This window comes from Vibrio methylphosphonaticus (genome assembly GCF_023634655.1).
GTDB classification, from domain to species: Bacteria; Pseudomonadota; Gammaproteobacteria; order Enterobacterales; family Vibrionaceae; genus Vibrio; species Vibrio methylphosphonaticus.
Genome location: NZ_JAMKMS010000012.1, coordinates 57672 through 115342, shown reverse-complemented (window position 1 = coordinate 115342; position 57671 = coordinate 57672). Strand labels below are relative to the sequence as shown.

The window sequence follows — 57671 nt, the reverse complement described above, 5'->3', positions numbered from 1 at the left end:
CGGCCTTTTAACAATAACGTAAAATTGTGACTTTGTGTTATCGGAAAATACTGCCTAACGTCATATTGCGTCTTGAAGTATTGAACATCCGAGCCAGGAACCGTCACCTTACCATAGAGTTTTTGATGGTTACCTGCTGTTGGGAAACGACCGCGGTTTAAATTATTTCGCGTCCAAGCCGCTGTCATGTGGAAATCATCGGTAATAAGGTTACCTTCCGCATCACGGTTCTTTTCTTGAGCTTGCAAGAATTTTTCAATCTGTACGTATTCTTTGATGTTACCAAGGCGACTATGAGTGTAACCACCACCAAATTCGAGGTAGTTTAATTCGTCGACCGGGAAACCCCAAGTGAGCGTTCCGCCGTAGCTTTGGTCGGTATAGTCAATAATACCCGCTTTTGAGGCTTCAAATTCGTTGTAGAATATCTGCCCACCTAAGCTGACACCATCTAAATTCCAGTATGGGTCTCGGTAGTCTAAGGTAATGTTCTTTTGGTACTTGTTGGTCATCGCACTAATACCAACACGGTCACCACTACCAGCAAAGTTATCTTGTTGTAAACCTACTTGGAAGCTAATTCCCGATTCCGTACCGTAGCCAACGCCAAAGTTGACGCTGCCAGAGTTGGCCTCTTTAACGTCATAAACCAGATCAACCTGATCTTCAGAGCCCGGTACTCGCACCGTTTGTACATCGACCGTTTCGAAGAAACCAAGACGATTCAATCGGTCTTTACCGACATCAATCGATCTAGAGTTCAACCAGCTGGCTTCCATTTGACGCATCTCACGACGTAATACTTCATCTTTCGTTGAGTTATTACCAGTAAAGCGAATGTCTCGCACATAAATACGATTGCCCGACTCGACATTAATCACCAATGATACTTGGTTATTCTCATCATCAAATTCAGGAATAGTGCGAACTTGTGGATAGGCATAACCTGACTCACCAAGTACCCGCTTAATATTTTCTTCTAAAGCAGTAACACTTGAGCCGTTGTACGTATCGCCATCGTTAAATGGAACCATACCTTGAAATTCAGCGTCTTTACCAATGAGTTGTCCGCGGAATTTCACCCCTTCGACTTGGTAGGGTGCACCTTCATCAATGCCTAACGTAATGTAGACACCTTTTTTATCCGGAGAGATCGAGACTTGGGTGGTATCAACTTTAAACTTCAAGTAACCACGATCAAGGTAGTAGGATTTCAACGCTTCAATATCGCCAGCCAAGACTTGCTTTTGGTATTTGTCGTCGGCAAGGAAATTCCACCACGCAACATCTACGTTCAAATTAAAACGAGATCGTAGCTCGTCATCGGTAAAGACTTGGTTACCAATAAAGTTGATCTGCTTGATTTTCGCTGACACACCTTCAGAAAAGACAAACTTCAAATCCGAACGATTACGTGGCAATGGAGTGACAACCGCCTGTACTTTAGCGTTGTACTTACCCACACTATAGTAAAAGTCTTCTAATCCTTTTTCTATGTTGCTCAGCGTCGTGCGATCAAGCGCCTCACCAACCAATACGCCCGACGCGTCTAGGTTTTGTTGCAGCTGCTCTTCCTTAATTGCTTCATTTCCTGAGAATGAAATACTCGCAATTGTTGGACGCTCTTTTACCTGAACAACAAGCGCATCTTGATCTCGCAATACCTTGATATCTTCAAAATTGCCAGACTTATAGAGCGCGTTAATAATCTCTGAGATATCCTTCCCATCAACCGTGTCACCAATTCGCACAGGCATTTTCAATAGTGCAGCACCCAGTGCTACCCTCTGTAAGCCTTCAATACGAATGTCCTGTACAACAAAATCCTCAGCTCCATTCGCCGACACACTGGTCGCTAGTAGAGACGCGAATAGAATATGCTTAATCGCCATACCTGCTCTAATTAATCCTTTGCTAATACTGCTGCCTAAATTCTGATATCAGAGGCGTGTAAAATCGTTAAAAATTGCGATCAACATGAGTGAAAAAATAATCGCCCCACCCACTCGATAACCCATTTCTTGTATTTTTTCTGGCACCGGTCTGCGAATGACGGCTTCGATTGCAAAAAACAGCAAATGACCGCCATCTAGCATCGGTAATGGCACCAAATTTATAATTCCAAGGTTGACACTAATCAGCGCTAAAAAGCCCAAAAAGTAGACCAAACCATAATCGGCCGTCGCGCCCGCTCCCTTCGCGATGGAGATCGGGCCACTTAAATTGTTTAGACCCACATCACCCGTAATCAGCTTTTTCAGCATTGACACCGTGAGTTCTATAATCTGACCTGTTTTAACAAACGCACGCCCAATAGATTCAACAGGACCGTACTGAAGTTCAAAACGATAGTCTTCAGGCCATGCTTCCATTTCCGGAGCAATACCTGCGAAACCAATAACCGTCCCATCGTTCAAGTCTCTTGAATCAGGAATAAGGGTTAGCGTCTTGTTATCGCCATTTCTAACCACTGTAACATCAACAGGGGTGTTAGCGTTTGCTTGAATCGCACTAACAACTTGTTGCCATTGTTGGATATTCTGTCCATTAATCGCAATTATCTCATCACCAGCAACAATACCAGCGGCGGCGCCTGCGCCATCACTACTGACATTCGCTAACGTCGTTTTGATACTTGGTGAGTACGGCCTAAAACCAAGCGTCCCCATAGCAGACTCTGTTTCTGGGTTAAAGTTCCAACTCGACAAGTCAAATGTTAATGTTTTATCCGTTCCTATTTGGTCACTGGATGAAACTGTGACCGTCATTTGATTATCACCAATATGAGAAACCAAACCTAAGTTGACCGACTCCCAGTCTAACGTTTGCTTGCCGTCGACCGATGTTATCTGCATGCCAGGCTCAAAACCGGCATTTGCGGCAATCGAGTAAGGCGTCACTTCACCAATAACAGGCTTTACTGCCGGCACGCCAATTAAAAAAACCAGCCAGTAAGCAAACACAGCAAAAATAAAGTTAAACGCCGGTCCTGCACCTACGATAGCCGTTCTTTTCCAAAGAGGCTTTTTATCAAAAGCATACTTGTGATCAGCTTCAGAGACTTCATCAACACGGCTATCTAGCATCTTGACATAACCGCCAAGAGGGATCATTGCTACACTGTATTCCGTACCATCATTACCCGTCTTTGACCAGATAGATTTGCCGAATCCAATCGAGAATTTTTCGACGTAAACGCCACACTTTCTTGCTACCCAAAAATGGCCAAACTCGTGCACTGCAACGAGAACACCTAATGCAATCACAAAGGAGGCAAAATTCCACAGTATGTCTGTCATCGTCAATTATCTCTCATGGCTCATACGCCTTGTGTGATGTCGCTAGTAATCGTTACTAGTAATAATTATTTAGTCGGTACGCGTTCTGATCACTGCCAGCGCAGTTATTTGCCGAGAGCAATCTCACTTGCATAGATTCGTGCCATTCTATCTAGCTCAAGAATGCTTTCCAAGTCACTTAACGCGTTATATTGGTTTGATGCACAAACCTTCGACATAACACGCTCATTTATCATGCTAATATCCGTAAATTTTATCTCACCAGATAAAAAGGCTTCAACCGCGATCTCGTTTGCCGCATTAATGGCGGTTGTCGCATGTTGACCTTCATAACAAGCGTCGATAGCTAAAGCAAGGCAAGGGTAACGCTCAAAGTCAACCTCTAAGAATGTCAGCTCATTCATCTTAGTAAAATCAAGAGCAGGAACGCCTGCCGGGATACGATGTGGGTAAGACATCGAATAAGCAATGGGGGTTGCCATATCAGGCTGACCCATTTGTGCGAGCACTGATCCATCTTGATATTGCACCATAGAGTGGATCACAGACTGAGGATGGATAATAACTTTTAGCTGCTCTTTGCTGGTATTAAACAGCCATTTTGCTTCTATAAACTCCAGTCCTTTATTCATCATGGTCGCAGAGTCCACCGAAATCTTAGGTCCCATAGACCAATTAGGGTGTGCAATCGCCTGTGCTGGCGTCACTGAAGATAAACTCGAAGCGTCACTATAACGGAATGGACCGCCCGAGCCCGTTAACAGTATATGGTCAATCCCGGCTTGCGATAAATTACAATAGCCAAGATCGGTTTGAACTGAGTTCGGCAAGCATTGGAAGATAGCATTGTGCTCACTGTCCACAGGGAGCAATTGCGCACCGGACGCCCGAACCGCATCAATAAATAGCTGACCAGACATGACTAAGGCTTCTTTATTGGCAAGTAAAATGCGCTTACCCGCCTTCACCGCAGCCAACGTTGGCAACAAACCTGCTGCGCCTACAATGGCGGCCATAACCATATCCACGTCGTCATCGGCCGAAACTTGGCACATTGCGTCTTGTCCGAACAAGATCTGAGTGTCAACTAGGCCGTTCAGCTCCGTTCGCAGACGTTTCGCATCACTTTCTTCTGCAACCACAGCAAACTTTGGCTGCCACTGCAGACACAATGCTGCCATTTTGGCCACATTCTTACCGCCCACTAGAGCGTAAATTGAGTAAAGCGCAGGGTTTTGAGCGACCACTTTAAGGGTGCTTGCGCCAATAGAGCCTGTAGCACCAAGGATGGTTAAGTTTTGCATGCTAGTACAACCGCTTATCGAACATAAAGAGGGTGACAAACACCCTCTTTATGTGATTAGAAAATGAGATAAAGGAGAGCAAAAATTGGGAAGGCGGCCGTTAAACTGTCAACGCGATCCAATACGCCTCCATGACCTGGGATAATGTTGCTGCTGTCTTTTATGTTAGACACGCGTTTGAACATACTCTCGACAAGATCGCCCAACACTGAGATAACAACCGTCGCTAACGTTATGACAATCATGCTTGTCGCGCTAGTAAACTCGATGTCAAACATAACCGAGCTTCCCCACGCAACACCAAGCGCAGTCACAATCCCGCCCAACAAACCTTCAATAGTTTTATTAGGGCTCACATGAGGGGCCATTTTTCGTTTCCCCAAGCTTTTACCGGCAAAATAAGCACCACTATCTGCCGCCCAAACAATAAGGCAAACAAACAACACGAGCTTAGCGCCATGGTAAGGGTCTTGATGATACGCCTGAGCACGAAGTATGAGTATACTCCATAAAAATGGTAGTAATGTTAATAAACCAAATAGGTGACGTAGGAGATTGGAATGTTGCCAATAACCGGCAGATTTAGGGTATGTCATGGCGAGACCACTCGCGACCAACCACCAACTAAATCCCACGCCCAATATTATAATATGAGCCAATCCTACTTGATTAAATGATATGACGTCAGTCGGAACAAACAATACAGATAACGCAATGGCAACCACAGGTGGCAACATCGCTACTACGCGTGAAGGCGTTAACGTAAATTGAGTCCACTCCCACGCGCCAATTAGAGTAATGGCAGCAACCGCTATCATAAACCACAGAAATGGCAGAGAGAAAATACCCCAAACCACCAGCGGAGCGAGGATTAGAGCTGTGATAATTCGTTGTTTCAAACTAAATCGTCCTTAATTGGCTTCCATTAACGCTTTGACTTGTTCTCCGGTACAACCAAAACGCCGTTCGCGATTAACAAACCAAGTGATAGCATCCACTAAGCTGTCTTCATTGAACTCAGGCCAAAATTGTTCGGTAAAATACATTTCTGCATAAGCCATTTGCCAAAGCATGAAGTTACTAATACGACATTCACCACTGGTGCGAATAAGTAAATCAACGTCCGGCAAGTCCGACATGGTGACATGCTCGGATATTAGGTCTTCGGTGATATCCGCAGCCTTTAGCTCTCCAAGTTCAACTTGAGCGGCAACTTTTTTCAGGGCTTCCGTGATATCCCATTTGCCGCCATAATTGGCCGCAACGTTAATAACAGTCCCTGTGTTGTTTGCCGTTAATGATTCAGCATCAGCAATTTTACGCTGCAGGCGTTCATTAAAACGGCTGGTATCACCAATGATACGAAGTCGTAGATTGTTCTTATGCAATTTTTTGATTTCACTCGATAGAACCGTGATAAACAGCTCCATCAGTAAACCCACTTCTTCTTCAGGCCGTCGCCAATTTTCACTACTGAACGCAAAAAGCGTGATCGCTTTAATTTCTAACTTAGCGGCTGCCGAAATGGTTTTTCGAACCGCAGAAACGCCTTTCTTATGTCCAAATACACGTGGTTTTCCCTTAGATTTCGCCCAACGCCCATTACCATCCATAATGATAGCAATGTGTTGAGGTAGGGAATCATTGAAGACTTCTGAGTTCTGCATAAAAGAGTTTAGTAATAATTAGGGACAAACAGAGTAGCATAAAAAAACGCTGTGCTGTCAGCACAGCGTTTTTCGCAGGTGCAAGTGATTAAGAATTAAACTTCCATCAACTCTTTTTCTTTCGCTGCTAATGTGTCATCTACATTTTTCACAGCAATGTCAGTCAGTTTTTGAATCTCATCTTGCGCTTTACGATCTTCGTCTTCAGAGATTTCTTTATCTTTTAATAGCGCTTTAAGGTCACCATTTGCATCACGACGGATATTGCGGATAGCCACTCGGCCACCTTCAGCTTCGCCACGAACAATCTTAACAAGGTCTTTACGACGCTCTTCTGTCAACGGTGGTAGCGGTACACGAATAACGGTACCTGCAGACATAGGGTTCAAACCTAGATCTGACATTAGAATCGCTTTTTCAACTTTTTGCGTCAGCTCTTTATCAAATACCGTAATAGCAAGAGTACGTGCATCTTCAGCGATAACGTTAGCAACCTGATTCAAAGGAGTCGGCGCGCCATAGTATTCAACAGAAAGGCCTTGAAGTAGGCTTGGGTGCGCACGACCTGTACGAATTTTTGATAGATTGTTTTTTAGTGCTTCAACACTTTTTTCCATACGCTCTTGAGCGTCTTGCTTGATTTCGTTAATCACAATATCACCTTAATAATGTGCACCTAAATGCGCTTACGCATTTAGGTCGTTTCTTTCGATAAACCCTAGTGACAGAGTTTACTCTTATTCTTCGTCACTGATAAGTGTGCCTTCCGTTTCACCCATCACAACTCGACGAAGTGCTCCAGGCTTATTCATGTTGAAAACACGAATTGGCATTTTATGATCACGAGCTAGAGTAAACGCGGCTAAGTCCATAACCTTAAGTTCTTTATCTAGAACAGTATTGTATGCAAGCTTATCATATAATTCAGCATCTGGGTTAGAGACAGGGTCTGCACTAAATACACCATCTACTTTTGTTGCTTTAAGTACCACGTCCGCTTCAATTTCGATACCACGTAAACAAGCCGCGGAATCTGTCGTAAAGAACGGGTTACCAGTACCGGCAGAGAAAATAACCACACGGCCCTGTCTTAATTCACGGATAGCATCCGCCCAGTTGTAATCGTCACACACACCTTTAAGCGGTATAGCAGACATCACACGAGCATTCACGTAAGCACGGTGCAACGCATCACGCATTGCTAAACCATTCATTACCGTCGCCAACATTCCCATGTGGTCGCCCACTACTCGGTTCATACCAGCTTCAGCAAGACCCGCACCACGGAAAAGGTTGCCACCACCGATGACGACACCAACTTGAACGCCCAGCTCTACCAATTCTTTCACTTCTTGAGCCATACGCTCTAAGATAGATGGATCAATACCAAAGCCTTCTTCGCCTTGCAGCGCTTCACCACTGAGTTTTAACAGAATACGTTGATACGCTGGTTTTGGGTTCGTTGTCATGGAGTTCACCTTCCAAAGAGAGTTGTCGATTAACGGTCATGGATTAAGATTCAATACTAATATAGCACTTGCGACGCTTAGCTCTTGTGACCCTTAGCACTTGTGACATAGCCTTTACGAAACGTAGCAATGCAGGTGCTGGCCAAGTAAATCTTAATTCATGACGGTTAAAAAATTACCACCTAGTCTACTCGCAAAAAGACCGCAGCCTTGGCTACGGTCTTTAATTCAACGAGACAGAGAAGGATTAACCTTTCTGTACCGCAGCTACTTCGTCAGCGAAGCTCATTTCAGCTGCTTTCTCGATACCTTCACCAACTTCTAAACGAATGAAGTTAGTTACTGTAGCACCTTTCTCTTTCAAGATTTCGCCAACAGTTTTCTTAGGTTCCATGATGAAAGCTTGACCTGTTAGAGAGATTTCGCCCGTGAATTTCTTCATACGGCCGATAACCATTTTCTCAGCGATCTCTTGAGGTTTGCCTTCGTTCATTGCGATTTCAACTTGAACCGCTTGCTCTTTAGCAACTACATCTGCAGGTACGTCAGAAGGGTTTACAAACTCAGGCTTAGATGCTGCAACGTGCATAGCAACGTGCTTGATCGTTTCTGCGTCAGCTTCACCAGCTACTACAACACCGATACGGTCGCCGTGGCGGTAAGAACCAACGTTTGCACCTTCGATGAACGCAACGCGACGGATGCTGATGTTCTCACCGATTTTAGTTACTAGAGCAATACGTGCATCTTCAAATTTAGCTTGAAGTTCAGCAGCTTCTAGTTTTTCAGCTAGAGCAGCGTCAGCTACTTCGTTAGCAAATGCAAGGAAGCTTGCATCTTTAGCTACGAAGTCAGTTTGGCAGTTAACTTCAACAAGAGCGGCAACGCCAGCGTCTTCTTTAATGATAATTGTGCCTTCAGCAGCTACGTTGCCTGCTTTTTTAGCAGCTTTAGCAGCGCCGCTTTTACGCATGTTTTCAATTGCTAATTCGATATCAGCATTTGCTTCAACAAGCGCTTTTTTACATTCCATCATGCCAGCGGCTGTGCGCTCGCGAAGTTCTTTTACAAGAGCAGCAGTAACAGTTGCCATTCCAAAATCCTCAGTTGATTCCAAACTAGGTAAAAATCAGGGGCTCTCATTGGGGCCCCTGATTGCTAACTATAACTTAGTTTATATGAAGACTAGATGTCGCCCAAAACTAAGTGTGACTTATAGTCGCTATTATTCAGCTTCTTCTACGAAACCGTCTTTTTCAGCAGCTACAGCAGCAACATCTTTGTTACGACCTTCTTTAACCGAATCTGCAGCAGCGTTTAGGTAAAGCTGTACTGCACGGATTGCATCATCATTACCAGGAATGATGAAATCAACGCCGTCTGGGTTAGAGTTAGTATCAACTACAGCGTAAACTGGGATACCTAGGTTGTTTGCTTCTTTAACAGCGATGTGCTCGTGATCAGCGTCGATTACGAATAGTGCGTCAGGAAGACCGCCCATGTTCTTGATACCACCAAGAGACTTCTCTAGCTTCTCCATTTCACGAGTACGCATTAGAGCTTCTTTCTTAGTGATTTTCTCGAAAGTACCGTCTTGAGCTTGCGCTTCATATTCTTTTAGACGCTTGATAGACTGACGAACTGTTTTGTAGTTCGTTAGCATGCCGCCCAACCAACGGTTGTTCACGTAGTACTGGTTGCTGTTGATTGCAGCTTCTTTAACAGCTTCAGACGCAGCGCGCTTAGTACCAACAAAAAGAACTTTACCTTTTTTCTCACCGATTTTAGCTAGCTCAGCTAGTGCATCGTTGAACATAGGTACAGTTTTTTCTAGGTTGATGATATGAACTTTGTTACGAGCACCAAAGATGAATGGCTTCATTTTTGGGTTCCAGTAACGAGTTTGGTGACCGAAGTGAACACCAGCTTTAAGCATATCGCGCATTGATACAGTTGCCATTTTAAAATCCTCTATGGGGTTAGGCCTCCACACTTCCCATGAATCCGACTTGGTATGAATGATTACTCAAGCACCCCGGAACATGTGACGAAATGTGTGTGATTTAAATTAAAGTTAATAAGAAAACAAAGGCAGCTCGCCGCTAAGGAGAAACTGACTCTATATTCTGGCGCGCTTTATACCATATTTTGCTACCTCAATGCTAGAAAAATCACAATAATTGAGCAAATTCGAAGCACGCTCTGACAACATAAATAACCAATCCGAACTACAGTTATCAGTGTAACAATCTTAGAAACGAGTTTTATTCTTGTTGCGCTTAATCTCGTCGTTGTTAGAATAACGCGTCAAATTAGAGAGTAGAGAACACAAATGTCTATCAAAATCAAAACTGAAGCTGAAATCGAAAGAATGCGTATCGCAGGTAAACTTGCGGCCGAGCTTTTGGAAATGATCGAACCCCACGTCAAAGAGGGTACGACTACCGAGGAGCTTGATAGAATTTGTGCTGATTACACACGAAAAAACGGCGCATACTCAGCGCCTCTTGATTATCATGGCTACCCAAAGTCTATCTGTACTTCTATCAACCATATCGTTTGCCATGGCATCCCTGCAGAAAAAGATGAGATGGGAACCACTGGCAAAACTAAGCCTGCGGTACTTAAGAGCGGTGATATCGTCAACGTAGATGTCACTGTCATCATTCCAAATGATGAGAATGCTTCACTGGATACTCGACCAGAAGGCTATCACGGCGATACATCAAAAATGTTTCTAATTGGTGATGTCTCCCCTGCCGATAAACGTTTGTGCATGGTCGCTCAAGAAGCGCTGTATTTAGGTATGAAAACCGTCAAACCGGGTTCAACCGTTGGCGCTATCGGCACAGAAATCGAGAAGTATATTAAGACCAACAACAAGAACAACCCTCGTGCAAAGTTCTCTATCGTCAAAGATTTTTGTGGTCACGGTATTGGTTCTGAGTTTCATGAAGAGCCTCAGGTTGTTCACTATAAAAATGCCGATCGCCGAGTACTAAAAGAAGGCATGGTGTTCACCATCGAGCCAATGATTAATGCCGGTAAATTTGGTTGTAGCATCGACGCCGATGACGACTGGACCGTTTATACCGGTGATGGTAAGAACTCAGCGCAATGGGAACATACTATTGTGGTGACCAAAACTGGCTGTGAAGTGCTCACACTGAGAGCCGAGGAAACCATTCCCCGTCAGATGAATAACGCCTAATTGTTCCATCATTCAGTCTTTATAAAAATATCCTCACAACGTGAGGATATTTTTTTATCTTCCCCATTTTGGTATAACCATAGTTAGATTTTTCTTTTTGCTTGCACGGATTGCTCCCTTTATGACTTTTCAGACTCCCACGACACTCAGCGATGAACAGCTGACGGTTGAAGAACTCAAAACCCAGTTGGATACCTTTTCCGACCATCAAAAGCACGAATTTTTGAATCACCATCCCATCGCGGATCTGATTCTTGGTCGTTCAGACTACATTGATTTACTGCTCAACCGACTTTGGCAGCACAGCGGCCTTAATAATCAGACCAACCTCGCATTGGTCGCTGTCGGCGGTTATGGCAGAGGTGAACTCCATCCACTTTCCGATATCGATATTCTATTTGTCTCGCGTAATAAGCTCACCCCCGCGCTAGAAACCATTGTCAGTGAATTCATTACTTTGTTATGGGACCTCCGCTTAGAGGTCGGTCATGCGGTTCGAACGGTGGCAGAGTGCGTCGAAATAGGGCAATCCGATCTTACCGTCGCAACAAACCTACAAGAAGCAAGATTGCTATGTGGGAGTGAGGATACGTTCTCACAATTGAAAAGTGTTGTGGATTCCGACACATTTTGGACATCAGAAGACTTTTACCGAGCAAAAATTAACGAACAAAAAAACCGTCACTCTAAGTATCACGATACCACTTACAATTTAGAACCCGATATCAAGTCTACGCCTGGCGGCCTCCGTGACATTCATACCTTAAGTTGGGTTGCTCGTCGCCACTTTGGCGCTACCTCTTTATTTGAAATGAGCCGCTTTGGCTTTCTCACTGATGCGGAGTATCGTGAGCTTGTTGAGTGTCAAAATTTCTTATGGCGTGTGCGTTTTGCCTTGCATATTGAGCTCAGACGTTATGACAATCGACTCACTTTTGGTCATCAAGCCCAAGTTGCAGAGAGCCTTGGCTTTACCGGTGAAGGTAACATCGCCGTAGAGATGATGATGAAAGAGTTTTACCGCACCTTAAGACGGGTGGCTGAGCTAAACAAAATGTTGTTGAAACTTTTTGACCAAGCCATCATCAACAAAGGACAAATCGTTGCCGCAGAGGTCCTCGATAGCGACTTTCAACGTCGGGGGCACCTTATTGAAGCAAGGAAACCCGCACTTTTTCAGGCTCGACCAGAAACCATCTTGGATATGTTTATCCACATCGCTAACGATTCGAGTATCGAAGGCGTTAGCCCTGCAACTTTACGTCAACTTCGTACTGCCCGTCGTCGGTTAAATAAGTTCTTACATGAAATTCCTGCCGCGCGAGACAAGTTTATGGATCTTGTCCGCCACCCTAACGCCCTTCACCGTGCTTTCCGATTAATGCATAAGTTAGGGGTGTTAGCCGCTTACCTGCCGCAATGGAGTCAAATTGTTGGTCAAATGCAGTTCGACCTGTTTCATGTTTATACCGTCGATGAACACAGCGTGCGGTTACTCAACCACATCCATACCTTTAGTTTGGAAGAAAATTATTCTAAACATCCTATATGCTGTGAAGTCTATCCAAGGATGCAAAAGAAAGAACTGCTGATTCTTGCTGCCATTTTTCATGATATTGGTAAAGGTCGCGGTGGTGATCACTCTGAAATTGGCGCGGTTGAAGCGTTCGAATTTTGCATTGAACATGGGCTTTCAAAGCCAGAAGCGAAACTCGTCTCATGGCTGGTACAAAACCACCTCTTGATGTCTGTGACCGCTCAACGACGTGATATTTACGATCCAGATGTCATCATTGAGTTTGCCAAGAAAGTTCGTGATGAAGAGTATTTAGAATACCTAGTCTGCCTTACTGTCGCCGACATTTGCGCCACTAACCCGGAACTCTGGAACAGTTGGAAGCGAACCTTACTTGCAGAGTTGTTTCACTCCACCCAGCGCGTATTAAGACGCGGTCTTGAAAACCCCGTCGATGTACGAGACCGTATTCGTCACAACCAACAACTCGCCTCTGCGCTACTAAGAAAGCAAGGCTTTGCTGCCCGTGAAATAGAGGTCTTGTGGCAACGATTTAAGGCAGATTACTTCTTACGCCATACTCACAAACAGATCGCTTGGCATTGTGAACACATTTTAAATTCCGAAAATCCATCTAAACCGCTGGTGCTGATGAGCAAAAAAGCAACCCGAGGCGGCACTGAAGTGTTTGTTTACAGCAAAGACCAGCCCGCTTTATTCGCGACCGTGGTTGCCGAGCTCGATAGACGCAATTTTAATGTCCACGACGCACAAATCATGACCAGTAAAGACGGGTTTGTTCTCGATACGTTTATGGTGTTAGATCACCACAGTAAAACCATCGACACCACCCGCCACTCAGCTGTCATTAAACACTTAGTTCGAGTACTCGAAAGCGGGAAAGCAACCAAAATAAAAGCGCGCCGTGCACCGCGAAACTTAAAACATTTCAACGTAAAAACCAAAGTGGACTTTCTACCAACAAAAAGTAAGAAACGAACACTAATGGAGCTCGTTGCACTTGATGCGCCAGGGTTGCTTGCCAAAGTAGGTGCCACATTCGCTCAGTGTGATGTGAGCCTCCATGCCGCCAAAATCACGACCATTGGTGAGCGTGCCGAGGATTTATTCATTTTAACCAGTGCCACTGGAGGGCGTCTTTCAGAAGAAGAAGAGGAAGCGCTGAAACAGAAACTGCACGACACTATTTCAGAACAAATATCGGCATAGTGGCGTCATTCTCAAACTAAAAAGCTAGGTTCTATCATGAACCTAGCTTGCTCTACTCATTCAGAATGAGTATTAAGCGATCTCCTCCACATTTCTTCTTAATCGTGCAACTTATCAACTATCTACCACACCAATAGACTGCTACATTTGTACTTAGAACACACAATGAAAGAGGTAAACTATGTATCCAAACCTCACGAGTTTAGGCATTCATGAACCTAAACAAATTGAGCGTTACTCAATTCGACAAGAAGCGCACAAGGATGTGTTAAAAATATATTTTCGTAAGCAGAAAGGCGAGCTGTTTGCTAAAAGTGTTAAGTTCAAGTACCCAAGGCAGGTTAAGAGCGTACGAGTCAATAGCAGTAGCCAAAACTACAAAGAAGTCACAGAGATCAACCGAAACTTAACCTTAGTCATTGATGAACTGAACAAGATCACCAAGCCAGTTGAGGTAGGAGAAATCGATGTGAAACAAAAAATCTTATCCGACCTTCGTCACTTAGAAAAAGTGGTCTCTGGAAAAATTGCAGAAATTGAAGCCGATTTAGAAAAGTTAAAATAACAGCCTCACACAAAAAAATGCTCCCAATTGGGAGCATTTTTATTTTTATAACGTTATACCATCTACCATTAACTAAGGCGTGTAGTACGTTGCGGCACCAGGACCTACAGGTAAGCCAAATACGAATACCCAAATATAGAACAGTACACTCCAGCCTACTAAGAAGCAGATAGAGTACGGCAGCATCGTGGCGATCAAAGTACCAATACCAAGGTTCTTCATGTAGCGTGTCGCTACCGCTAGGATAAGGCCGAAGTAACTCATCATTGGTGTGATGATATTCGTCGTCGAATCACCAATACGGTATGCTGCTTGAATCGTTTCAGGCGCGTAGCCAACCAACATTAACATTGGAACGAAGATCGGTGCAGTTACCGCCCACTGTGCAGATGCAGAACCAATCATAAGGTTGATAAAGCCACACATAAGAATGAAGGCAAAGAACAACGCAGGGCCCGTCAAACCGATGGTTTGTAAGAAATCAGCACCGCCTACCGCAAATACCTGACCAAAGTTAGTCCACTTAAAGAAAGCAACAAACTGGGCTGCAAAGAACACCAATACTATGTACATACCCATTGAAGACATAGATTTAGACATGGCATTGATAACATCACGATCGTTCTTCATCGTTCCAGTGACTTTGCCATAGACAAAACCTGGAATAGCAAAGAAAACGAAGATAAACGCGACAATACTCTTCAAGAAAGGTGAACCCGCTATTTCTCCCGTTGCCGAACGAAGCACACCGTTCGCAGGAACGATCGTGGAAGCAATTACAGCACTTACAATTAGTACGGCAAGACCAGCCATTTTCAGGCCTTTCTTCTCAACATCAGACAGTTTACCCATACGGTCGTTGGATAAATCTTCCGCCGCTTCTTCTTCATTGTATTTGCCCAATTTCGGCTCAACAATTTTCTCGGTAACAAATGCACCTGTAATTGAGATGAAGAAGGTAGACACAAACATAAAGTACCAGTTTGACTCTGGGCCTACGGAATAAGTTGGGTCAATCATTTGCGCTGCTGTCTCAGTAATACCTGAAAGCAACGGATCTACGGTACCAATTAATAGGTTTGCAGAGTAACCACCAGACACACCCGCAAATGCAGCAGCTAGGCCAGCTAGAGGGTGACGTCCTAATGAGTGGAATAGCATCGCAGCGAGCGGGATTAAAACGACATAGCCAAGCTCTGAAGCGGTATTAGAAATAATACCCGCAAAGACTACCGTTACAGTAACCATACGTTGAGAGGCGCCCATAACTAGGCCACGCATTGCAGCAGACAGCATGCCCGAGTGTTCAGCAATCGCAACACCAAGCATAGCAACTAGCACGGTTCCAAGTGGAGCAAAACCAGTAAAGTTCGTTACTAGGTTAGTAACAATCAGCTGTAAGCCTTCAGCATTAAATAAGCTTACAACTTTAATCATCCCATCAGCAGCACGACCTGCAGCGCCTTCTGGACGAGGGTCGACAACAGCAACGTCAAAGTAACCGGCAATACCAGACATGACTAAGATGGCAACACAGAATATAGCAAATAGTGTAATTGGGTGGGGTAATAAGTTCCCCAAGTATTCAACTCCGTCTAAAAAACGGGTAAATATCGGCTTTTTCGGTTTGTTGTGTTTCATTGCGGCAGATGAACTCATCTGTCCCCTCCTTTTATTATATTGTCCTGGCTATTTAACAAAGCTATCGTCCTTTTCTGACAACTTTGTAAAAAGCAGGCGAAGGGTACGTGACCAAAAGCACAATTAAAAGCCCAATATGTTGCTAAATGTAAAAAAGGGCGATTTTTAACCAACTCATGCAATGTTAATCAAACATATATACTAACATTTGTATAGATTAAAAAATAACATTCTTATGACAAATATATTTTTTGGTCAAAACACCAATGTGTTATAGGTCAAATTTACCTTTCCCTCCCCTATTGAAAACCCTAAGCACATCTGAAATGATCAATGTCTAATTTTGTGACCTAAAGTGATGCCTTTGACTTATCATATTGACCCGATCGGCACTATAAGTTCGCCTTATAAAGAGAAGTTTGCTGTCCCGAGACAGCCTCGCCTCGTACCTGCGGCTACGGCTACCGTGAAACTGCATGGACAAGCGAACTGCCAAGAAGCAGTTAAAGGCATCGAACAGTTCTCTCATTTATGGTTACTATTTTTATTTGATCAAAATATCAATGCAGGCTGGAAGCCAACGGTTCGTCCGCCTCGCCTTGGTGGTAATGAAAGAATGGGGGTATTAGCCACACGCTCAACCTTCAGGCCCAATGGCATTGGCATGTCTGCAGTTGAATTAAAGGGCATTGAACAACAGGGCGCGCAAACCTTAATACATATAGGCAGCGCTGATTTAGTTGATGGTACACCCATTGTTGATATCAAACCCTATATCCCCTATTCCGATTCAATACCTCAAGCACAAGGTGGCTACGCTTCCGACGAACCCGAACTCATTGATGTTCAATTTTCAGTCAATGTCGACGCTTTCTTTAACGAGCGAAAAGATGGCGACCACCGACGTCAGGTCATATCGCAAGTTCTTGCTCAAGATCCAAGACCTGCATACAAGAAAGGCAAGCCGGACAATAAAGAGTACGGAGTGAAACTGTACGACTGGAATATTAAATTCAAAATAAAAGATGAATCGGCATTAGTTACCGCGATTGAACCTTTGTAGAACAGCAATACGCTGATATCATAGTCGGCTTAACTCGATTTAAGCGATGGCTTGAATCTCTTATAATCATGATGAAACGGATACCATAGAATGCGTACCAGTAACTACCTTCTTTCCACTTTGAAAGAAACTCCAAACGACGCAGAAGTTATCAGCCACCAGCTGATGCTACGTGCAGGTATGATCCGTAAGCTAGCTTCAGGTTTATATACTTGGCTACCTACTGGTCTACGTGTACTGCGTAAAGTAGAAAATATCGTTCGCCAAGAGATCGATAATGCCGGTGCCGTTGAAATCTTGATGCCCGTCGTTCAACCGTTTGAGCTTTGGGAAGAGACTGGTCGCAGCGAGAAAATGGGCCCGGAATTACTGCGTTTCACCGACCGCCATTCTCGTCCGTTCGTTCTTAGTCCAACGGCGGAAGAAGTCGTCACAAGCCTGGTACGCAACGAGATTAGCTCTTACAAGCAGCTTCCTCTAAACCTGTACCAAATTCAGACTAAATTCCGCGATGAACGCCGCCCTCGTTTTGGCGTCATGCGTGCACGTGAATTCTCAATGATGGATGCGTACAGCTTTGATATCGACAAAGACGGTCTAGAGCAGTCTTACCAAGCGATGCACGATGCTTACTGTAAAGCGTTCGACCGCATGGGTCTTGAGTACCGTCCAGTACTGGCAGACTCTGGCGCAATCGGCGGCAGTGGCTCTCAAGAGTTCCACGTTCTTGCTGAAAGCGGCGAAGACCTCATTGCCTTCTCTTCTGAATCGGATTACGCAGCGAACATCGAAAAAGCGGAAGCGCTTGCTCCAACAGCTGAAGCGGCTGCGCCAACTCAAGAGATGGAACTGGTTGATACACCAAACGCAAAAACAATCGCAGAGCTAGTAGAGCAACACGGTCTTGCTATTGAAAAGACAGTTAAGACTCTGTTTGTTAAAGCTTCTGACGACGTTGATGCCGACATCATCGCGCTTATCATCCGTGGTGATCACGAACTTAACGAAGTGAAAGCTGAAAACCTTCCACAGGTTGCTTCCCCACTAGAAATGGCTGATGAAGCTGCAATTCGTGCACTTGTTGGTGCTGGTCCGGGTTCACTTGGCCCTGTTGGCTTAGAGCTACCATTCATCGTTGACCGCTCTGTTGCTGTCATGAGCGACTTCGGCGCTGGCGCAAACGTAGACGGTAAACACTACTTCGGTATTAACTGGGGTCGCGATGTTGAATTGGCTCAAGTTGAAGACCTACGTAACGTCGTTGAAGGCGACCTAAGCCCTTGTGGTCAAGGTACTATCCAGCTTAAGCGCGGTATCGAAGTTGGTCACATCTTCCAACTAGGGAACACTTACTCTAAAGCAATGAACTGTAATGTGCTTGGTCCTGATGGTAAGAGCGTAATCCTAGAAATGGGTTGTTACGGTATTGGTGTTTCACGTGTTGTTGCGTCGGCTATCGAGCAAAACCACGATAAATTTGGCATTGTTTGGCCAGATGCACTTGCCCCTTTCCAGGTTGCTATTGTACCAATGAACATGCACAAGTCAGAGCGCGTGAAGGAAGCGGCTGAGAAACTATACGCTGAATTAACGGCTATGGGTGTTGAAGTACTATTCGATGACCGTAAAGAGCGTCCTGGCGTCATGTTTAAAGATATCGAGCTAGTGGGCATCCCTCACACTATCGTGATTGGTGACCGTAGCATGGACGAAGGCAACTTCGAATATAAGAACCGTCGCAACGGCGAAAAAACACCGATTGCGATGACGGACATCATTGAGCATATCAAAGCGCAATTAGCGTAACATTATATCAGCATTGATGATCGTAATTGACCATCATAATTGATACGACCTCGGTCATAAAAGGCAGCCTATTGGCTGCCTTTTTAATTCGCACCTGCAATCCAATCTTCATCCTCAGTTCAGATTCAGTCCATTACCATCAACAATATGACGTGCTCATCGTATTTAGTTTTAAATACTAAGCACTAAGCACTAACTGTTCGACAACCTAAGTTCGACTACCACATTTTGGAGAATACGATGGATTTGAAATCACTACTTAATCAAGCACTCAAATCAGATGTCGTTAGCAAAGCGACCCAAAAAGCGTCTCAATCTTCATCAAGTCTCAGCTCAGCCATTGGTGACAAAAAAACCATGGGGGCGTTAGGCGCTGGCGTTGTTGGCGGTGGCTTACTCGGTATGCTGATGGGTTCAAAGAAAACCAAAAAAGTGGGTAAAACTGCGTTAGGTGTTGGGAGTGCGGCGGCCTTGGGCGCGCTCGCATTTAAGATCTATAACGATTGGGACAAAAAGAACGACGCTGACTCAGAAGGCGCAACCGTCAACGAATTTGCTAATGTCAATCATGAAGAGATTGTTCTCAAAGCCATGATTGGTGCAGCGAAAGCCGATGGGCACATTGATGACGTCGAAATGGGTAAAATTGACCAAGCACTACAAAGAATGCATGCCGATGCCCATGTCCAAGCGTTAGTTCAAGCTGAAATAGCGAAACCGCTTGATCCTAGCTATATTGCTCAGCTTGCACATTCTCCAGAGCAAGGAGCAGAAATTTATCTTGCCAGTCTGCTCGTGGTTGATGAGCAAAACTTTATGGAAAAAGCCTATTTGCAAGAACTGGCGAAACAGCTTCAACTTCCATCGGAGCTGGTCAGTAAACTCGACGCACAAGTGTTTTAAGGTCAAAGACAACTAAGTCCTTGGAAAGAATGGCCTAACCATGTAAAACGCGTACAAAAAAAACCGCTGACAATGCAGCGGTTTTTTATTAGTTACTATCAACGAATCAGAATTCGTCAGCAGTACTAGAAACTATTACTCTTCGTCTTCTTGCTCAACGCTATCTTGACGAGCCGCCGCTTTTACCGCTTTTAAGGCTTCCTTCGCATGCTCTTTTGCTTCTTTCTCTTTACGAGCTTCAGATTTACGAGCGTTACGTTCCGCTTGGCTTGCAATAAAGCCTTGTAGTTCTTTCTCTGCCCAAGCTTGCGCTAATTCTTCGCTTTCAAAACCCATCTCACGCTTAGATACTACCGTTCTACGAGAGGTTACTTGGCGAGTAATTTCTGCAGACCAACCATTGCGCTTTTCCGTTAGGCGGATAGCAAATTTTTTATTTTCAGACATTTAGATGATTCCTAAGGGTTTTGTTAAGGGATGTTCCAACATAATTATCATTTCTTTGTCAGCCATCCCTAAGCCAGCGCGGTATTAGAACACAATTAGTTCAATTACGCTTCACTATTTTTTGCAACAGACACGGTTTTTTATCACGCTAAATGATCAGTAATTACCATAAAACGACCCGTAATAAAAAAGGTCGCCAGCACTTTCACTGACGACCTTTCCATTGACTATGTCACAGACCTATCGATTAACCGATATTCTTACGCGCGTTTTGGAACATACGCATCCAAGCACCGTTTTCACCCCAAGTCTCTGGAGCCCACGAGTTAGCAACCGTACGGAATACACGCTCTGGGTGAGGCATCATAATGGTTACGCGACCATCCGTTGTCGTTAGACCGGTGATAGCATTTGGCGAACCATTCGGGTTGTTCGGGTATTGCTGCGTCGGGTTACCGTTGTTATCAACGTAACGTAGCGCCACAGTGCCTGAGTTTTCAATCGCATTTAGGTGGTCGTTATCACGCACTTCTACGCGGCCTTCACCGTGAGAAACGGCGATTGGCATACGAGAACCTTCCATACCATTAAAGAAGACTGAATCAGACTTCTGAACCTCAACTAGGCTGAAACGCGCTTCAAAACGCTCTGATTCGTTGCGAACAAAACGTGGCCAATACTCCGCACCAGGGATAAGTTCACGTAGATTAGACAGCATCTGACAACCGTTACATACACCTAGAGAGAACGTATCTTCACGCTTGAAGAAGTTTTCAAATTGGTCACGTGTGGAGTCGTTAAACAGCACTGACTTCGCCCAACCTTCACCCGCGCCTAGTACGTCACCGTAAGAGAAGCCACCACAAGCCACAAGACCATTATACTCTTCTAGAACCGCTTGCCCCGTTAGGATATCGCTCATGTGAATATCGGTTGCTTCAAAGCCGGCGCGGTCAAATGCCGCAGCCATTTCAACGTGAGAGTTAACGCCTTGCTCACGCAAAATCGCCATCTTAGGTTTCGCGCCAGTCGCAATATAAGGTGCAGCGATATCTTCATTGACGTCATAGCTCAAGCTAACGTTTAGACCTGGGTCTGAGTTATCTTTCTTCGCTTCATGTTCTTGGTCTGCACACGCAGAGTTATCACGAAGTGATTGCATCTTGTGCGTGGTTTCCGCCCAGATAGTACGTAGTTCAGTACGGTTACGTTCAATTACTACCGACTCGCCAGACTTAATCACTAACTCATCAGAGGCTTCAACCGAACCAATGACATGTGAACACGCTTCTAAACCATTTTCAGCAAGCGTCGCAAGCACAGCATCTAGGTCGTCGTTACGTACTTGGATGACTGCACCTAGCTCTTCGTTGAATAGTGCCGCAAGTGTATCTTCGCCTAACGCCGCAATATCAGCGTTAACACCACAGTGACCTGCGAACGCCATTTCAGCTAGCGTTACGAATAGACCACCATCGCCTTTATCGTGGTAAGCGACAACGTGGTCGTTCGCTACAAGTGCTTGAACGCCTTCGTAGAACCCTTTTAGTTGCGCGGCGTTGTCTACGTCTGCTGGCTTGTCACCAAGCTGCTTGTAAACCTGTGCAAGTGCTGTCGCACCCATACGGTTTTTGCCGTTACCTAGGTCGATAAGAACTAGGCTTGTATTACCTTTGTCAGTGCGCAGCTGAGGAGTGATTGTCTTACGAACATCTTCAACACGTGCAAACGCAGTGATGACAAGAGATAGTGGAGACGTGACTTCTTTCTGCTCGCCATTCTCTTCCCACTTAGTCTTCATCGACATTGAGTCTTTACCCACTGGGATAGTTAGACCCAGTGCTGGACAAAGCTCTTCACCCACCGCTTTCACCGCTTCGTAAAGACCAGCATCTTCACCAGGGTGACCTGCTGGAGACATCCAGTTAGCCGACAGTTTAATGTGTTTGATATCGCCGATGTTTGTCGCAGCGATGTTAGTAATTGCTTCACCCACCGCTAGACGAGCCGAAGCGCCGAAGTCTAGAAGTGCAACTGGTGTACGCTCACCAAGAGACATTGCCTCACCGTGGTAAGAGTCGTAGCTTGCTGCTGTGACTGCGCAGTTAGCAACTGGAACCTGCCATGGGCCAACCATTTGGTCACGAGCCACCAGGCCAGTTACCGAGCGGTCACCGATAGTGATAAGGAATGTTTTCTCTGCGACGGTTGGCAAGCGAAGAACACGGTCAACCGCTTCGTTCATCTCGATGCCAGAACGGTCAATCGCAGGGTTGTTCGCTTTTAGCGTTTTCGCGTCGCGGTGCATCTTAGGTGTCTTACCTAATAGGATGTCCATTGGCATGTCGATTGGCGTGTTGTCGAAGTGTGAATCTTCTAGTTTAAGCTCACGCTCTTCCGTTGCTTTACCAACCACTGCGTATGGTGCACGCTCACGCTTACAAATCGCGTCGAATGTTGCCATGTCTTTATCAGCAACCGCCATTACGTAACGCTCTTGAGATTCGTTACACCAGATCTCAAGTGGGCTCATGCCCGGTTCATCGTTTGGTACATCACGTAGGTTGAAGATACCGCCACGCTCACCGTCGTCTACTAGCTCAGGAAGTGCATTGGAGATACCGCCCGCGCCCACATCGTGGATGAATGCGATTGGGTTCGCATCACCTAGCTGCCAACAACGGTCGATAACTTCCTGACAACGACGTTCCATCTCTGGGTTTTCACGTTGTACAGAAGCGAAATCAAGATCTTCAGAAGAAGAACCAGAATCCATTGAAGATGCCGCACCGCCGCCAAGGCCGATGTTCATCGCAGGACCACCAAGAACGATTAGGCTTGCACCTACTGGGATCTCTTTCTTCTGAACGTGCTCGTCACGGATGTTACCAAGACCACCAGCTAGCATGATTGGTTTGTGGTAACCACGCACTTCTTCACCGGCGTGAGAGTTTACTTTTTCTTCGTAAGTACGGAAGTAACCAAGTAGGTTTGGACGACCAAATTCATTGTTGAATGCCGCGCCACCAAGAGGACCTTCAAGCATGATATCCAAAGCAGTAACGATACGGCTTGGCTTGCCAAAGTCAGTTTCCCAAGGTTGAACGAAGTTCGGGATCTTAAGGTTCGATACAGAGAAAGCAACAAGACCCGCTTTTGGCTTACCACCAATACCGGTTGCGCCTTCATCACGGATTTCACCGCCTGAACCTGTCGATGCGCCCGGCCACGGAGAGATTGCCGTTGGGTGATTGTGCGTTTCAACCTTCATCAAGATATGTGTTTTCTCTTGGTGATAGTTGTACTGGCGAGTTTCTGGATCTGGGAAGAAACGACCGACTTCAGAACCTGTCATTACCGCTGCGTTATCTTTATAAGCAGACAGAACATGTTCTGGTGTCGTTTCAAAAGTGTTCTTAATCATTTTGAACAATGATTTTTCTTGCTTAACGCCATCGATAGTCCAATCAGCGTTAAAGATCTTGTGACGACAGTGCTCTGAGTTCGCTTGTGCAAACATCATTAGCTCGATGTCCGTCGGGTTACGACCTAGCTTCTCAGTAAAGCTTTCAAGAAGGTAATCAATCTCATCTTCTGCTAGAGCAAGACCCAAAGTAACGTTTGCTTTTTCAAGCGCTTTGCGACCACCAGTAAGCAGGTCAACCTCAGCATACGGTGCCGGTTCCGCTACAGTGAAAAGCGCCGCTGCTGAATCAAAGTCATTGAAAACCACTTCCATCATGCGGTCATGCAGAATTGCCTTTAGCTCTACGAGTTGAAGTTCTGTTAGTTCACTTGATGACTCTACATAAAAGGCAGTACCACGCTCCAAGCGCGTCACTTTATTTAAACCACAGTTATGCGCGATATCTGTTGATTTAGACGACCATGGTGAGATGGTGCCAGGACGAGGCGTAACGAGTAACAATGTGCCCGTTGGTTCATGCTCTTCGATTGTTGGACCGTAAGTCAGCAACTTCTCCAACTTTTCAACTTCAGACGCATCTAAGTCTGATGTCAGATCGGCAAAGTGGGCAAACTCAGCGTAAATACCTGTGACAGGTAGGCTTAATTCACGACAAAGCTCTACTAGCTTGTTAACACGAAACTCAGAAAGAGCTGGGGAGCCACGCAAAATTCTCATGTGCTTAGGTCTCTTATGCAATTGATTTGAGGTGATATTGGAATAAATTCAAATGGTTACATTTAAAAAATGAACATATACCAATTTCTGCCCCCTTGATTCCGGCGTATTATAGTGTATTTTTTTTTGTGACGTAACCACTTACGCAAACGTTTTCGTCATTTTTTTCTTAATTACAAAAATCCGATGAACAAAGCCGATAAAGTGACAGTAAACGAGACTTTCTATGATGTTGCTTTGCCAGAAGTTCTAGCTTTGGTATAAAGGCAACATCGTTCTCGTGAGATAATTGAATTAATGCGAAATAATTATTCTGTTCGTTGGCTAAAACTGACGACGCTGCTGGCCTTATCATTAGGTCTCTTCGGGTGCCAAATAGACTCGGATCCCAAAAGCGAATTGGAAAGCATCCAAGAACGAGGCGTATTGCGCGTAGGAACCCTTAATAACCAGCTTTCCTATTATATCGGGCCTGATGGTCCTACCGGGTTGGATTACGAATTGGCCCGCCAGTTCGCAGACGAACTTGGTGTTAAGTTGGAGATGAAACCAGCTTATCGCCTTTCGAGTCTCTTTCCTGCGCTAGAAAAGGGCGAAATTGATATTATATCCGCTGGATTAAGCCAATCACAGCAGCGTATTAAGCAGTTTCGTGCGGGCCCCGCTTACTACTACGTCAGTCAACAAGTGGTCTATAAAAAAGGGCACTGGCGACCAAGAAATCTTGAGCAGCTCTTAGCTAATCAAGCTGAATTAATCGAAAAGGCCGATGGTGAAGATGTATTTGCTGTGGTGCAAGACTCCCATTTTGAACGCACGTTAAATCATGTCGCCGAAGATAACGCTGAATTTCGCTTTAAGATCGACGCGAATGCAGATGTGAACGATCTACTCAAGCAGGTCTCAGAAGGGGAACTGCTCTTTACTATGGCTGACTCGGTAGAGTTATCGCTCTCACAGCGCATCTACCCAGATCTTGCTCTAGCTTTTGAGATGACCGAAGATCAACCGATTTCGTGGTACATGAGAAAATCAGACGACGAAAGCTTATACGCCTTGTTGATCGAGTTTTTTGGTGGTCTAAAACAAAGTGGTGAGTTGGCTAATTTAGAAGAAAAGTACATCGGCCATATAGGCACCTTTGATTACGTTGATACTCGCGCTTTTATCCGCGCTCTCGACAGCAAGCTGCCTAAATGGTCACCGTTGTTTAAACAGTATTCTCAAGAATTCGATTGGCGTTTAATCGCGGCACTTGCGTATCAAGAATCACACTGGAACCCGGTAGCTAAATCCCCCACTGGGGTTCGTGGCATGATGATGTTGACGCTACCAACCGCTAAAATTGTCAATGTCACCAATCGTCTTGATCCCGAGCAATCAGTACGAGGCGGGGTTCAGTACCTGCGCTATATTGTCGGTCGAGTGCCTGACTCTATCACTGAGCATGAAAAAATATGGTTTGCGCTGGCTTCGTATAACCTCGGGTTCGGCCATATGATGGATGCCCGACGTTTAACCAAACGACAAGGTGGTAACCCTGATGCTTGGGCTGATGTAAAAGATCGTTTACCGCTATTGCGACAAAAGAAATACTACAGCCAGACACGCTATGGTTATGCGCGTGGCGATGAAGCTCAAAACTACGTTGAGAACATACGTCGCTATTATCAAAGCATCATTGGTCATGTAGATAAACAAATCGCCGCGGAAGCAGAGCAAGACAATAGCACAGAAGGACTCACCGTTATTACACCGGTCGCGGCAAGTTCTGAAGCGGTAGGCACGATACAACCGGCTGTCAGCGAAGCAGGCGCAACGTCCGAGGCTAGCAAAGCCAAGACCCCTTAGATCGCCATTTTGAAAACAACATAAGCAGCGCTGACTCAAGCGCTGCTTATGTTGAGCAGCGTCGCTTAGTTCAAGAGTAGGCATTGTCGTATTCTTGAACTCAACTCAATTTGTTCTAAAGTATGAGGAAGGGTTAGGTAACTTAAGAATTATGAAACTTAAGGCTTCAGAAGCTAACACTGACGGAACGATGTTTAAAGAGGCCACTGGTAAAAAATTACGGGTTAAAACGCTAGGCACAACATAATTACTCACTTCAACAGCAGAATTTGCACAGTTAAGCAACTAAGCAACTAAGCCGCAAAACACCTCTACCAATGACTATTGTCAATTAACATAGCGCCATAGGACTCAAATAGTGATATTGTCTGGCACGTGCCAATCCCCTTAACGTCGCCCTTTAAAGATATACCATTAAACCGATATCTTGTTGAGCACCGAATTATTAGTGATAGGAGATCGTTTCATGCTTGCTAAGAGACGAATACAATCAAGAAATTTAAGTAAAACCGTATCTGCGAACCGTAGAAAGCGCATGCAGGCTAACAATAAAAAGAAAATTATTTGGCGAAATCGCGCTTTCATGCAATTAATTGCGTCTTAACAACTCGCTGATCCCCCTGGCTGACAAACATCTGTCTTTCAGGTGTTTGTTTCCCCTTTATCTTGCTGTAAACGCTGCTCCTTTTTCGCTTCCTTTATCTCTTTTCGACGACGCTTAAAAAACGCCTGTAGCTGTTCACGGCACTCGTCCGCGAGCAACCCTGCTTCCACATCAGCGTAATGATAAGACGCCTGACTTTTGAATAAATTAAGCACCGTCCCAGCCGCTCCTGCTTTAAGATCGGGTGCACCATAGACAATACGTTTCACTCGGCTATGCAATAAAGCACCGGCGCACATTGGGCATGGCTCTAACGTGACATAAAGCGTGGTATCAAGTAGTCGATAGTTTTCGAGTGTTTTCCCTGCCGCTCTCAATACTTGAATTTCAGCATGCGCCGTCGCATCATGCATCCCAATCGAGCGATTCCATCCTTCTGCGATAATTTCGCCATCTTTCACTAGCACCGCGCCAACAGGCACTTCTCCTTCACGCTCCGCTTCATAAGCAAGTGCAATAGCACGTCGCATAAACTGATGATCTTCCTCACTATATTCTTCAGCAGAAGGCACGGGGTTGTAATTACTTTCCATATTGACTAAATGCCTCTACAAGATAATCTATTAAGGTTCTTACTTTGGAGGTCAGCATTCTATTTTGCGGATAAAGCGCCCAAATCCCCTCTCGGTTGCCGCGATAGTCGCTCAACAATTCAACCAACTCCCCGGACTCTAAGTAAGACTGCACATAATAATCTGGAAGCTGCACAATCCCTATTCCTTTCAGTGCTGCATCGACCAACGCATAGCCGCTATTACACTGTAGCTTGCCGTTAATATTGATCACCCTTTCGCTGCCTCCATCACTAAAACGCCAGTGTCGAACGGATCCTCGTAAACACTGATGCCTCTTAAGCTCAGACAGAGTATGAGGCTCACCATAGGTTGATAGATACTCAGGACTACAGCAAACAAAAACCTGGCGATCAAGTAGCTTTCTGGCCATCATCGAAGAATCGTCTAATTGCCCTAAACGAATCGCCAAATCAAACCCTTCCTGCACGAGATCTACTTTTTGGTTCGACAACATCACATCCAGCTCAGTTTGTGGGTGTAATTTTAAAAATTGATGAAGAATTGGCGCTAACGCTTGCTCTCCAAATGTGACCGGTGCAGTAACCTTGATCATTCCTTTCGGCGCGACTTGCAGCTGAGTTACCGCCAATTCAGCCGACATGAGTCCTTCAAGTAATGGTTTACAATGGCGAAAATAACTTTCTCCAGCTTCAGTAACCGACACTTTTCTTGTCGTTCTAACGAGCAGTTTTACCCCGAGGCGCTGCTCTAGCGCATTGACTCGCCGACTGATATTAGCAACCGAGGTATTGAGTCTATTCGCCGCGCCTGTAAAGCTTTGGCTTTCCACTACCGCGACAAACTCATTAACACCTTCCCAATCAGCCATTACTCTATCCCTTACTCTATTCTCAGCGACCTGCATCGCTTAACGTGACTACACTAATTTCTAGCATTAAGATTGTTACAGCACCGTAATAGTTTATTTCAAATAGCGCTAATTATCATCTCATTAGAAATAAATATACTATGACAACTCAAGCAAACAGCGCTATGTAGGCTAGTCTTACTGGTAATATGCTCTCTTAAGCCGTGCGCCCCATCGACCTTTAGTAAGGAATAAACATGACGATAGAAAATTGCAGCCAAGCCAAAGTGTTTGGTGGTTGGCACAAGCAATATACACATCAATCCAAGGTACTAAACTGTGCGATGAGATTTGCCGTTTATCTTCCGCCACAAGCAAGCAAAGAAAGCCCCGTGCCGGTCATTTATTGGCTGTCAGGCTTAACCTGCAGCGATGAAAATTTCATGCAAAAAGCTGGAGCGTTTAAAGTTGCCGCAGAACTTGGCGTTGCGATTGTGGCTCCGGATACCAGCCCGCGAGGCGAAGGTGTGGCTGACGACACAGAAGGAGCCTATGACCTTGGGCTTGGCGCAGGCTTCTATCTCAATGCCACCCAAGCACCTTGGGATAAGCATTACCATATGTATAGCTATATCGTTGATGAGTTACCGGCATTAATCGAACAGCACTTCCCTGTTACGCAAGCAAAGTCGATATCTGGTCATAGCATGGGAGGCCATGGCGCGCTTACTATCGGTCTCAAGAATAGCGAACAATACCAATCTATCTCAGCCTTTAGTCCGATAACAAATCCTATCAATTGCCCTTGGGGACAAAAAGCGTTTAGTCACTACCTCGGAAATAATATTGAAGATTGGAAGGACTATGACAGTGTTGAGCTTCTGAAACGCACTAAAGCAACATTGCCCATTATGGTAGATCAGGGAGAAGACGATGGTTTTTTACAAGACCAACTAAAACCGGAACTGCTCATCGCAGCCGCCAAAGCTTCAGGCAGTGACGTAACGCTTAGAATGCAAGCGGGTTATGACCACAGTTATTTCTTTATACAGAGCTTTATCGAAGACCATCTTCGCTTCCACGCTCAGTTCTTAAAAACATAGCGCGCCATTGCGTTGCTACTGCATATAAAAAAGCCCGACAGTTTAACCTGGCGGGCTTTTCAGTACTTTGTACCTGATTAAGTTAGTTATAACTTACATTGTGTACGTGTACGGAGCTTGAATACCTAGTGGAATACCTAGAGCCCAATAAGCCAGCAAGAAGATTGTCCAACCAATTAGCATCGCGATAGAGAACGGCATCATAAGAGAAGCTAATGTACCGATGCCCGTTGATTTCACGTAACGTTGACAGTAAACCACAACCAATGGGAAGAAGACCATCAATGGAGAAATGATGTTCGACACTGAATCACCAACACGGTACGCCGCTTGAGATAGTTCCGGAGAGATACCGACTGCCATTAGCATTGGAACTAGAATTGGACCAATCAAAGCCCACTTAGCTGATGCAGAACCAACCAGTAAGTTAACGGAAGCCGTCAGTAAAATCATACCTACGATCGTTGCTTGACCTGGTAGGTTCATTGCTTTTAGACCTTCCGCACCGTAAAGCGCCAGCATAGTACCGATGTTTGACTGAGCAAACGCTGACAAGAACTGTGCACAGAAGAACGACATAACAATATACGCACCCATGGTAGACATGGTGTGAGACATCGCTTTAATAATGTCATTGCTGTCTTTAAACGTACCCGCAACACGGCCGTAAACGATACCTGGGATAATAAACAGGATGAAGATTAACGGCACGATTGATTGCATGATAGGTGCAGAGAATGCGGTAATTTCACCTTCAGGAGAACGCAGTGCTGAATCTTCTGGTAAAAGTGCGAAAACAAGCAATGCGATACCGGCCATCATAGCCCAACCAGCCGCGCGGAATGCTTTAGACTCAACTGCAGTAAAAGAGCCAAGATCTGGTGCTTCTTCTGCATCTTCATCGACAGGAAGGTTTGCAAGGCGTGGTTCGATCACTTTTTCAGTCACCCACCAACCAATCGCAATAACCAAAATAGATGATAAACCAGTAAAGAAAATATTCGAAAGTGGGTTAATCACATAGTCTTGGTCAAGTACTTGTGCAGCAGTTTGTGTGAAGCCTGCTAAAAGTGGGTCGATACCTGACGGGATGAAGTTTGCAGAGAAACCGCCTGATACACCAGCAAATGCTGCTGCAATACCCGCTAATGGGTGACGACCTGCCGCGTGGAAAATAATACCACCAAGCGGAATAACCAATACATAACCAGCATCAGCTGCAGTATGAGAAACAATCGCAACCAAAATAAGCATTGGCGTTAGCAATTTCGCTGGCGTGAAGTTAAGCATTTTCTTCAAACCAGTTTGGATAAAGCCGGAAGAATCCGCAACACCGACACCTAACATGGCAACTAATACAATGCCTAGAGGAGCAAAGCCAGTAAATGTGGTTACCATGTTTGCTAAGAAGCTAGCGAGCGCCTCGCCTGTTAGCAAGTTATTTACCTCTAACGCACCGCCAGTACGAGGGTTAATAAGGTCAAAGCTAACATTAGATAGAACTGCAGATGCAACCCAAACGATAACTAATGCCCAGAAAAATAGAATTGCAGGATCTGGGATCTTGTTTCCTGCCTTCTCAATTGCGTTTAAAAAGCGATCCATGCCACTCGGCTTTGGCGTTGGCGCTTGATTGATAGTTTGGTTACTCATGGTAACTCCATTGTGATGTTGTGGTGCGTGAACTTTAGGACAGCTTCACTGTGTCATTATTTCTTCGCGACCATTTTATTTAAAAAAAATGAAATTAGTAGATAATTTGGAAGTATTTCCATTTTTGTAGACTTATTTTGCAAAAAACACCCGATCAAGTAACAGAAAAACAACATTGAGCCACACATATTCAAAACATTCCACTAACTAGCACGCAAAGTGCCCGATTATATAAGCATAGTGTATAAATCGAGCAAATCAGGCGAGCAATGCGTTACAGGCGTACATTCATAAAAGTGATGAGCGGTAGCGTAAATAGAGCGAATAAAAGAAGTGCGATCATGATGTTAATTAATGGCGAGTTTACCTTCACCAAGATTAATCAAATTCACTGTAATTGGAGAATTGAGTTTGTAAGGAAAGCGTTTGTGTCTGCCCAAATCGATCGGGCCAACTGACAACGACCTCGACGGTTTTGATACTACTCGAGAACGGTACTGCCGATACCGTCCATTCAACTAGAAATGGCGAATGAGTCAAATCTTCACCATCCACTAAATCCGTGACAAAGTCTGCAATATTCATAGTGGACAACGACGCATCTGCACCTCGGGTGCTGAACCACTCTAAGCGTGCTTCGGCAAGTCCCAGAGCTTGGATACTTTGCGCAGCATAGTCCGATTTCTGTTCGATATAGGTCTGCATTTTTACTAACCCTAATGCACCAACTCCTATCAAGCAAAAAGCGATCATGACTTCAATCAGGCTAAAGCCTTGTTGCTTAGAAATCACGCCATGAACCCTTTTTCCATGTTGTTGAGGTTACCCCCTGACGAGCATGGTCAATCACATCGCGATTATAGTTAAAGGCTAATGAGTTATTAAAAATGGCAACCTGCGGATCGGGCGTTTCAAAAAATTGCCCTCCCGTTACCGTAAACGATCCGTGCTGATAATAGGAGGTGCGTTCTCGATAAGGTAACTCAAAATCATTCGACTCATGATGGAGATAGACACCCGCTTCAAAGCCTTCCCACATCGCTAACTCAGGGGAGAAGTCTTGATTAAAATGAAATAGGACCCCATTGATACTGCCTGTACCCATTACAGAGAATAGGCCTTCGTGAACAACAAGCAAAATACCTTTCGTTTTTGCAGATGCCTGCGATAGCGCATGTAATTCAGTCGATCCAATTTCACAACTACCCTCTACCCACAACTTAGAGTTACCTTTTTCTAGTTGCTCTGTAAGTACCTTTCCACAGTTAGGCACTGCTTTAATCATGCTCGATCCACTGACTATACCCTCTAGAACGGTAAATGCTTCGCTACTTTTTACTTGGTCATGATTCTTAATAGGGATATTGAAAAAAGACTCAAACACCTTCAAATCATTCTCGAATTGAAAGTCATTTTTCAGCGACGAATTACTATCACTAGTCATATGCGATGTTGCACAATTCTTTCTTTGATTATCAAAACCATCATAAGGGGGCAAGCCATGGTTTAGCCCTTTATTATCAATGCTCCCTACGACCTTAAGCTCCCCATCGTATTTAGCGGCAATACACTCCCAGCCATTATCTGACAACTGCCCGGGGTCAGGCGTATATATAGAAGTGCTACCGTAAATATATAGGTCCGATGTTGACTGGATTGCGCCGCTAAACGCTTGAAAAGAATGAGTGAAACGTCGGCTCACCTCACGTCGTTGAACCGTTGCAGAAATCACCACTTCGCTATTAGTGGAATCAACAATGATCTCAGGCACAATATTTGCCTCCAAATCGCAAGCCAAAATGGAGGCCGGAATGGTTCTGGTTATCATGTACTGTGCGATGCCACATTCAACGCCCCCTTCGGCTGCCCAGTGAGCTTGCCGTGACGCTATCTCATTTTGCGATCGCTTAACCTCATAAAATGTATTCTTGTACCCTCCTAACGCGATAACCAAAGCAACGATTAGCAGTAAACTCGTCGTTAATAAAGTCACCATACCCATTTGCTTATTCACGTATAAATGGGTGTGGGTCTGAGTGTTACTGTTCAATGGCCGTTCCTTATCAAGAAGTGACGCTCAATTTCTGCCGCTACCTCGTTATTGCCTGTTAATTCAGCCGCAAGCGATAAGTGCAGGTATTGCTTGTTGGCACTGGAACTTGAAACGGTGAAAGGCTCCAAAGAAAAATGCGTCACCGAAATTAGGTCGTCTTCTAGTAGGGATGTACAAGTACTGCTATTGAAGTAATTGACATCAAGAATCACGTTGCTTCTTTTGCGGCAAATCCGTAACGACTGAGATGACGCATCGTAGTGCCATGAGGTATTTTCATATTCTGCACTGCCATCACGATGATCATCCCAATACACATACTGAACCTTACTCCCCTCTCCACTCACATGCACCGTACTCACCGCGCCCGATGGTCGACTGACACGACCTAATTCACTGTAGCCCGCTCGAACCAGGTCATTCTGTAACCGTCTTGCCGTTGTCGCCAACGCTTGACTTAGCAACATAGCTTGAGCACGTTCGGACGTATGTTGCTGAACCATTAGGTAAACAGAGCCAATGGAGCCTATCGCCACGATGCCAATCGTCGATGCCACGAGCATCTCGACTAGCGATCCCCCTTTCTCTCGGGTAATTCTCATACCGAACATTCTCCTACCCCATGTTCGGCACCGCCAAATTGACACACCACAATACGCCCCGATGCCGCCGATGTTTTAATTTTGATGCCTGAGTTTTGTTGTGAATACGGGCTAATCGTGATCGTCCCTGTTGATAAAACAACGCCGGTTAAATTATCAAACTTGATTTGTTTGCTATTGTGGTTGAGGTGGATATGGACATTTTGATAAGGCAAGCTACTCAGTGCCAAATAGGTCGTACCCGATGTAGAGGAGGAATTGGTCACCGATATCGTCCAGGTCCCATCCTCTGCGCCTTGAGGAAGATGATTAAAGTGGCTCCAAAGCGGTTCATTTCTCATAATGGCGTCAGCTTTAGTTTGCATTAGTAATCCGTAGATTTCTGCCGCCGCTCTCTCCACCTTCACTTCCTTAGACAACCCAGAAAAGTTCGGGGCTACCCCCAGCATGAGTATCATCATAACGAACACGCTGATCATAAGTTCTAGTAGAGTAAATCCGCGAACCATTTCCCAAATCCCAATGAAACCTATCACAACCACGGGATAGGTATTGCAGAAACTCTAACAGTCAAGAACACTACAAATACTTTAAAAATTAGAGAGTTGGGCTGAGTTAAAAGAATGAAATGTAAAGTAAGCAACCACTTTCAATTAGGCTTGACCCTAGTCGAAATTCTTATCACTTTAATCATACTTGGGGTATTAAGCGCTGTTGCCTACCCAACGTATACGCAACAAACGCGCGAAGCGTATCGGATGATAGCACTTGGTGACATGCTAGAAATGCAACTTGAACTTGAGCGACACTACAGTGCTGGCTATCACTTTGAACGCATCCTCTCAGGGGGCCAGTGTCTGGTGTGTGAATCAGATAGCACCCGATACAAATTCACCGTAGCCAGCAGTGCAGCGGCAGCCTACACAATTACAGCTATTGCCCAATCTTCCAGCAATCAAACTAAGGATAACTGTTTAGATAGCGATGGGAAAATGAGTATAAATTCAAAAGGCGAGACCACGCCAAATGCTTGTTGGAAATAATATGATAGAAACAAAAAAGCTCGCCACAAGGCGAGCTTTCATAATGCACTGACCACAAAATTTAGCTGGTTAGATCATCGAAGAATTTTTTGACGCCATTAAAGAAACCTTCAGATTTCGGCTGATGCTTGTTTGCAGCCTCGCCACCACAGGTGTCTTCAAATTCGCGTAGTAGCTCTTTTTGACGAGCACTGAGTTTCACTGGTGTTTCAATGACTAGCTTAACGATCAAGTCGCCAACACCACCGCCACGAACGCCCTTAACACCTTTACCACGCATACGGAACATACGGCTGGTTTGAGTCTCTTCTGGCACTTTTAGGTTAACGCGTCCATCCAACGTTGGAACTTCCACTTCACCACCTAATGCCGCTTGAGCAAAGCTCACTGGCACTTCACAGTACAAGTTGTTACCTTCACGTTCAAAGATATGGTGCTCTTTAACATGGACTTGAACATAAAGATCACCCGCTGGTGCACCTTGCTCGCCCGCTTCACCTTCACCTGAAAGACGAATGCGATCACCGGTATCAACCCCTGCTGGGATCTTCACATTCAGTGTTTTAGATTTTTGCACACGGCCTTGACCATGACAGCTGTTACAAGGGTCTTTGATGATCTTGCCTTGTCCATTACAGGTTGGACAGGTTTGTTGTACAGCAAAGAAGCCTTGGCGCATCTGAACTTGGCCGTGACCATGACAAGTGCCACACGTTTGCGGCGAAGAGCCTTTCTTAGCACCGCTACCATCACATGGTTCACATTCAACCAAGGTAGGGACTTCAATTTCTTTTGATACACCACGTACCGCTTCTTCTAAAGAAAGCTCCATGTTGTATCGTAGATCTGAACCACGCTGAGCGCGTGACTGACCGCGGCGTCCACCGCCAAAAATATCCCCGAATACATCACCAAAGATGTCACCGAAGTCACCAGCGCCGCCGCCAAATCCGCCGCCACCCATACCGCCTTGTTCGAATGCTGCGTGACCATATTGATCGTACGCGGCCTTCTTCTGAGGGTCGGTAAGGATTTCGTACGCTTCTTTTACTTCTTTAAACTTATCCGCAGCCGATTCATCACCCTGGTTTCTATCCGGGTGATACTTCATTGCAAGACGTTTGTAGGTTTTCTTTATATCGCGTTCAGACGCATCACGACCTACACCTAATACTTCGTAAAAATCACGTTTTGACATATTGCTTGGTACCAATTACTTCGACAAACAGCCCAGCGCTGTTTTTGGGTTGTATCATTCTAGATAAAGATTTGGGTCCTGGGTCCTGGGTCCTGGGTCCTGGGTCCTGGGTCCTGCAGGGTATTGTGACTTCCTTATCTAGAATGACAATGTTCACATACATGCGGGCGTGAAGGTTACCCTAAACGCCCGCATAAATCACTTTTCAAGAATCCAAACATCGAATTCTTTAAACTAAGAGACTCAGCCTTGAAGCGAAAATGCATCGTTTGCATTGCAAAATACACATTTCAACATGAAGGCTGAACGACTTAGCAACAAGAATTATTTTTTCTCGTCTTTAACTTCTTCGAACTCAGCATCAACAACATCGTCTTCTTGCTTAGGCTGTTCACCAGCTTCTGCATCAGCACCTGGTGCTTGTTGTTGTGCCATTTCCATTAGTTTTTGAGCCGCTGCCATTAGCGCTTGAACTTTAGCATCAATGGCTTCTTTGTCGTCGCCTTTACGCGCAGTTTCTAGCTCAACGATTGCCGCTTCAATCTTCTCTTTCTCTTCAGCTGGAAGAGCTTCACCAGCTTCTTCCACTTGCTTACGAGTACCGTGAATCATTTGGTCAGCCTGGTTACGTGCCGCAGCCAATTCTTCGAACTTCTTGTCCGCTTCTTTGTTTGCTTCCGCTTCTTGTACCATTGCTTCGATATCTTCGTCGCTTAGGCCACCAGATGCTTGAATCGTGATCTTTTGCTCTTTACCCGTTGACTTATCTTTCGCAGATACGTGTAGGATACCATCCGCATCTAGGTCGAAAGTTACTTCAATTTGTGGCATGCCACGAGGTGCAGCTTGAATGCCTTCTAGGTTGAATTGACCCAGAGACTTGTTGTAAGTCGCTTGCTTACGCTCACCTTGTAAAACGTGGATAGTTACCGCGTTTTGGTTGTCTTCTGCTGTAGAGAACGTTTGGTTTGCTTTTGTTGGGATCGTTGTGTTCTTCTCAACAAGCTTCGTCATTACGCCGCCCATTGTTTCGATACCTAGAGAAAGAGGCGTTACATCTAGAAGAAGTACGTCTTTCACGTCACCAGCAAGAACACCACCTTGAACTGCAGCACCCATTGCTACTGCTTCATCAGGGTTTACGTCTTTACGTGGCTCTTTACCGAAGAACTCAGTTACCTTAGCTTGAACCATAGGCATACGAGTTTGACCACCAACTAGGATAACATCGTTGATGTCGCTTACCGATAGGTCTGCATCTGCTAGAGCAACTTTTAGTGGCTCAAGAGAACGTTGTACTAGGTCTTCAACTAGAGATTCTAGTTTCGCACGCGTCACTTTAACGTTCATGTGCTTAGGACCCGTTGCATCTGCAGTTACGTAAGGTAGGTTTACGTCTGTTTGAGAAGTAGAAGAAAGTTCAATTTTCGCTTTCTCTGCTGCTTCTTTAACACGTTGCATTGCTAGAGGATCGTTCTTAAGGTTGATACCTTGCTCTTTTTGGAATTCTTCAACTAGGTAGTTGATTAGACGGTTATCGAAATCTTCACCACCAAGGTGTGTGTCACCATTAGTTGCTAGTACTTCAAATGTTTTCTCGCCTTCAACTTCATCGATTTCGATGATAGAGATATCAAATGTACCACCACCAAGGTCATAAACCGCGATAGTGCGATCGCCGCCTTTTTTATCTAGACCGTAAGCAAGTGCCGCCGCTGTTGGTTCGTTGATGATACGCTTAACTTCAAGACCTGCGATACGGCCTGCATCTTTTGTTGCTTGACGCTGTGCATCGTTAAAGTAAGCAGGAACAGTAATAACTGCGCCAGTCACTTCTTCACCTAGGAAGTCTTCTGCTGTTTTCTTCATTTTTTTCAGGATTTCAGCAGATACTTGAGGCGCAGCCATTTGTTGACCTTTCGCTTCAACCCATGCATCACCGTTGTCAGCCTTAACGATTTTGTAAGGCATGATTTCGATATCACGCTGAACTTCTTCGTCTTCAAAACGACGGCCGATCAGACGCTTAATCGCAAATAGCGTGTTTTCTGGGTTAGTTACTGCTTGACGTTTTGCAGGTTGACCTACAAGTGTTTCACCGTCTGTATAGGCAATAACCGATGCGGTTGTGCGTTCACCTTCCGCGTTTTCAAGTATACGTGGTTTGTCGCCATCTAGAACAGCAACACATGAGTTAGTAGTACCTAAATCAATACCAATGATCTTACCCATCAGACTATCTCCGAATAAATTCTATTATTACGCTTTCTATTGCCCCAACTCGGGGCCTTAGAGCCAGTTGGAAAACTAACTCAAAAAAGGTTTGTTTTCTGTATGAACCATAGATAAGGGCAGCAACGCGCTTTTCAAGGGAACAGGACAAAAAAAATCGCTTTTTTTTCACATTTAAACGAAAACGGAGCACAAAGGCTCCGTTTTTTAAGTCGCTTTTCCTGTGACGTCTTTCGCGACGTTGTATTTATCTAAGGTGTTATTCTTATTTAAGCACTTATGCTTGGCTTTGAACGGGTGCTGCTTCGTTTACCGCTTCCGAGTCCAGTTCACCTTCAGAGTGCGCAACGATAGTATTGACTGCCGTATCACCCACTACATTCGAGCTGGTACAGAACATATCATTAATACGATCGACAGCAGCAACAATAGCAAGACCTTCTGGTGGTAAACCAAGTTGATGAAGTAGAACACCAATCATCACAACGCCACCGCCAGGTACACCGCCTGCGCCAATTGATAGCAGCAAGATAGTAAAGCCCATCGTGACTAGGTCTGCCATTTGGATTGGCTGACCAAACGCGTTAGCAATGAAAATAGTTGCGATCGCGATGTAAATTGAAACACCAGCCATATTCATGGTCGCGCCTAACGGCACACCAAAACCCGCCACCGACTTAGAAACACCAATTTTATCCGTCAGTGTTCGCATTGTTACCGGGATAGTCGCGTTTGAACTTGCCGTAGATAGCGAGAACAGCACTTGTTCACGAGTTGCACGCATAAACTGGGCAGGCGATACTTTTGTTGTTGCACCAACCATGATTGGATAAACAATGAATATCCATAGAATAAGGATACCCACAACTAACGCAACGTATCCAGCAACCGAGGCCAAAGTCCCCGCATCTAGCGTTGCACCTAGCTGAATCATAAGCGCGAATACACCATAAGGTGCTAGGCTCATCACCAAGCCAATTAGCTTCATCATGATATCGTTGCCCATCTTGAAGGCACGAATGGCAGGACCACCTTTCTTATCCAACGCTTGAATGGCTAGACCTGTCAAAATAGCCATAAAGATTATTTGTAGCATGTCACCATTAGCAAACGCTTGGAATGGGTTACTTGGGACAATGTTGGTAATCAAAGAAAAGATATCAGGTGTTGTAGTTGACGTAATCTCAACCGTTGCGGCAACGGTTCCACCAAGGTTTGCACCCGCACCTGGCTGAACAATCATACCAACTGTCAGTGCAAACGTGATTGCTATTACCGTATTTAGAATGTAAAGCGCAAAAGTTTTACCGCCTAAACGGCCAAAGGATTTGATGTCTTTTAATTCAACAATACCGCAAACAATCGAGACGTAAACTAGTGGTACTACTAGAAGCTTGATCAACGATACAAACATACCGCCAACGCCTTCCGCGAAACCAAGCAAGTATTGGTCAAAAAGACTAACACCAGCGAACAAATATTGAATTGCAGTACCGATCAATAGACCGGAAAATAGACCAATAAAGATCTTTTGGGATAGTGGTTTATTCATTCATAGACTCCAGAATGTTGTGTTGATTCCCTGTGTTTTTATAGTTATTTGCTTTCTTATTAATAGAAAACTCAGGGCATCTTACAGATCTAAAGCTCAAAATAAAGCATTAATTTTACATTCTGTTACCTTAATGAAACAATATAAAAACCTAATAGATACATGGTTATTGATATTTACAGCCATAAAAAAATGAAGCCAAATTGGCTTCATTTCTTTGAAATACATAAACTATCTAGATTTATACGCGCGTCTTATGACTGGCGTCTCTAGTGGTTATTTTGACACCATAACCATAGCAGGTCTGATCACTCGACCATTTAGTTCATAACCTTTTTGCATGACGAACATCACAGTATTCGCTTCGTGATCCGCGCTTTCTTGAATAGACATCGCTTGGTGAAGTTCTGGATTAAACGTCTCGCCTTCAGGGTTAATTTCCTTCAAGCCAAATTTCGCGACCGCGTCAACCAGTGTTTTGTGAGTCATCTCGACCCCTTCAACGATAGGTTTTACTACTTCATTTTCAACATCTGCAGCCGCAATCGCGCGCTCTAGGTTATCAATAACTGGTAATAACTCTTCAGAGAATTTGTTTAAAGCAAATTTACGCGCTTTATCAATTTCTTGTTCAGTACGACGACGCATGTTTTCCATTTCAGCTTTTGCACGTAGTACAGAATCTTGCTGCTCTTTAACTTTCGCTTCACTAGACAACAATGCTGCTTCTAATTGAGCAATCTTCGCTTCTTGAATATCTTGCTCAGATTCTTCATTCCACTCAACATCAGCGTCAGAACCAACCACGTCGGCATCTTGCATTTCTGCATCTTGCGTATGCAGTTCTTCTTGATTTACTTTGTTTTCTTCGTTGCTCATGGTCTCTCCGCAATACTTGATTCACGTCAGTGCATGGTAGCCAAGTCAGAAACTTGGATTAATTTCGTACCAAACACTGCATATATAAACACTTTGGGTATATTATGGGGATGAAGATTTTTGATTCAAGCACTAAAAGTTTGGAAGTGATATGAAAAACACCTTTAAGGTGATCGCCATCATAGGTAAACCCCGAGCACAGAAAGCAATTCAGACTCACAAAGAATTGTTTCATTGGCTTACATCAAAAGGCTATAACGTCCTCATTGATGACCGATTGATTGATATTCTTGTCGATATTCCTAGACAGCATTTTTTCAGCCTAGTCCGTATTGGTCGCGAAGCGGATCTCGCTATCGTCGTTGGTGGCGATGGTAATATGCTTGGTGCCGCAAGAGTGCTATCACGCTTTGACGTTGCGGTCATCGGTGTCAACCGTGGCAATTTAGGCTTTCTTACCGATCTCAATCCTGAAGGCTTTGAACAGGCGTTAGAGGCCGTGTTGCAAGGCGAGTACATCGAAGAGAAGCGTTTCTTGCTTGAAACCGAAATTCACCGGCATGGGCAAATAAAAAGCCATAACGCAGCCCTGAATGAAGCGGTGCTTCACCCGGGCCAAGTCGCCCATATGATTGAGTTTGAAGTTTATATTGACGACACGTTTGCGTTTAGTCAGCGTTCAGATGGCTTAATTGTGGCGACACCAACTGGATCAACCGCTTATTCATTATCCGGCGGCGGACCCATCCTTTCAGCAAAGCTGAATGCCATATCTTTAGTGCCAATGTTCCCTCATACACTTTCGAGCCGCCCACTCGTGGTCGACGGTAATTGTCGAATCAAACTCATTGTTTCGCCAGATAACCGTGGTACGCAAGAGGTAAGTTGTGACGGCCAAATTTCACTGCCAGTTTCTCCTGGTGATGAGATACATATTTTCCAAAGCCCTAACGTTTTGAAACTGATTCACCCAAAAGACTACAGCTACTATCATGTACTGAGAAATAAGCTAGGTTGGTCTAGCAAATTGTTTTAAATCAAACGTTTGACTACCCACTTATTAAGCCAGCAATATTTTGCTGGCTTTTTTGATCGTATTTTCAGCAACTCGCGACCGATCACATAAAAAATACAGACAGCACCTTTACTGTATAAAGAAACAGTATATACTGAACTTATATACAGTAATGTTGATATAAACAGGTAAAGAAAATGCTGTCTCATCTAAGTGTTAATAATTTTGCTATTGTAAAATCTCTGCAGTTAGAACTCAGTACGGGAATGACCACCATTACCGGAGAAACTGGCGCAGGTAAATCTATCGCGATTGATGCCCTGAGCCTCTGCTTGGGCGGACGATCTGATGCCGGTGCGGTTCGCAACGGCGAAGATAAAACCGAAGTCACTGCCGCCTTCATGATTGATGATAATGTCCACGCCACCCGATGGTTAGAAGACAACGATCTTTATGATGGTAGCGAATGTATCTTAAGACGTAGCATTACCAAAGAGGGTCGTTCTAGAGCTTTTATTAATGGTAGCCCTGTGCCTTTATCCCAACTTAAATCTTTGGGACAAACGCTTATCAACATCCACGGGCAACATGCCCACCACCAACTGATGAAAGGAGACTATCAACTTTCATTGCTGGACCAATATTCCGGACATACCACCCTACAAAAGCAAGTCCGCAATAGTTATCAAACTTGGCGAAGTGCCGATATTGCGTTACGTAAGCTCAAAGAAAACAGCGCCAATAACCAAGCTCAATTGCAGCTACTTGAGTATCAGATTAAAGAACTTAATGAGCTCGCAATTGAAGAACAAGAGTTCCCTGAGCTTGAACAAGAGCACAAGCGCTTAGCAAACAGTGGAGAACTTGCGACTTCATGCCAGCAAGCCATTGATATTATTTATGAAGGGGATGACGTCAATGCTCTAGCGTTGCTGCAAAGCGCCAGCAGTAAGCTGATTCAACTCTCAGAGCTCGATACTGCGCTTGCACCATTACCGGCAATGCTTGAAGAAGCTATGATACAAATTGAGGAAGTGAACGCCGAGCTTCGTGATTACCTTGATAAAGTGGACGTTGACCCACAACGTATGGTGTACGTAGAATCACGTTTTTCTAAAATCATGTCCCTTGCTCGTAAGCATCACGTACTACCAGAGGAGCTTTATCAACATCATCAAAGCTTGCTCAATCAAATTGAACAGCTCGATTGTTCTGATGAAACGATATCTGCGAAAGAACAAGACGTCAGTGCCCTTTTTGAGCGCTATGTCCGCGTATGCGAGAAACTCAACAAATCTCGTGGTCGTTACGCTAAAGAGCTCAATAAACTCATCTCGCAAAGTATGCACGAGCTCAGTATGGACAAAGCTAAGTTTGCGATTGATGTGAGCTTTCAGCCAGAACACCCCTCACCAACAGGAATGGATACCGTCATCTTCTTGGTCTCAACTAACCCAGGTCAACCAATGCAACCCATCGCAAAAGTTGCATCTGGTGGTGAACTATCACGAATATCATTAGCGATTCAGGTTATTACGGCGCAGAAAGTGGACACACCGAGTCTTATTTTTGATGAAGTAGATGTCGGTATTAGTGGACCGACTGCGGCTGTCGTTGGGCAAATGCTAAGAAAATTGGGGGAATCCACTCAAGTTCTGTGTGTCACCCATTTGCCTCAAGTCGCAGGTCACGGGCATCATCAGCTGTTTGTTACTAAAACCACCAAAGGCAATAAAACAGAAACCAGTATGCATGCTCTAAACGAAAACGAACGAATTAGTGAACTTGCGCGACTACTCGGTGGCAGTCAGATTACTGAATCAACGCTCGCGAACGCCAAAGAGCTATTGATTGCAGCCTAGGGAGTTAGTTCCCTCAACCAATAGATTTCAGTTAGGATTGTAATCTAACTCATAAATCAGCGCTCTTTTTACATAATGAAGCAGACATGTTTTTACATCTGCTTCATCCTTGTTTATTATCTCTGCAGTTTAAAAAATCAAAGTTGTAAATTGACGCTATGCAATTAAAAAAGTGGTTGGCAGCAATACCACTCGCCTTAACATTACTGACAGGCTGTTCGGTAATAGAAAAAATCGTCTACCGTATTGATATCAACCAAGGTAATTTGGTCGAACAAAATGCCGTTGATCAACTACGTTTTGGCATGACAAGAGAACAGGTTCGCTTTGTTCTAGGCTCACCGATGCTTATCGAAAATGGTTATCCGAATACGTGGTACTACATCTACCATGCAACCAAAGGGCATGATGACTCGGTTCAGCGTAATCTTGTTGTCGATTTTGATGCTACCGGTACACTCACTAACATCTCTGGTGACTACGAAGCCAGCGACCAGTTTTTCGAAAGCTTAAATTAATAAAAAAAGCTCGCAACGCGAGCTTTTTTTATTATCGATTCTTATACCACGATATCATGATGATTTAGCCGCTTTAGCCTGCTCGGCACGCTTGCGGCGGATTTCTTTTGGATCCGCTAACAACGGTCGATAGATCTCTATTCTATCTTTATCCCTAACCGTTGCATCAAGCTTAACGTTACGGCTAAACACCCCAACCTTATTAACCTTTAAGTCAATTTCAGGGTAAATCTCCAATACGCCAGATTTCTCGATAATTTCTTCAACAGTGAGCTCATGGTTAACCACAATAGTAAAAACACGTTGCTCTTCAGGTAAGGCGTAAACCACTTCGACGTGAATGAGCGGTTGATCAACGTTCATACTAATACACCTCTTTGGCACGCTTGGTAAATGAGTTCACCATGTTACTGGTTACATCATGGAAAATTTTACCAAACGCGAGCTCAATCATCTTACTCGAAAACTCAAACTCAAGCTTGAGCTCGACTTTACATGCTTGGTCATCAAGCGGAATAAAAGACCAAACCCCTTTCAACATTTTGAATGGGCCATCGACCAGTTCCATCAGTATTTCTCGCCCTTGAACCAAAGTGTTCGCCGTTGTAAATGTTTTACTAATGCCCGCTTTCGACACATCCACTGATGCCACCATCTCCATACCAGAAGACTCAATTACACGAGATCCAGAACAACCAGGCAGAAAGTCAGGATAACTGGCTACATCATTCACCAAGTTAAACATCTGGTCAGCACTGAACATTACTAATGCCGAACGCGTCACATGTTGCATAAAAAACATCTCACAATAAAAAGCTAACAGTGATTCTACTGAGTTCTACGAGTTAGCTCAAGTTGACAACTCAACCCAACAAATATATCAAAGCACTAACGACTCATGATACATTTAGCTATCGAAAACAAAAGCCTTTCCTAAAACTCCAGACTCACCTTATAATGGCGTCACTATGGTAAAAAAGAACTCAAAAAATAAAGCGGGTAGTAACACTATCGCGCAAAACAAAAAGGCTCGCCACGAATATCACATTGAAGATGATATCGAAGCTGGTATTGAGCTACAGGGCTGGGAAGTCAAATCACTTCGTCAGGGCAAAGCTAACATCGTTGAAAGTTACATCTTTATCCGCGATGGCCAAGCCTACATCAGTGGTATGTCTATTCTCCCGCTAAATCAAGCTTCTACTCATATAGTCGCCGAACCAACACGCGTGCGTAAGTTGCTTTTGCGCCGCCGAGAGCTCGACAACCTTATTGGCCGAGTCAATCGCGAAGGTATGACGTTAGTGGCGCTCTCTTTATATTGGTCTCGCTCTTGGGCGAAACTCAAAGTCGGCGTTGCTAAAGGTAAAAAGCTGCACGATAAACGCGAAGACTTAAAAGAAAAAGACTGGGCAAGAGACAAAGCACGAGTTATGAAGAGTAACTTGCGCTAATCTTAACCACTTGAACTTTCAACTACTAGACACGCTTAGCTTTTCTGGTACTATGAAAAATAACACTTGGGGCTGATTTAGGATTCGACAGGAATTTTGAAGTCTGAGGTGCATGCCGTGGGGCGGTTGGCCACGTAAAAAGCCGCAAAAAAATAGTCGCAAACGACGAAAACTACGCACTAGCAGCTTAATAACCTGCTGAGAGCCTCTTTGCCCTAGCTTCCGCTTGTAAGACGGGGAATAACAAAGAGTCAAACCCAAACTAGCTAGATCGGATTCTCCCGCCTGAGAGATGAAGTTCGAAATTTAATTCAGGATAGTCATTTACTAGCGTGTCGGTTCGCAGGTACTTGGTGAATTTAAAGATCGACTAAGCATGTAGTACCAATGATGAATGATTTCTGGACGCGGGTTCAACTCCCGCCAGCTCCACCAAACGTTTGGAAAAGGCGATAACTCTTTGAGTTATCGCCTTTTTTTATTTAAAGATTCAGGAAGTTACCTTCTGTACTAACGCTTGGTACTAGAGTTTCTCCATACTGAGGCCATAGCTTATCTAACCGTCCTTTACTCCGCAGGTTGCTTAATTCTTCGATGCACATATGGCGAGTCGTTTTGACCAACTCTAATCTGCAGCACTAGGGCCCCCTAAAAAAGCAGCCACTCACAAAAAGGCGGGGAAACTAAGCGATCCAGATTCTTCAGTACCATTCATCAGTACAACTGCACTTTTTCCGAATTGTTTTAGAACCACACGTAAACAGCCCTCGCAATGTAACGCTAAGGGCTGTATAAAATCTAACGTTATATAATGAGGTGATTTTCGCTTAGCGCTCTACGCGTTTAACAAGTCTAATCTCATCCAAGTATCCCACAAGTTCATCGCTTGGTTCGCCAGAGTAGCTTATTGAAAATTCATCTACTCGCACTTCAAACCCATTGTCCTTGTATTGATCGTGTGCCATCAACTGGTCGTTGGTATAATCATCAGTATTAACCTCCATCAGAGCAAACAATTCAAGCGTGTCATTATCATCGGTATTAAAATCGATAGTAACCTGGCGAAAACAGCTTTTAACACTCCCCATATTGGCATCATCAAGCGCACTCACATGGACACGTCTATCTACTTCTATTGCTCCTTCATCAGGTTGGCGTAATCCAAAATGTAATGTGCTAAGTGAACCATCGCCTTTATTATCACAATAATAAACTGATGCCGTCATATCAGTATTTAGTGGTAAACCTCTGATAACCTGACTAAGCCCCGGTTTTGATTCAAAATCATGAAATAGCTCACTGGATTTATAACGAATTCTTGCCGAACCATTTTGCCCTTCAGTGTCATTAAACGCACTGTCTCCAGAGCTTCCGACATCACCATTACCAGCGCTACTTCCTTCATAAGTAATCCAGACATCACTGCTTCCTGAATTTTGTCGCCAAAGCCCTAATTGAGGATCAATTACATTGGCAAATAGTTGGACACTATTGGGCAAACTGAGTGTCAGATCAGCGTTACCACCACTAAGGGAAACGAATTCTTTATTTATCCACGTATATTCATCTGTTTTTGCTTGTCCTTCTAACGTAACGTCATCACCGACTGAAATACGATAAGCGCCCTTAACAAACGCAGATACGTTATAGCGGGTATTGGCCGTTAACGTCACAGCTTGTGACAATTCACTGTTCGCACCAACCATAATACTGCTGTTGCGTGAAAATGCGTCTGTACCTTCGATTAACTGGGTGTTTTGATAGGACCACCCCTCTAAACCTTGGTCAAACGAAGCATTATTTAAAGGGGATTCAATCATGATGGCCACTGGTTTGGATAACGTATAGTTAACCGGGCCAACATTCTCATAGTCTAATGGAGCATAAATCGCTTCACTAGAGAATGGCTCATCAGCTCCTACGAGGGTTGTTTCACCACGAATTTGACCGTCTAAATCAATATAAACTGCCTCAAACTCTCCTTTCTCATAATCATTGACTGCATCGAGGTTAGGCGAATCATTCGATAGACGATAAACACCGGATTGGTCTTTTTCTAATGCTGCAGAGGCAAATTCAAACCCAGGCTCACCAACTCGCAAACTGTCACTATCTGCAAAAGCCTGCCCGTAGATAATATTGCCCGTGATCTGCGAAGAAGAATCAAAGCCTCGCGCCGACTGAGTCAATACAGGGCCAATAGCCAGATCGACTAAATTATTAGCAAGGAACACTTGTTTAGGGGCTGATGATTTACCGCCACCGTCGATATTCAGACTGTTGACACTATCTACAATCGTATTATGCGCAATATGAACATTAGAAAATTCTTGGTACCCATTATCACCATTACCTGCACCATCGGACCCCATCATCACAATACCGCCATGATGTGTGGTATCTTTGTAGCGAGCGCCTTCTATGTAATTGTTAGTGACCGTGTGATCGCCATCAACCAGACGGATTCCACCAGCCAACGGGTAATCTTGTCCAAAGAAGAAGTTATTACTAATAGTCGCACCGCCACCATGCCGAGTCGTGACTGAACCATAACTATTGCGAATCGTGTTAAAGCTAATTGTATTGTTTGTGCCTTTGTTTGAAACAATTTCCGCCTCACCCTGAATATTCTCGAAAAGGTTCCCAACAATGAATGAATCACCGTCATAGTGATGCGTATCGCTTAGTCCCGTTCGTATCGCCTCATAATTATTGTCGCTACTTTGTGCATACATTTGTCCTTTAGCAGGAGCACGGTTCGCAATGTAGTTGTTATAAACAATAATACCCTGTGCTAGCTCCGCAACCTTAGTGGCTTCATCCCAGCTGCTATCTACCCATCGGTTGAATGAAATCATTGGCGATGCGGTGGTTTTACCGCTCAAAATACTATGATCCAACCAGTTGTTTTTACCATAGATATGAATCCACTCTCCCGACGTCGTATCATCTGAACTAATGCCTTTATCAGTATCCACATCAATAATCGCAATTTCAGTAATTCGACAATGGTGACAAAGATCGCCTGTACCAAAACGAGTGCTGATCAAGTTACTACTTGAGCTTGATGCACCATTGAAAACAAATCCTTGCAGCTGAACGTAACTGCCACCCATAATAATTTTTGCCGAACCTGTTATCGCCACTTTCCCTGAGTTTTGGGCTGCGACTTTAATCACATTGTCTTCAGTGCCAACCCCACCAAAGGTAATGTCTAGATCGTTATAAATACCGTCAGCTAAGCAGAACGTAGTGCCTGCCGACATCTCTTTTGATACTGCACTTTCTAACGCAGAAGTAGAGGTGAATATCTCGCTACAAACCACATCTGGAACGGATAAAATAGCGGTAGGAAGAATATCGGCAATGACGTCATGATTTTCACCTTCAGTCACTTCACCCGGAGGCGTAGGTTCAAGCGGAGGCGTGACGCCAGATGTGCTATCTCCTGTGGTATTAGAATCGCCATTACAACCCGCAAGTAATGTCGCTATGATCATAAAACTCAGTTTACCCAACTTCATATTCACTCCATGTAAAGATGTCATATTGTAGTTTTGTAATACAATCTTACATAAAGAGAGTTTATTCTGTGATTCTTTACTCATTTCCGTATGGTATGAAACACATTGATAGGGTTACACATTCATTCTGTGATTCAAATCTAGGGGGCACACCTATTGAACGGTGATGTTGCTAAAGCGTAGGTTATTCAGAAGCCAAAATTCTACGATAACGTAAACGCCGGTATTTTTAGCAACAACTGCTTTAAAACACGGATAAATAGACCGTTAAGACTCAACGTTCACCTTCTTCACCAAATATACAAAAGGGCGATAACTCTTTGAGTTTCCGCCCTTTTATTAAATGTTTGTTTACTTATATTTTGTAAGTACTAAGCGCCGCTATATCTCCAACACCTACGCCATGTTCACCTTACTCATCCGGCTTTTTAGTTCTAATATCCACGTAAGGCCAGTAGTGGTGCCCGACTCGAATCAATAAGGTTGCGGCCGCTAAAATAAAGGCGGCTACCGATAGCCAAACAATTAAAACGGCATCTAGCTCCTTCATACCCAAGGTTATATAACGAGCGATTGCCATCATAGCGATGTAAATTGGGTAGCGGACTGGGATTTTTCCGTTCACCACAAACTGCTGAACCATAGCGAGAACTTCAAGATAGATGAACATCAATAGAATATCGGTCAGTTGAACCCGACGCTCAGTAAAGACGTGCATAAACTCTTCCATCATGGCAAACAAGGTCGCCAGCGTGATGGCAACTAAGAGCACCGCTTCCAAGACGTGAAAGACTTTTAGAAAAGGTTTACTAAAAGATTTCGGTAAGTGAGAAGGCATAATCAATCTTCAAAAAATAATATATCTAACTTCTACAATAGCATGCATCTGTATAACTCGCGCTAATTCAGTATATTGCGCTTAGCCAGCTAAGCGACACGCCACCTGATTTTCATGATTTAAATTCGGCTGATTATGCCTGAGTGTCGCCTTTGTTAATTTGAGCTATCTTCAGCGCACCCCCGCTCTATCAACGCTAGGCAACGGTGAAGCTCATCGTCTGACATTTCAAGTAATCTATCACCCACGTACCACTCTATATAGCTCTGTTGAGGTAACATTCCTTGCTGAGGGTTTCCAATCCATACGCTGTATTCTGTTGCCAACTTGTCACGTAGCTTACAGGCTTGCTGCTGACTAAGAGGCAGATGTATATGTAACATGTTTGCTTGAGGCTGCGATGGATTCGGCGTAAGTGATGGATACTGTTCTAACATCGCATATATCTGTTGAGTTCTCTCAAATAACTTAGGCAAGACACTGAGTTTTTGCTCAAACTGCATCGCCGCAGTCACAATATAGGGGGTACGGTGATACACACTTCCTCCCTGTCGGTGCATCCAAACACGAGCTTTCCCTATAAAGTCCTTATCCCCCACCAGCATTGCACCACCAAGTCCACCTATGCCTTTGTACAACGACACATAAACCGAATTAAAGCCCATTGCGATCTCGTTATAAGGCTTCTGATAGAATGCGGCCGATTCCCATAAACGAGCCCCATCCATATGCAAATGAATACCCTGAGATTGACAATAACGCTTGATCTCTTCTAGCTCATTAAAGGTAGGGAGCTGGCCTCCAATTTCCCTCATCGGCAATTCATAAAGCACGGCGGCAAGACGATCAGGAATCGAAGCAATAGCCGATACTGTCCAAGGTTGGTAGGGTTTTCCTACTGGCAATAAATTGAATCTATGTTGTAGCTGATAGCCCTGATTTTCATGCAGATAAATATGGCTAGAAGAGTGCATAGCCACATTATGACACTGGCGCTCTTCGCACGCTATTTGGAGGGCGGTGGGCTGAGCCATGGTTCCTGTAATAACAAATAGACCTGCTTCAAAGCCTAATAAGGTAGCAATCTTTTGCTCGAATGCTTGAATATGTGTTCCTTCACCATATCTATCATGCTCGACTCCATGTTGCTCACACCATGTCGCCATCTCTGTAAACATTTGAGCCGGCGAAGGTTCTCGATTACCCGGTAGTACAACCCTACACTTACCCTGCATTTTCTATCCTTACTTTGTCTATCGCGCCCAACGAATCCACTTTGCGATAAGTCATTAATCTTGATATGACATTATCAAATAAGGCGAATATTGATGATGGCGCCATCAGCTTTGCGCTATTAATACATAAATCTCGAGCCAATTAATACTCAGGCTCTTTGATAGTGAGCTCTAAACGTACGAGGTTCATTTCATCAACGTGAGATACTTGCCCATTTACAGTCTCTAACCCTAATCGCTGACAAACCGCGATCGCCGCTTCATTCCCCTTACGTGTTTCAGCAAAAATCGAAGTAATCGGGAAATGTTGAATGCCAAACGTAATGAGCGCCGACATCGCTTCAACGGCGATACCTCGTCCTTGTCGATCAACAGCAAGACCAAAACCAATTGATGCGCAGTTATCTGCCTCTAGACGAAAAGCAGCAGTACCGATTACTTGATGACTTTCTTTTCCTTCAATCACTAATTGGAACTTAGTACGAGGGCGTTGCTGTGACTGCTCCACAAACATCTCAAGTAAATGGGCATTAAATTCTGGTGAACACTCTTCTTTTGGGTAAAATGTTTGATATCTGGGATGTGAGGTGATCGTGAGCCACGCCTCAATATCACCAAGCTGGAAATCTCTTAAAATGAGTCGTTCGGTTTCTAGCGTAAATTCCATTCTTTTCTCTTTAAATTCCGGTCAACAGACAGATCGCAAACGTCAGAAATATTGCGGTTTTTCTCAGCCTATTAGATAGCCAATTCGATGCTAGGTTCCAATAAATAGTGTCTTACTTTTGAGGTCTGTTTGAGCAAGCAAAAATTCGTAAGGTTTATAGCTCTCTACCAATAACTTTATCATTTAATATTAATAAGTTAACAACCAACACAAGCGAGGTGTTCGCGTTTTCTGTGACACATAGTGTAGAACAGTGCACTCTGTTTAGCTTCTCCGCGCTATGGGATTCACATTCTATAATTGAAAAAATAGAGGGTTATCGTACTTCCGAAAAGCAACCTATCCTTAACTTGACATACAATGAATATGTCACCGACCAAGTGTGTTACCCCTCCTAAAATACGTCTAGTTCAATAATAAGCGCCTTGCTTCTTTTCAAGCTGCGAAAAAATCGCTACCATTTGCTCGTCGTTAAGACATTCATTTTATTCTCAGGGCGGGGTGAAATTCCCCACCGGCGGTAAATCATTCAATTGATAAGCCCGCGAGCGCCTATCTCCTTACGAGTTAGGGTCAGCAGATCTGGTGAGACTCCAGAGCCGACGGTCATAGTCCGGATGGGAGAGGATAAATATACCCACTGTCACTTCGCTATACACACGTTAGTGTATATGAATAAAAGTGCGCGACACACCGCGTGCATGTGGGTATAGAGATTGACTGCATTGCGTTAACCGCAATGCAGTCAATCTCGCGTATCTTTTGGACCCTTTAAGGTCCCCATACCAATGCCCTGATTCTGGTATTTTTAATTCGGAGTATTACCATGAATCAGAACCAAACCTCACTACTATCAGAATTCGGCACGCCTCTAGAGCGTGTAGAAATTGCACTTGCTGCGTTACGCGAAGGTCGTGGCGTATTGCTACTCGATGATGAAGACCGCGAAAACGAAGGCGATATTATTTGTTCCGTTGATCACTTAACTCATCAACAAATGGCACTTATGATTCGCGAAGGTAGCGGTATTGTTTGCCTTTGCATCAACGATGAACAAGCAAAACAGCTCGACCTGCCACCAATGGTCACGAACAATAACAGCGCTAACCAAACCGCTTTCACGGTTTCAATTGAAGCCAAAGTTGGTGTCACAACCGGCGTTTCAGCCGCTGATCGTGTCACGACGATTAAAACGGCGTGTGCTCAGCAAGCAAGACCTGAAGATCTTGCCAGGCCAGGGCACGTGTTCCCACTAAGAGCTCGTAAAGGCGGAGTCCTGACTCGTCGCGGCCACACAGAAGGCACAATTGATCTGATGCAAATGGCAGGATTATCACCATTTGGCGTATTGTGTGAAGTTACAAATCCAGATGGAACCATGGCTAAAGCGCCAGAAATTATCGAGTTTGGTAAGGTGCACGATATGCCCGTTTTAACCATTGAAGATATGGTCCAATACCGTTTGGCGACCACAGAGAAATCTGCGTAATCCAAACACAGAGCTCTCTAGTTATAGAGAGCTCTGCTATTTATCATTTCAACATTTAATCATCCAGCGTTATGGGTGTGCGTATTGCATGGCCTATTTAGCTTATCCTTCCAATATCCGCGGTTACTTTCCCCTATATCGCTGTTGTAATCGTCAGTTTCAACACGAATCATAAAAGGGAGACCAATAGGCCCCCTTAAGCATTATTCATTTAAAACCGTTGCTATCACTATTGGCAAAGCCCCAGTGACTTCCAAACACCCCATTCTCCTGACTTCTCGGGATCATCACCTTGTGTCCACCATTTAGCTTGATAATTCTGACCGTTATACACCACTTGATCGCCACCATTGTATACGGCACTGGCGTCCCATGAATTTGGACAACTCGTACTACCACCGTTATCGGCCATCACTTTAACCAAATGAATGGCCGTTGATGTATGCGAACCATCGCTCACACTAAGCGTAAATTGATAATCGGTATCTAACGTTACGCTAGGCGCAATAAAACTAAGGGTACTGTCTTGACTCGTGACATTAAGCGTCGCTGGCGCTTGCCAAGAATAAGTCAAAGGATCATTATCAGCATCACTTGAACTCGAGGCATCTAACACTACATTATCACTCACAACCGCTGTCGTCGTGCCAGATACTCGTGCGATAGGCGCTGTATTTAACGGTGGCGTATTTTTAGGCACTACTGTAATCAGTACATTGTCAGAATTAACAGCGCCTTCATTGTCTGTTACTGTCAATACAAAGCCATAAGTCGTAACTTGTGCCACTTCAGGTACATCAACGTTGAGTGTTATGCTACTTTCACCGACTATAGCTAATGGGCTACCTAAAGTCTGAGTCCAAGCGTAACTAACAATAGTGCCATCACTATCTGTTGAGCTGGAACCACTGAGTGAAACCAAGACCGGCCCCTCTACATTTTGGTCAACGCCCGCATTTGCGACAGGCGCTCGATTACTTGGCGTGCCACCAGCGAGTCCTTCATGCATGGCATTGAGAATATCGCCATTATCAGCATCTATCTCCCAAGAAAATAAACCCGCTAAACCTAAGCTGCGAACATAGGCTCCTTTGGCTTTTACTGATCTATCATCATCAAACGTAATCAGTTCTCCCGTGGTTTGGTTCCATACATAGGCGGCTTCAGCCTGCTCGTCGTATCCGTACTCATAACCATTAATGCCGGTATTGTTAGCGCCTAACATGAAAGACTTAATGCCCTTATAATCAATCACGCCCGCTTCCCACACACCTTGAGCACTTGTACCCGTCAGTTTGCCCGTTGCTGATCCGGTCATTGGGTCAGAAGGATCGGACAGCGTATCCGGCGTTACCCCTTCCCAGCCACGACCATACATGGCCGCCCCTAACACCAGTTTACTCGCAGGTACCCCTTGCGCTAGCAGCAATTGAATACCATAATCCGCGGTATAAGCTGGCCCTTTATATGGCACACCTTCAGGATCCACACCGGTACCATCACATTGACCAGCGGTCATAAAGTTACCGCAATACAGCGCAGCTTGATGGCCAGGGACGTTGTTCCAACCACCATAAAAGTCGTAAGTCATGGCAAAGATATAATCCATATATGGAATCGCATCAGCATAATTTACGTCTTCAATTTTATCGTGACCCACGCCAATGGCCGAAGTCAGTTCATAAACTCGTCCATATTCGACTTCAAGCTCATCAAGCATCGCTCGGAGTTCTCTCATAAGTGCCACATAAGCAGGTCCATCTTTCAACGGATCACCTAAATCCTCCGCGGCTCCATCACCACCCGGATACTCCCAATCAATATCAACGCCATCATAGAATTTCCACGTTTTCAAAAAGCGCTTCACTGAAGCAACAAACGTATCTCGGTGGGCTTTATCGGTAAAACTGAATAAGGGATCAGACAGTGTCCAGCCACCGATTGAAGGAATAATTTTCAAGTCTGGATTGCGCTGTTTGAGCGCCATCATCATCGCATAGTTACCTTTAATCGGAGTGTTGTAATCGTGTCCCGCTTGAGCAAAGCTTTTCTGATAAGCCGCCCATGGGTCATGAATGACCACTTCATAATCTGGCACACCACTACAGGCTGTTTTCAGAGCATTAAAACTATTCCCCCCTACCGATTTTACTGACTCATTAGGTCCACAAATCGGTATGAATCCATACAGTATATGAGTTAAGTTATCGGCAGGAATATTGTCAACAGTGTAGCCACGACCGTAAATCCCCCACTCAACAAAATACGTACCGACAACCGTGTTTGGGTCGGTGTTAAATGCTTTGTTGTTTGGATCAATGTTCATTGTGATTGGCGCTAGATGTGACCCATCAGTATCCGCCACAACTAATTCCATCGCAGCACTTTTACTACACCCGCTCGCGTCACATGCTTCTATCACCATTTGATATCGGCCACCTTGAGCATACGGAAAATTCGCGGTGGTTTGACTGCCTGTAATAGGTCCAGTCGCAACATTAACACCATCAAAATAAACGTTGTAGGTATCCCCAGAAGTGCCACTCCATTGATTGAAGGTTATGTTGATTTCAGCAAGCTCGTTATATTGCACCATCTGGTTGTAACCAGATGTGGTCTCCATCGCTAACTGAATCTTAGAAAACTGGAGGTTATTTGACCCCCAGAGATCGATAGAGGGTTTCGCTGGCGCTGCCCAAGAAGCACTGTTTACAGCAAGTGCTAATGTTGAAACGCCCAATACGATACTATTCATTATTGTCTTCTCTATTCCCTGAAAAACTAAAATCTGCCCAAAAGCTCTTCTTCTGGGCATCGAAGTTAGTATTGGAAATAGAGATAATTTTCAGGTTAAAAATCAAGCAGCTCTCGAGTGACAACTCAGAAAAAAGAAGCTTGCAGCACGTTTTTTCATCTGCAACTTTATCTTCTGCACAAAAATTAGCCACTATCATTACGAGTAGAAAGAGAAGCGATTTTAATTCGTCCCTTTGTCTACTGATTACTCGAGCATGTTGATCCGTGCGTGAGACTGGCTCTTTATTACTGGAAAAAAACACGTACTTGTATAACAATGTCTTTTCTCATTAGTCGGGGAGCATTACTGCTGAGATCACCATAGGTGAGACCCGTTGAACCTGATTCAGTTAACACTGACGTAGGGAACTGATCGACATTGCTCACCACGCAGTTACCCTGCGCTAGTGGTAATGCGCTCGCTCCTACGTTGGCGAGGAGCACTATAATGGCAACCCTTTCTAACACGACCCCAATTGTTCTGACTATCGCTGGCTCTGACTCAGGAGGTGGCGCTGGTATTCAAGCCGACATCAAATCCATTTCTGCCACTGGTGGCTATGCCTGTTCTGTCATTACCGCATTAACCGCGCAAAACACACAAGGCGTCTCTGGCATCTTGGGTATCGCCCCTTCATTTGTTGAAGCGCAGCTAGACGCGGTTTTTTCGGACCTTAACGTCATGGCAGTAAAAATCGGCATGCTCGCAGATGCCGATATCATTCAAGCCGTCGCCAATAAGATTAAACAATACCAACCTCCTTATGTTGTACTTGATCCCGTTATGGTCGCAACAAGTGGTGATCTCTTGCTTGAGTCCAGTGCCATTGATGCGTTGAAATCAGAACTATTGCCACTGGCCACCATCATCACACCTAACCTACCAGAAGGTGCCGCGTTGCTAAATCGCGCGATACCGCAAACTGAAGCAGAAATGCTTGAAATGATTGAAGCACTGAGAAGCCTTAATACCGCAACAATATTACTCAAAGGGGGACACTTAGAGTCAGAAGCCACCAGCACCGATTTACTCATCACGGGCGAAGAGGTCTCTCGCTTTGAAACCACACGAATCCACACCAAGAACACCCATGGAACCGGGTGTACACTAAGCTCTGCTATTGCGTCTTTCCTTGCACAAGGTCAAGATCTTCCAAGTGCAGTGCAATCAGCCAAACACTACATCACCCAAGCGATATCCCATGCGGATGAACTTTCCATTGGGCGCGGTCACGGCCCGGTTCACCATTTCTTTGCACGCAACTAATGCCTAAGTCCGCCATGATTGATATTGAATTGAGTCACGCGACTCTTACGTATTTAGGGGACGAGCAACCTATCTTCTCAAACCTGAACGTCCACTTTGAATCCGGGACTTGCACCGCGATCTTAGGACCCAGTGGTTGTGGAAAAAGTACATTACTTCGCTATGTTGCCGGTTTGCTGAAAGACAAGGTCCATTTTGGCGGACAGCTCACATCGTCACCTGAAATAGACATTGCTCAGTCGATCGCTTATATGGCGCAGCAAGATTTATTGATGCCATGGCTCAATGTTATCGACAACGTCTGCTTTGCTTCTAAGCTTCATGGCGAAAAAATTACACCGAACATCACCAAGCGAGCACTGAATTTGCTCAATAAAGTTGGACTAGAAAGTAAAGCCTACCAAGCCGTCTCCGAACTATCTGGTGGACAAAAACAGCGCGTCGCATTAGCTCGGACACTGATGCAAGACAAACCGATCGTTCTAATGGATGAACCGTTTTCAGCACTAGATGCGGTCACCCGCTACA

At 44.6% G+C, this 57671-nt stretch carries 46 protein-coding genes, 1 other RNA gene and 2 riboswitches (2 of these 49 cut by a window edge); of the genes, 17 read left to right on the top strand and 30 right to left on the bottom strand.

What is annotated here, in order from left to right:
- The 9 genes from bamA to rpsB form a co-directional block, all read right to left on the bottom strand.
- Nucleotides 1-1892, bottom strand: the 5' portion of a protein-coding gene (gene bamA, locus M9196_RS14995) for an outer membrane protein assembly factor BamA (protein ID WP_250618342.1). 544 nt of this gene lie to the left of the window's left edge; only the first 1892 of its 2436 coding nucleotides appear in the window; its start codon is at nucleotides 1890-1892; the stop codon falls past the left edge of the window.
- A 48-nt stretch (nucleotides 1893-1940) separates the two neighbouring features.
- Nucleotides 1941-3299, bottom strand: a complete 1359-nt coding sequence (gene rseP, locus M9196_RS14990; RefSeq protein WP_250618341.1) for a sigma E protease regulator RseP — start codon at nucleotides 3297-3299, stop codon at nucleotides 1941-1943.
- 104 nt (nucleotides 3300-3403) lie between these two features.
- Nucleotides 3404-4603 (bottom strand): 1-deoxy-D-xylulose-5-phosphate reductoisomerase, encoded by a 1200-nt coding sequence (gene ispC / locus M9196_RS14985; protein WP_250618340.1) that lies wholly within the window; start codon nucleotides 4601-4603, stop codon nucleotides 3404-3406.
- 56 nt (nucleotides 4604-4659) lie between these two features.
- Nucleotides 4660-5502, bottom strand: a complete 843-nt coding sequence (locus tag M9196_RS14980) for a phosphatidate cytidylyltransferase (protein ID WP_250618339.1) — start codon at nucleotides 5500-5502, stop codon at nucleotides 4660-4662.
- 12 nt (nucleotides 5503-5514) lie between these two features.
- On the bottom strand, nucleotides 5515-6270 hold the full coding sequence (locus M9196_RS14975) for an isoprenyl transferase (protein ID WP_250618338.1): 756 nt from the start codon (nucleotides 6268-6270) through the stop codon (nucleotides 5515-5517).
- A gap of 95 nt (nucleotides 6271-6365) precedes the next feature.
- Nucleotides 6366-6923: a ribosome recycling factor gene (gene frr / locus M9196_RS14970; RefSeq protein WP_250618337.1), complete on the bottom strand. Its 558-nt coding sequence runs from the start codon at nucleotides 6921-6923 to the stop codon at nucleotides 6366-6368.
- A gap of 84 nt (nucleotides 6924-7007) precedes the next feature.
- Nucleotides 7008-7739: a UMP kinase gene (gene pyrH, locus M9196_RS14965; RefSeq protein ID WP_250618336.1), complete on the bottom strand. Its 732-nt coding sequence runs from the start codon at nucleotides 7737-7739 to the stop codon at nucleotides 7008-7010.
- A 247-nt stretch (nucleotides 7740-7986) separates the two neighbouring features.
- Nucleotides 7987-8832 carry a translation elongation factor Ts gene (gene tsf / locus M9196_RS14960; RefSeq protein WP_250618335.1) on the bottom strand — a complete coding sequence of 282 codons (846 nt, stop codon included), beginning with the start codon at nucleotides 8830-8832 and terminating at the stop codon, nucleotides 7987-7989.
- A gap of 132 nt (nucleotides 8833-8964) precedes the next feature.
- Nucleotides 8965-9699 (bottom strand): 30S ribosomal protein S2, encoded by a 735-nt coding sequence (gene rpsB / locus M9196_RS14955; RefSeq protein ID WP_250618334.1) that lies wholly within the window; start codon nucleotides 9697-9699, stop codon nucleotides 8965-8967.
- Between the two features lie 372 nt (nucleotides 9700-10071).
- On the opposite strand from rpsB, the gene map reads away from it, so the two are divergent.
- The 3 genes from map to M9196_RS14940 all read left to right on the top strand — a co-directional run bounded on the left by map (nucleotide 10072) and on the right by M9196_RS14940 (nucleotide 14261).
- Nucleotides 10072-10950: a type I methionyl aminopeptidase gene (gene map / locus M9196_RS14950; RefSeq protein ID WP_250618333.1), complete on the top strand. Its 879-nt coding sequence runs from the start codon at nucleotides 10072-10074 to the stop codon at nucleotides 10948-10950.
- A gap of 121 nt (nucleotides 10951-11071) precedes the next feature.
- On the top strand, nucleotides 11072-13696 hold the full coding sequence (glnD, locus tag M9196_RS14945) for a bifunctional uridylyltransferase/uridylyl-removing protein GlnD (RefSeq protein WP_250618332.1): 2625 nt from the start codon (nucleotides 11072-11074) through the stop codon (nucleotides 13694-13696).
- Between the two features lie 181 nt (nucleotides 13697-13877).
- Entirely contained in the window at nucleotides 13878-14261 is a 384-nt protein-coding gene (locus M9196_RS14940; RefSeq protein WP_250618331.1) for a DUF3461 family protein, read from the top strand.
- A 72-nt stretch (nucleotides 14262-14333) separates the two neighbouring features.
- Here M9196_RS14940 and M9196_RS14935 read toward each other — a convergent pair whose 3' ends face one another.
- Nucleotides 14334-15920: an AbgT family transporter gene (locus M9196_RS14935; RefSeq protein ID WP_250618330.1), complete on the bottom strand. Its 1587-nt coding sequence runs from the start codon at nucleotides 15918-15920 to the stop codon at nucleotides 14334-14336.
- 340 nt (nucleotides 15921-16260) lie between these two features.
- Here M9196_RS14935 and tsaA point away from each other — a divergent pair, with 340 nt between their 5' ends.
- From tsaA to M9196_RS14920, 3 genes are all read left to right on the top strand, one after another.
- Complete coding sequence (tsaA, locus tag M9196_RS14930) at nucleotides 16261-16965, top strand: tRNA (N6-threonylcarbamoyladenosine(37)-N6)-methyltransferase TrmO (protein WP_250618329.1); 705 nt, start codon at nucleotides 16261-16263, stop codon at nucleotides 16963-16965.
- 90 nt (nucleotides 16966-17055) lie between these two features.
- The gene (locus M9196_RS14925) at nucleotides 17056-18771 is read left to right on the top strand and encodes a proline--tRNA ligase (RefSeq protein ID WP_250618328.1); all 1716 of its coding nucleotides are present in this window, start codon (nucleotides 17056-17058) and stop codon (nucleotides 18769-18771) included.
- A 240-nt stretch (nucleotides 18772-19011) separates the two neighbouring features.
- On the top strand, nucleotides 19012-19674 hold the full coding sequence (locus M9196_RS14920) for a tellurite resistance TerB family protein (protein WP_250618327.1): 663 nt from the start codon (nucleotides 19012-19014) through the stop codon (nucleotides 19672-19674).
- Between the two features lie 135 nt (nucleotides 19675-19809).
- On the opposite strand, the gene M9196_RS14915 is transcribed toward M9196_RS14920, so the two are convergent.
- Nucleotides 19810-20121: a DUF3622 domain-containing protein gene (locus M9196_RS14915; RefSeq protein WP_250618326.1), complete on the bottom strand. Its 312-nt coding sequence runs from the start codon at nucleotides 20119-20121 to the stop codon at nucleotides 19810-19812.
- 247 nt (nucleotides 20122-20368) lie between these two features.
- Nucleotides 20369-24265: a phosphoribosylformylglycinamidine synthase gene (purL, locus tag M9196_RS14910; RefSeq protein ID WP_250618325.1), complete on the bottom strand. Its 3897-nt coding sequence runs from the start codon at nucleotides 24263-24265 to the stop codon at nucleotides 20369-20371.
- 297 nt (nucleotides 24266-24562) lie between these two features.
- Between purL and mltF the strand changes: the two genes are divergently transcribed.
- Nucleotides 24563-26116, top strand: coding sequence for a membrane-bound lytic murein transglycosylase MltF (gene mltF / locus M9196_RS14905; RefSeq protein ID WP_250618324.1), 1554 nt, complete (start codon nucleotides 24563-24565; stop codon nucleotides 26114-26116).
- Between the two features lie 642 nt (nucleotides 26117-26758).
- Here mltF and tadA read toward each other — a convergent pair.
- Both tadA and M9196_RS14895 read right to left on the bottom strand, forming a co-directional pair.
- Nucleotides 26759-27313 (bottom strand): tRNA adenosine(34) deaminase TadA, encoded by a 555-nt coding sequence (gene tadA / locus M9196_RS14900; RefSeq protein WP_250618323.1) that lies wholly within the window; start codon nucleotides 27311-27313, stop codon nucleotides 26759-26761.
- Nucleotides 27303-28184, bottom strand: a complete 882-nt coding sequence (locus M9196_RS14895; RefSeq protein WP_250618322.1) for a LysR family transcriptional regulator — start codon at nucleotides 28182-28184, stop codon at nucleotides 27303-27305. The genes tadA and M9196_RS14895 overlap by 11 nt, the downstream gene beginning before the upstream one ends.
- Before the next feature lie 236 nt (nucleotides 28185-28420).
- Between M9196_RS14895 and fghA the strand changes: the two genes are divergently transcribed.
- On the top strand, nucleotides 28421-29266 hold the full coding sequence (gene fghA / locus M9196_RS14890) for an S-formylglutathione hydrolase (protein WP_250618321.1): 846 nt from the start codon (nucleotides 28421-28423) through the stop codon (nucleotides 29264-29266).
- 93 nt (nucleotides 29267-29359) lie between these two features.
- Here fghA and M9196_RS14885 read toward each other — a convergent pair whose 3' ends face one another.
- The 5 genes from M9196_RS14885 to M9196_RS14865 all read right to left on the bottom strand — a co-directional run bounded on the left by M9196_RS14885 (nucleotide 29360) and on the right by M9196_RS14865 (nucleotide 34083).
- Entirely contained in the window at nucleotides 29360-30919 is a 1560-nt protein-coding gene (locus tag M9196_RS14885; RefSeq protein WP_250618320.1) for an AbgT family transporter, read from the bottom strand.
- A gap of 378 nt (nucleotides 30920-31297) precedes the next feature.
- Nucleotides 31298-31711: a type IV pilus modification PilV family protein gene (locus M9196_RS14880; RefSeq protein WP_250618319.1), complete on the bottom strand. Its 414-nt coding sequence runs from the start codon at nucleotides 31709-31711 to the stop codon at nucleotides 31298-31300.
- Entirely contained in the window at nucleotides 31701-32969 is a 1269-nt protein-coding gene (locus tag M9196_RS14875) for a hypothetical protein (protein ID WP_250618318.1), read from the bottom strand. Before M9196_RS14875 ends, M9196_RS14880 begins: the two co-directional genes overlap by 11 nt.
- Nucleotides 32966-33574, bottom strand: a complete 609-nt coding sequence (locus M9196_RS14870) for a PilW family protein (protein WP_250618317.1) — start codon at nucleotides 33572-33574, stop codon at nucleotides 32966-32968. Before M9196_RS14870 ends, M9196_RS14875 begins: the two co-directional genes overlap by 4 nt.
- Nucleotides 33571-34083, bottom strand: a complete 513-nt coding sequence (locus M9196_RS14865) for a GspH/FimT family pseudopilin (protein WP_284677190.1) — start codon at nucleotides 34081-34083, stop codon at nucleotides 33571-33573. The genes M9196_RS14870 and M9196_RS14865 overlap by 4 nt, the downstream gene beginning before the upstream one ends.
- A gap of 114 nt (nucleotides 34084-34197) precedes the next feature.
- Between M9196_RS14865 and M9196_RS14860 the strand changes: the two genes are divergently transcribed.
- On the top strand, nucleotides 34198-34617 hold the full coding sequence (locus tag M9196_RS14860) for a type IV pilin protein (protein ID WP_250618315.1): 420 nt from the start codon (nucleotides 34198-34200) through the stop codon (nucleotides 34615-34617).
- Between the two features lie 61 nt (nucleotides 34618-34678).
- Here the strand turns inward: M9196_RS14860 and dnaJ are convergent, their stop codons facing one another.
- The 4 genes from dnaJ to grpE all read right to left on the bottom strand — a co-directional run bounded on the left by dnaJ (nucleotide 34679) and on the right by grpE (nucleotide 40478).
- Nucleotides 34679-35815 carry a molecular chaperone DnaJ gene (gene dnaJ, locus M9196_RS14855; protein ID WP_250618314.1) on the bottom strand — a complete coding sequence of 379 codons (1137 nt, stop codon included), beginning with the start codon at nucleotides 35813-35815 and terminating at the stop codon, nucleotides 34679-34681.
- 324 nt (nucleotides 35816-36139) lie between these two features.
- Nucleotides 36140-38047: a molecular chaperone DnaK gene (gene dnaK, locus M9196_RS14850; RefSeq protein ID WP_250618313.1), complete on the bottom strand. Its 1908-nt coding sequence runs from the start codon at nucleotides 38045-38047 to the stop codon at nucleotides 36140-36142.
- A 277-nt stretch (nucleotides 38048-38324) separates the two neighbouring features.
- Nucleotides 38325-39599 carry a dicarboxylate/amino acid:cation symporter gene (locus tag M9196_RS14845; RefSeq protein WP_250618312.1) on the bottom strand — a complete coding sequence of 425 codons (1275 nt, stop codon included), beginning with the start codon at nucleotides 39597-39599 and terminating at the stop codon, nucleotides 38325-38327.
- Nucleotides 39600-39875: 276 nt separating this feature from the next.
- Entirely contained in the window at nucleotides 39876-40478 is a 603-nt protein-coding gene (gene grpE, locus M9196_RS14840) for a nucleotide exchange factor GrpE (RefSeq protein WP_250618311.1), read from the bottom strand.
- A 151-nt stretch (nucleotides 40479-40629) separates the two neighbouring features.
- Here grpE and nadK point away from each other — a divergent pair, with 151 nt between their 5' ends.
- The 3 genes from nadK (at nucleotide 40630) to bamE (ending at nucleotide 43873) form a co-directional block, all read left to right on the top strand.
- Complete coding sequence (nadK, locus tag M9196_RS14835; RefSeq protein WP_250618310.1) at nucleotides 40630-41514, top strand: NAD(+) kinase; 885 nt, start codon at nucleotides 40630-40632, stop codon at nucleotides 41512-41514.
- A 176-nt stretch (nucleotides 41515-41690) separates the two neighbouring features.
- Nucleotides 41691-43355 carry a DNA repair protein RecN gene (recN, locus tag M9196_RS14830; protein WP_250618309.1) on the top strand — a complete coding sequence of 555 codons (1665 nt, stop codon included), beginning with the start codon at nucleotides 41691-41693 and terminating at the stop codon, nucleotides 43353-43355.
- A gap of 158 nt (nucleotides 43356-43513) precedes the next feature.
- The gene (bamE, locus tag M9196_RS14825; RefSeq protein ID WP_250618308.1) at nucleotides 43514-43873 is read left to right on the top strand and encodes an outer membrane protein assembly factor BamE; all 360 of its coding nucleotides are present in this window, start codon (nucleotides 43514-43516) and stop codon (nucleotides 43871-43873) included.
- 54 nt (nucleotides 43874-43927) lie between these two features.
- Here bamE and M9196_RS14820 read toward each other — a convergent pair whose 3' ends face one another.
- Together M9196_RS14820 and M9196_RS14815 are read right to left on the bottom strand one after the other, a co-directional pair.
- The gene (locus M9196_RS14820) at nucleotides 43928-44236 is read right to left on the bottom strand and encodes an RnfH family protein (RefSeq protein ID WP_250618307.1); all 309 of its coding nucleotides are present in this window, start codon (nucleotides 44234-44236) and stop codon (nucleotides 43928-43930) included.
- A 1-nt stretch (nucleotide 44237) separates the two neighbouring features.
- On the bottom strand, nucleotides 44238-44666 hold the full coding sequence (locus tag M9196_RS14815; RefSeq protein ID WP_250618306.1) for an SRPBCC family protein: 429 nt from the start codon (nucleotides 44664-44666) through the stop codon (nucleotides 44238-44240).
- Between the two features lie 175 nt (nucleotides 44667-44841).
- Between M9196_RS14815 and smpB the strand changes: the two genes are divergently transcribed.
- Together smpB and ssrA are read left to right on the top strand one after the other, a co-directional pair.
- Nucleotides 44842-45327, top strand: coding sequence for an SsrA-binding protein SmpB (gene smpB, locus M9196_RS14810; RefSeq protein ID WP_250618305.1), 486 nt, complete (start codon nucleotides 44842-44844; stop codon nucleotides 45325-45327).
- A gap of 68 nt (nucleotides 45328-45395) precedes the next feature.
- Nucleotides 45396-45762: a transfer-messenger RNA gene (gene ssrA, locus M9196_RS14805) on the top strand.
- A gap of 392 nt (nucleotides 45763-46154) precedes the next feature.
- Here the strand turns inward: ssrA and M9196_RS14800 are convergent.
- The 4 genes from M9196_RS14800 to M9196_RS14785 form a co-directional block, all read right to left on the bottom strand.
- On the bottom strand, nucleotides 46155-48851 hold the full coding sequence (locus tag M9196_RS14800; protein WP_250618304.1) for a polysaccharide lyase 6 family protein: 2697 nt from the start codon (nucleotides 48849-48851) through the stop codon (nucleotides 46155-46157).
- 412 nt (nucleotides 48852-49263) lie between these two features.
- Complete coding sequence (locus tag M9196_RS14795) at nucleotides 49264-49689, bottom strand: phosphate-starvation-inducible protein PsiE (RefSeq protein ID WP_250618303.1); 426 nt, start codon at nucleotides 49687-49689, stop codon at nucleotides 49264-49266.
- 155 nt (nucleotides 49690-49844) lie between these two features.
- Nucleotides 49845-50924 carry a threonine aldolase family protein gene (locus M9196_RS14790; protein WP_250618302.1) on the bottom strand — a complete coding sequence of 360 codons (1080 nt, stop codon included), beginning with the start codon at nucleotides 50922-50924 and terminating at the stop codon, nucleotides 49845-49847.
- Nucleotides 50925-51066: 142 nt separating this feature from the next.
- Nucleotides 51067-51591, bottom strand: coding sequence for a GNAT family N-acetyltransferase (locus tag M9196_RS14785; protein WP_250618301.1), 525 nt, complete (start codon nucleotides 51589-51591; stop codon nucleotides 51067-51069).
- Nucleotides 51592-52074: 483 nt separating this feature from the next.
- A riboswitch (FMN riboswitch) is annotated at nucleotides 52075-52224 on the top strand.
- A 193-nt stretch (nucleotides 52225-52417) separates the two neighbouring features.
- Between M9196_RS14785 and ribB the strand changes: the two genes are divergently transcribed.
- Nucleotides 52418-53080: a 3,4-dihydroxy-2-butanone-4-phosphate synthase gene (gene ribB / locus M9196_RS14780; RefSeq protein ID WP_250618300.1), complete on the top strand. Its 663-nt coding sequence runs from the start codon at nucleotides 52418-52420 to the stop codon at nucleotides 53078-53080.
- Between the two features lie 229 nt (nucleotides 53081-53309).
- On the opposite strand, the gene M9196_RS14775 is transcribed toward ribB, so the two are convergent.
- Complete coding sequence (locus tag M9196_RS14775; protein WP_250618299.1) at nucleotides 53310-55835, bottom strand: glycosyl hydrolase family 18 protein; 2526 nt, start codon at nucleotides 55833-55835, stop codon at nucleotides 53310-53312.
- 326 nt (nucleotides 55836-56161) lie between these two features.
- Nucleotides 56162-56261, top strand: a riboswitch (TPP riboswitch).
- Between the two features lie 63 nt (nucleotides 56262-56324).
- Here M9196_RS14775 and thiD point away from each other — a divergent pair.
- Together thiD and M9196_RS14765 are read left to right on the top strand one after the other, a co-directional pair.
- Nucleotides 56325-57143 carry a bifunctional hydroxymethylpyrimidine kinase/phosphomethylpyrimidine kinase gene (gene thiD / locus M9196_RS14770; protein WP_250618298.1) on the top strand — a complete coding sequence of 273 codons (819 nt, stop codon included), beginning with the start codon at nucleotides 56325-56327 and terminating at the stop codon, nucleotides 57141-57143.
- A protein-coding gene (locus M9196_RS14765) for an ABC transporter ATP-binding protein (protein WP_250618297.1) crosses the window boundary here: on the top strand, nucleotides 57143-57671 show its 5' portion. The gene runs 239 nt beyond the window's last position; 529 of the gene's 768 nt are visible here — the first part of the coding sequence; it begins with the start codon at nucleotides 57143-57145; the stop codon falls past the right edge of the window. The genes thiD and M9196_RS14765 overlap by 1 nt, the downstream gene beginning before the upstream one ends.

Excerpts from the sequence above, each read along its gene's own strand:
- recN (WP_250618309.1), top strand. The coding sequence starts at position 41,691 with ATGCTGTCTCATCTAAGTGTTAATAATTTTGCTATTGTAAAATCTCTG.
- glnD (WP_250618332.1), top strand. The coding sequence starts at position 11,072 with ATGACTTTTCAGACTCCCACGACACTCAGCGATGAACAGCTGACGGTT.
- grpE (WP_250618311.1), bottom strand. The coding sequence starts at position 40,478 with ATGAGCAACGAAGAAAACAAAGTAAATCAAGAAGAACTGCATACGCAA.
- mltF (WP_250618324.1), top strand. The coding sequence starts at position 24,563 with ATGCGAAATAATTATTCTGTTCGTTGGCTAAAACTGACGACGCTGCTG.
- M9196_RS14845 (WP_250618312.1), bottom strand. The coding sequence starts at position 39,599 with ATGAATAAACCACTATCCCAAAAGATCTTTATTGGTCTATTTTCCGGT.
- M9196_RS14895 (WP_250618322.1), bottom strand. The coding sequence starts at position 28,184 with ATGGCTGATTGGGAAGGTGTTAATGAGTTTGTCGCGGTAGTGGAAAGC.
- M9196_RS14790 (WP_250618302.1), bottom strand. The coding sequence starts at position 50,924 with ATGCAGGGTAAGTGTAGGGTTGTACTACCGGGTAATCGAGAACCTTCG.
- tadA (WP_250618323.1), bottom strand. The coding sequence starts at position 27,313 with ATGGAAAGTAATTACAACCCCGTGCCTTCTGCTGAAGAATATAGTGAG.
- smpB (WP_250618305.1), top strand. The coding sequence starts at position 44,842 with ATGGTAAAAAAGAACTCAAAAAATAAAGCGGGTAGTAACACTATCGCG.
- fghA (WP_250618321.1), top strand. The coding sequence starts at position 28,421 with ATGACGATAGAAAATTGCAGCCAAGCCAAAGTGTTTGGTGGTTGGCAC.
- tsf (WP_250618335.1), bottom strand. The coding sequence starts at position 8,832 with ATGGCAACTGTTACTGCTGCTCTTGTAAAAGAACTTCGCGAGCGCACA.
- nadK (WP_250618310.1), top strand. The coding sequence starts at position 40,630 with ATGAAAAACACCTTTAAGGTGATCGCCATCATAGGTAAACCCCGAGCA.
- ispC (WP_250618340.1), bottom strand. The coding sequence starts at position 4,603 with ATGCAAAACTTAACCATCCTTGGTGCTACAGGCTCTATTGGCGCAAGC.
- M9196_RS14795 (WP_250618303.1), bottom strand. The coding sequence starts at position 49,689 with ATGCCTTCTCACTTACCGAAATCTTTTAGTAAACCTTTTCTAAAAGTC.
- M9196_RS14925 (WP_250618328.1), top strand. The coding sequence starts at position 17,056 with ATGCGTACCAGTAACTACCTTCTTTCCACTTTGAAAGAAACTCCAAAC.
- dnaJ (WP_250618314.1), bottom strand. The coding sequence starts at position 35,815 with ATGTCAAAACGTGATTTTTACGAAGTATTAGGTGTAGGTCGTGATGCG.
- thiD (WP_250618298.1), top strand. The coding sequence starts at position 56,325 with ATGGCAACCCTTTCTAACACGACCCCAATTGTTCTGACTATCGCTGGC.
- bamE (WP_250618308.1), top strand. The coding sequence starts at position 43,514 with ATGCAATTAAAAAAGTGGTTGGCAGCAATACCACTCGCCTTAACATTA.
- M9196_RS14940 (WP_250618331.1), top strand. The coding sequence starts at position 13,878 with ATGTATCCAAACCTCACGAGTTTAGGCATTCATGAACCTAAACAAATT.
- rseP (WP_250618341.1), bottom strand. The coding sequence starts at position 3,299 with ATGACAGACATACTGTGGAATTTTGCCTCCTTTGTGATTGCATTAGGT.
- dnaK (WP_250618313.1), bottom strand. The coding sequence starts at position 38,047 with ATGGGTAAGATCATTGGTATTGATTTAGGTACTACTAACTCATGTGTT.
- M9196_RS14800 (WP_250618304.1), bottom strand. The coding sequence starts at position 48,851 with ATGAAGTTGGGTAAACTGAGTTTTATGATCATAGCGACATTACTTGCG.
- M9196_RS14885 (WP_250618320.1), bottom strand. The coding sequence starts at position 30,919 with ATGAGTAACCAAACTATCAATCAAGCGCCAACGCCAAAGCCGAGTGGC.
- M9196_RS14815 (WP_250618306.1), bottom strand. The coding sequence starts at position 44,666 with ATGCAACATGTGACGCGTTCGGCATTAGTAATGTTCAGTGCTGACCAG.
- rpsB (WP_250618334.1), bottom strand. The coding sequence starts at position 9,699 with ATGGCAACTGTATCAATGCGCGATATGCTTAAAGCTGGTGTTCACTTC.
- M9196_RS14775 (WP_250618299.1), bottom strand. The coding sequence starts at position 55,835 with ATGAATAGTATCGTATTGGGCGTTTCAACATTAGCACTTGCTGTAAAC.
- M9196_RS14935 (WP_250618330.1), bottom strand. The coding sequence starts at position 15,920 with ATGAGTTCATCTGCCGCAATGAAACACAACAAACCGAAAAAGCCGATA.
- map (WP_250618333.1), top strand. The coding sequence starts at position 10,072 with ATGTCTATCAAAATCAAAACTGAAGCTGAAATCGAAAGAATGCGTATC.
- M9196_RS14785 (WP_250618301.1), bottom strand. The coding sequence starts at position 51,591 with ATGGAATTTACGCTAGAAACCGAACGACTCATTTTAAGAGATTTCCAG.
- ribB (WP_250618300.1), top strand. The coding sequence starts at position 52,418 with ATGAATCAGAACCAAACCTCACTACTATCAGAATTCGGCACGCCTCTA.
- M9196_RS14870 (WP_250618317.1), bottom strand. The coding sequence starts at position 33,574 with ATGAGAATTACCCGAGAGAAAGGGGGATCGCTAGTCGAGATGCTCGTG.
- M9196_RS14860 (WP_250618315.1), top strand. The coding sequence starts at position 34,198 with ATGAAATGTAAAGTAAGCAACCACTTTCAATTAGGCTTGACCCTAGTC.
- purL (WP_250618325.1), bottom strand. The coding sequence starts at position 24,265 with ATGAGAATTTTGCGTGGCTCCCCAGCTCTTTCTGAGTTTCGTGTTAAC.
- pyrH (WP_250618336.1), bottom strand. The coding sequence starts at position 7,739 with ATGACAACGAACCCAAAACCAGCGTATCAACGTATTCTGTTAAAACTC.
- M9196_RS14820 (WP_250618307.1), bottom strand. The coding sequence starts at position 44,236 with ATGAACGTTGATCAACCGCTCATTCACGTCGAAGTGGTTTACGCCTTA.
- tsaA (WP_250618329.1), top strand. The coding sequence starts at position 16,261 with ATGCCTTTGACTTATCATATTGACCCGATCGGCACTATAAGTTCGCCT.
- M9196_RS14915 (WP_250618326.1), bottom strand. The coding sequence starts at position 20,121 with ATGTCTGAAAATAAAAAATTTGCTATCCGCCTAACGGAAAAGCGCAAT.
- M9196_RS14920 (WP_250618327.1), top strand. The coding sequence starts at position 19,012 with ATGGATTTGAAATCACTACTTAATCAAGCACTCAAATCAGATGTCGTT.
- M9196_RS14975 (WP_250618338.1), bottom strand. The coding sequence starts at position 6,270 with ATGCAGAACTCAGAAGTCTTCAATGATTCCCTACCTCAACACATTGCT.
- M9196_RS14865 (WP_284677190.1), bottom strand. The coding sequence starts at position 34,083 with ATGGTTCGCGGATTTACTCTACTAGAACTTATGATCAGCGTGTTCGTT.